This window comes from Arthrospiribacter ruber (assembly GCF_019343195.1).
Lineage (GTDB): Bacteria > Bacteroidota > Bacteroidia > Cytophagales > Cyclobacteriaceae > Arthrospiribacter > Arthrospiribacter ruber.
Genome location: NZ_RPHB01000002.1, coordinates 1 through 57,671 on the forward strand (window position 1 = coordinate 1; position 57,671 = coordinate 57,671).

40 protein-coding genes and 1 pseudogene (1 of these 41 running past the window's edge) are annotated in these 57,671 nt (G+C 40.3%); 18 read left to right on the forward strand and 23 right to left on the reverse strand.

The window, feature by feature from the left end:
• Positions 1-286 precede the first annotated feature (286 nt).
• The gene (locus EGN73_RS03040) at positions 287-490 is read left to right on the forward strand and encodes a hypothetical protein (RefSeq protein WP_219287012.1); all 204 of its coding nucleotides are present in this window, start codon (positions 287-289) and stop codon (positions 488-490) included.
• A gap of 132 nt (positions 491-622) precedes the next feature.
• On the opposite strand, the pseudogene EGN73_RS03045 reads toward EGN73_RS03040, so the two are convergent.
• A pseudogene (locus EGN73_RS03045) lies at positions 623-794 on the reverse strand (JAB domain-containing protein); the annotation flags it as partial.
• Between the two features lie 96 nt (positions 795-890).
• On the opposite strand from EGN73_RS03045, the gene EGN73_RS03050 reads away from it, so the two are divergent.
• Positions 891-1,103 (forward strand): hypothetical protein, encoded by a 213-nt coding sequence (locus EGN73_RS03050; RefSeq protein ID WP_219287013.1) that lies wholly within the window; start codon positions 891-893, stop codon positions 1,101-1,103.
• Between the two features lie 93 nt (positions 1,104-1,196).
• On the opposite strand, the gene EGN73_RS03055 is transcribed toward EGN73_RS03050, so the two are convergent.
• The 9 genes from EGN73_RS03055 to EGN73_RS03095 all read right to left on the reverse strand — a co-directional run bounded on the left by EGN73_RS03055 (position 1,197) and on the right by EGN73_RS03095 (position 16,227).
• Positions 1,197-2,036 (reverse strand): DUF2306 domain-containing protein, encoded by an 840-nt coding sequence (locus EGN73_RS03055; RefSeq protein ID WP_219287014.1) that lies wholly within the window; start codon positions 2,034-2,036, stop codon positions 1,197-1,199.
• 55 nt (positions 2,037-2,091) lie between these two features.
• Entirely contained in the window at positions 2,092-2,667 is a 576-nt protein-coding gene (locus tag EGN73_RS03060) for a Crp/Fnr family transcriptional regulator (protein WP_219287015.1), read from the reverse strand.
• Between the two features lie 335 nt (positions 2,668-3,002).
• Positions 3,003-4,661, reverse strand: a complete 1,659-nt coding sequence (locus tag EGN73_RS03065; RefSeq protein ID WP_219287016.1) for a RagB/SusD family nutrient uptake outer membrane protein — start codon at positions 4,659-4,661, stop codon at positions 3,003-3,005.
• 10 nt (positions 4,662-4,671) lie between these two features.
• Positions 4,672-7,848: a SusC/RagA family TonB-linked outer membrane protein gene (locus tag EGN73_RS03070; RefSeq protein WP_219287017.1), complete on the reverse strand. Its 3,177-nt coding sequence runs from the start codon at positions 7,846-7,848 to the stop codon at positions 4,672-4,674.
• An 808-nt stretch (positions 7,849-8,656) separates the two neighbouring features.
• A complete protein-coding gene (locus EGN73_RS03075) occupies positions 8,657-9,592 on the reverse strand; it encodes a purple acid phosphatase family protein (RefSeq protein WP_219287018.1) in 936 nt (311 codons plus the stop codon).
• 4 nt (positions 9,593-9,596) lie between these two features.
• Complete coding sequence (locus EGN73_RS03080; protein WP_219287019.1) at positions 9,597-11,162, reverse strand: RagB/SusD family nutrient uptake outer membrane protein; 1,566 nt, start codon at positions 11,160-11,162, stop codon at positions 9,597-9,599.
• Between the two features lie 96 nt (positions 11,163-11,258).
• Entirely contained in the window at positions 11,259-14,570 is a 3,312-nt protein-coding gene (locus EGN73_RS03085) for a SusC/RagA family TonB-linked outer membrane protein (protein WP_219287020.1), read from the reverse strand.
• A 93-nt stretch (positions 14,571-14,663) separates the two neighbouring features.
• Positions 14,664-15,584: a FecR family protein gene (locus EGN73_RS03090; RefSeq protein WP_219287021.1), complete on the reverse strand. Its 921-nt coding sequence runs from the start codon at positions 15,582-15,584 to the stop codon at positions 14,664-14,666.
• A gap of 43 nt (positions 15,585-15,627) precedes the next feature.
• On the reverse strand, positions 15,628-16,227 hold the full coding sequence (locus tag EGN73_RS03095; protein WP_009036194.1) for an RNA polymerase sigma factor: 600 nt from the start codon (positions 16,225-16,227) through the stop codon (positions 15,628-15,630).
• A gap of 487 nt (positions 16,228-16,714) precedes the next feature.
• Between EGN73_RS03095 and EGN73_RS03100 the strand changes: the two genes are divergently transcribed.
• Positions 16,715-18,853 carry an alpha-amylase family protein gene (locus EGN73_RS03100; protein WP_219287022.1) on the forward strand — a complete coding sequence of 713 codons (2,139 nt, stop codon included), beginning with the start codon at positions 16,715-16,717 and terminating at the stop codon, positions 18,851-18,853.
• Between the two features lie 282 nt (positions 18,854-19,135).
• On the opposite strand, the gene EGN73_RS03105 is transcribed toward EGN73_RS03100, so the two are convergent.
• Entirely contained in the window at positions 19,136-19,720 is a 585-nt protein-coding gene (locus tag EGN73_RS03105; RefSeq protein ID WP_219287023.1) for a GrpB family protein, read from the reverse strand.
• A 746-nt stretch (positions 19,721-20,466) separates the two neighbouring features.
• Positions 20,467-21,441 (reverse strand): Kelch repeat-containing protein, encoded by a 975-nt coding sequence (locus tag EGN73_RS03110; protein ID WP_219287024.1) that lies wholly within the window; start codon positions 21,439-21,441, stop codon positions 20,467-20,469.
• A gap of 371 nt (positions 21,442-21,812) precedes the next feature.
• On the opposite strand from EGN73_RS03110, the gene EGN73_RS03115 reads away from it, so the two are divergent.
• Together EGN73_RS03115 and EGN73_RS03120 are read left to right on the forward strand one after the other, a co-directional pair.
• Complete coding sequence (locus tag EGN73_RS03115; RefSeq protein WP_219287025.1) at positions 21,813-24,488, forward strand: two-component regulator propeller domain-containing protein; 2,676 nt, start codon at positions 21,813-21,815, stop codon at positions 24,486-24,488.
• Positions 24,475-24,876 (forward strand): response regulator, encoded by a 402-nt coding sequence (locus EGN73_RS03120; protein ID WP_219287026.1) that lies wholly within the window; start codon positions 24,475-24,477, stop codon positions 24,874-24,876. Before EGN73_RS03115 ends, EGN73_RS03120 begins: the two co-directional genes overlap by 14 nt.
• Positions 24,877-24,969: 93 nt before the next feature.
• Here the strand turns inward: EGN73_RS03120 and EGN73_RS03125 are convergent, their stop codons facing one another.
• Positions 24,970-25,626, reverse strand: a complete 657-nt coding sequence (locus EGN73_RS03125; protein ID WP_219287027.1) for a JAB domain-containing protein — start codon at positions 25,624-25,626, stop codon at positions 24,970-24,972.
• Between the two features lie 307 nt (positions 25,627-25,933).
• Between EGN73_RS03125 and EGN73_RS03130 the strand changes: the two genes are divergently transcribed.
• The 9 genes from EGN73_RS03130 to EGN73_RS03170 all read left to right on the forward strand — a co-directional run bounded on the left by EGN73_RS03130 (position 25,934) and on the right by EGN73_RS03170 (position 40,699).
• Positions 25,934-26,173 (forward strand): hypothetical protein, encoded by a 240-nt coding sequence (locus tag EGN73_RS03130; RefSeq protein WP_219287028.1) that lies wholly within the window; start codon positions 25,934-25,936, stop codon positions 26,171-26,173.
• 91 nt (positions 26,174-26,264) lie between these two features.
• A complete protein-coding gene (locus tag EGN73_RS03135) occupies positions 26,265-26,867 on the forward strand; it encodes a DUF6624 domain-containing protein (RefSeq protein ID WP_219287029.1) in 603 nt (200 codons plus the stop codon).
• Positions 26,868-27,123: 256 nt separating this feature from the next.
• Positions 27,124-27,477: an Ada metal-binding domain-containing protein gene (locus tag EGN73_RS03140; RefSeq protein WP_484793079.1), complete on the forward strand. Its 354-nt coding sequence runs from the start codon at positions 27,124-27,126 to the stop codon at positions 27,475-27,477.
• Complete coding sequence (locus tag EGN73_RS22885) at positions 27,426-27,602, forward strand: MGMT family protein (RefSeq protein WP_219287031.1); 177 nt, start codon at positions 27,426-27,428, stop codon at positions 27,600-27,602. The genes EGN73_RS03140 and EGN73_RS22885 overlap by 52 nt, the downstream gene beginning before the upstream one ends.
• A gap of 350 nt (positions 27,603-27,952) precedes the next feature.
• Positions 27,953-31,993, forward strand: a complete 4,041-nt coding sequence (locus EGN73_RS03150) for a two-component regulator propeller domain-containing protein (RefSeq protein ID WP_219287032.1) — start codon at positions 27,953-27,955, stop codon at positions 31,991-31,993.
• Between the two features lie 134 nt (positions 31,994-32,127).
• A complete protein-coding gene (locus EGN73_RS03155; protein WP_219287033.1) occupies positions 32,128-34,977 on the forward strand; it encodes a glycoside hydrolase family 31 protein in 2,850 nt (949 codons plus the stop codon).
• Between the two features lie 105 nt (positions 34,978-35,082).
• Positions 35,083-38,160 carry a SusC/RagA family TonB-linked outer membrane protein gene (locus EGN73_RS03160; RefSeq protein ID WP_219287034.1) on the forward strand — a complete coding sequence of 1,026 codons (3,078 nt, stop codon included), beginning with the start codon at positions 35,083-35,085 and terminating at the stop codon, positions 38,158-38,160.
• A gap of 10 nt (positions 38,161-38,170) precedes the next feature.
• Positions 38,171-39,766 (forward strand): RagB/SusD family nutrient uptake outer membrane protein, encoded by a 1,596-nt coding sequence (locus EGN73_RS03165; protein WP_219287035.1) that lies wholly within the window; start codon positions 38,171-38,173, stop codon positions 39,764-39,766.
• Positions 39,767-39,793: 27 nt separating this feature from the next.
• Entirely contained in the window at positions 39,794-40,699 is a 906-nt protein-coding gene (locus tag EGN73_RS03170; RefSeq protein ID WP_219287036.1) for a hypothetical protein, read from the forward strand.
• A gap of 165 nt (positions 40,700-40,864) precedes the next feature.
• Here the strand turns inward: EGN73_RS03170 and EGN73_RS03175 are convergent, their stop codons facing one another.
• The 4 genes from EGN73_RS03175 to EGN73_RS03190 are packed head-to-tail and all read right to left on the reverse strand — an operon-like array spanning position 40,865 to position 47,205.
• Positions 40,865-41,731 carry a hypothetical protein gene (locus tag EGN73_RS03175; RefSeq protein ID WP_219287037.1) on the reverse strand — a complete coding sequence of 289 codons (867 nt, stop codon included), beginning with the start codon at positions 41,729-41,731 and terminating at the stop codon, positions 40,865-40,867.
• Between the two features lie 10 nt (positions 41,732-41,741).
• Positions 41,742-43,235: a DUF6850 family outer membrane beta-barrel protein gene (locus EGN73_RS03180; RefSeq protein ID WP_219287038.1), complete on the reverse strand. Its 1,494-nt coding sequence runs from the start codon at positions 43,233-43,235 to the stop codon at positions 41,742-41,744.
• Between the two features lie 11 nt (positions 43,236-43,246).
• The gene (locus EGN73_RS03185; protein ID WP_219287039.1) at positions 43,247-44,452 is read right to left on the reverse strand and encodes a DUF4876 domain-containing protein; all 1,206 of its coding nucleotides are present in this window, start codon (positions 44,450-44,452) and stop codon (positions 43,247-43,249) included.
• A 56-nt stretch (positions 44,453-44,508) separates the two neighbouring features.
• Positions 44,509-47,205, reverse strand: coding sequence for a TonB-dependent receptor (locus EGN73_RS03190; protein ID WP_219287040.1), 2,697 nt, complete (start codon positions 47,203-47,205; stop codon positions 44,509-44,511).
• A 323-nt stretch (positions 47,206-47,528) separates the two neighbouring features.
• Between EGN73_RS03190 and EGN73_RS22800 the strand changes: the two genes are divergently transcribed.
• From EGN73_RS22800 to EGN73_RS22645, 4 genes are all read left to right on the forward strand, one after another.
• The gene (locus tag EGN73_RS22800) at positions 47,529-47,771 is read left to right on the forward strand and encodes an Ada metal-binding domain-containing protein (RefSeq protein ID WP_219287611.1); all 243 of its coding nucleotides are present in this window, start codon (positions 47,529-47,531) and stop codon (positions 47,769-47,771) included.
• Entirely contained in the window at positions 47,696-47,896 is a 201-nt protein-coding gene (locus EGN73_RS03200) for a methylated-DNA--[protein]-cysteine S-methyltransferase (RefSeq protein ID WP_343207085.1), read from the forward strand. The genes EGN73_RS22800 and EGN73_RS03200 overlap by 76 nt, the downstream gene beginning before the upstream one ends.
• 217 nt (positions 47,897-48,113) lie before the next feature.
• Positions 48,114-50,573, forward strand: a complete 2,460-nt coding sequence (locus tag EGN73_RS03205) for an ABC transporter permease (protein WP_219287042.1) — start codon at positions 48,114-48,116, stop codon at positions 50,571-50,573.
• Between the two features lie 25 nt (positions 50,574-50,598).
• A complete protein-coding gene (locus EGN73_RS22645; protein ID WP_281422222.1) occupies positions 50,599-50,724 on the forward strand; it encodes a hypothetical protein in 126 nt (41 codons plus the stop codon).
• A 681-nt stretch (positions 50,725-51,405) separates the two neighbouring features.
• Here EGN73_RS22645 and EGN73_RS03210 read toward each other — a convergent pair.
• The 6 genes from EGN73_RS03210 to EGN73_RS03235 form a co-directional block, all read right to left on the reverse strand.
• Entirely contained in the window at positions 51,406-53,613 is a 2,208-nt protein-coding gene (locus EGN73_RS03210; RefSeq protein ID WP_219287043.1) for a TonB-dependent receptor family protein, read from the reverse strand.
• 164 nt (positions 53,614-53,777) lie between these two features.
• Positions 53,778-54,317 carry a DinB family protein gene (locus tag EGN73_RS03215; protein ID WP_219287044.1) on the reverse strand — a complete coding sequence of 180 codons (540 nt, stop codon included), beginning with the start codon at positions 54,315-54,317 and terminating at the stop codon, positions 53,778-53,780.
• Positions 54,318-54,430: 113 nt separating this feature from the next.
• Positions 54,431-55,525, reverse strand: a complete 1,095-nt coding sequence (locus EGN73_RS03220) for a cytochrome-c peroxidase (RefSeq protein ID WP_219287045.1) — start codon at positions 55,523-55,525, stop codon at positions 54,431-54,433.
• 14 nt (positions 55,526-55,539) lie between these two features.
• On the reverse strand, positions 55,540-56,385 hold the full coding sequence (locus EGN73_RS03225) for an MbnP family protein (RefSeq protein WP_219287046.1): 846 nt from the start codon (positions 56,383-56,385) through the stop codon (positions 55,540-55,542).
• Positions 56,386-56,476: 91 nt separating this feature from the next.
• Positions 56,477-57,442: a hypothetical protein gene (locus EGN73_RS03230; protein WP_219287047.1), complete on the reverse strand. Its 966-nt coding sequence runs from the start codon at positions 57,440-57,442 to the stop codon at positions 56,477-56,479.
• Positions 57,435-57,671, reverse strand: partial view of a cytochrome-c peroxidase gene (locus EGN73_RS03235; RefSeq protein ID WP_246611452.1) — the end only. 771 nt of this gene lie beyond the right edge of the window; the window shows 237 of its 1,008 coding nt (coding positions 772-1,008); the start codon falls outside the window, past its right edge; the stop codon is at positions 57,435-57,437. Before EGN73_RS03235 ends, EGN73_RS03230 begins: the two co-directional genes overlap by 8 nt.

The following is a 57,671-nucleotide window of genomic DNA, read 5'->3' on the forward strand; positions in this document are numbered from 1 at the left end:
GCTCTGAGTTCCGCAAAATATAGAAAATTGGCATAAACCTAATGTCGCTTAAGTTTTTGTTGATGGAACTGGTAAGCCAGGAAAAGATGCTCAAGGAATTGTATGAGGAAATATTACAATTATTATGAATCTTGATTTCTATTTATGAGAAAATTATTAACGTTTTTCTCCAAGTTTATAAGCAATTAAATAGGTCAATAATAAGTGATCTGAAAAATATATTCAATCTTACTACATGATGTATAGAATGTTTTTTTGGAAGGAAAACAAAACTTGGATCATTGTAATGAGCCTTACCAGAGTAAGATTTAAAAAACTGATTTTAAGCACTTGGCTTGAAAATGGATCCCAATGGATTGAAATTATTGACAATAAGGTTATTCCTTCAAAGGAAATGAGTAATCCTGCCATTCTTGAAGCGATTAAAAATAAAACACCCAATCGGTTTTGGATATTGGTTGCGGAGAAGAGTGACTGTGTAGGGAATTAAACGAAATAGGAATAAAAGTCTTTGGATTGGAAGGTACGAAGAGTTTGATATTTGTTTTAGGACCGCAAAGCTCAACAAATCACTTTTAGAAGATTCAGGCAAAAAAGGAGGCACCCCTCCCTCCCCTTCCTTCTACATCATGCCTTTGTCTGCAAAGCTGATTAAGCACTTCAGTAAAGATGATATGGTCCAGCACAATGATGTCCAGGTGTTTCCCGGCCTCAGAGAGTTTCCTGGTCAGTCTTCTGTCTTGCTCTGATGGTTTCAAGTTTCCTGAGGGATGGTTGTGGACCAGGATCATCGAGCAGCTCTGGTTTTCCAAATTAAAAAATATGTTTAAAATATCAACACAAAAAGGTCAATAGTATTAACAATAGATATTTTCGAAATTCTTACCCTTATGGATGAAAAAGAAATACAGGTCAATAAAAGGCTGGACAGCATCATTTCATCAAATCCGGATCCCTTTCCCTTTGAGCGGATCAATAAAGGAAAGGCACTCTTAAAGCTAATGGAAGAAATCAGGAAGTACATAGAGACGGATCAATGGCTCCATTTGGGTATGATATTAAAAGAGCTGGAAAACCATGAGATACAGATCATGAAAAAATGAGCACAAACACTCAGCAATCCAACTATTTGAAGACTGATAAAGCAACCCTATTAGAACATGCTCTTCCTTGCTAGACTAGATAAACTTAAACTATTAAAAATATGGAAACCAAAGCATCATTGATGCACCGAATATCCCAGTTGCCGTTACAAGGGTAAGCAAGATCAAGAGCATGGAATAAAAGACTTTTGGTAGGTCCCTACCACTTTTTTCCACCCGGAAATACATTTCCAAAAAGGCTAACGGAAGAATAAACTGTGCTGCATTTAATATGGTCAAAGCTGGCCCTTCAAATGTTTCGGGATCAAATCCTACAGGTCCTGAATTGACCAATAGCCAGAACATAAGACCTATTCTGAAAAACCAGACACCACTGGCAGCCATAAAAAGCCTGAGCCCCCATCTTCTATGGGAAGAGACCATGCTGCTTTTGGCCCGGCTGTAAACAAAGTAGGAGAAAACAATGATCAGAACACCATTGAATGCTGTAAGATTGGCATTTAACTGAGACCCCAAGGGTTTGTTGAGTAGGTTTATCAATATCCCAGTGATACTGGTCAGAAGCGCTACTCCTAGATATATTCTTCCATTTATCCTATGAAAGGCTGGAAAATGCTTCCGTAATGCGGGAATGAGCTGCAAAGGCCCTCCTATAGTAATGACCCCTGCCATAAAAATATGCAAGAAAACTATGGCATTGCTCCACAATCTACCTTCTTGATATCCGTGTGGCATGAAGGAATTCCAGGCTTCCCAGTCTCCCCTAAATGAAGCACCTCCATAAAGCTTTATGATATAAGCTGCAAAGATAACCTGGCCTATGAATGCTGTAACAAACCAAATTTCTGTATTAAGTTTTAGAAGTCCTTCAGCAGAATACCTATTGAAAAGTGTTGAAATGCCATGCTTCTTTATCTGTATCGGTGAACCCATATTTTTGAATTTTCACCAATTTGACAAAATGATTATAGCTTACACTTGACAAATGTTAAGAAATCAATTGCCTCCTGATGCGGCTCAGGCTTTCGGGCCGGATACCTAAGAATGAGGCTATATAGACGAGGGGGACGTTTCGGTTTATCATGGGATTTTTTTGGACAAAAGCTCTATATCGCTCTTCAGCGGTAAGGTTGCCCATTTCTGTCAACCTCTTTTTGTCTTCTTCAAGAAAATGTTGAAGGATCAAAATGGTGTAATCCTTTAGTATTGTGCTTTCTTTTAGCATGATATTTATATCATCCCTTTTGACCCTTAAAATGTCACAGGCTGTAATGCACTGAAGGTTTTCATCAGAAGGTCTTCTTTCCATCATTGCCAAATAGCTGCTAAAAAATCTGGGGCCTTCATTGATATCAACGGTGACTTCGAGACCTTTTTCATTTACATGAAAATTCCTCATGTGGCCGGACACTATAAAATTCTGATAGTCATGGACTGTACCCGCTTTTTCTATCAATTCCCCTTTGGAATAAGTAAAAGGCCTAAAATACTGAAGGCAAAGCTCCTTGTCTTTTGCTGTCATAGGGATCATTTGCTCTACAGTATCGAATAATGCCTGATGCATAAATAAAATTGGTTTGAAAATCCAAACTAAGCTAAAGCACAAAATCAGAATACACAAAAAAAAACGTGGTTGTTTATTGGTTCTAATTTTAATCTAAAATCCATTGAAAAAAACTCCCTAGATTTTCACTATTTTCTATCTCCTCAAGTTTGCATTATATGAATTGTAAATTCATTCCTATAAAAAGGCTTTGTTGCAAATTAAGCCTTCTTGAATAAAGGTTCATATAACTTTTTAGTACAATTAATTTTTAAATATAAACACAAAAAAAGCACCTCTCTAAAAGAAAGGTGCTTTACAAATTCCATTGACACTTTGCTTGGGAATTTAAAAACCTAATACCCGTTGTTCTGGGTAACGTTTTCATTCCCAACAATATCAATGTATAGCTGTGGGATAGGAAAGTACTCATGTTTTCCTTTGACAAACCTTCCATTAGTAAGATGAGAGCGTAGATTTTTCTCTGAATCAAAGTAAGTGTTCATTACTTCGTCAGCTATCTCCCATCTGACAAGATCGAAGAACCTATGTCCTTCCATGGCAAGTTCAAGCCTTCTTTCCAACCTTACTGCATTCCTGGCTACATCCGGGTTGTTCCATGGGGTTTGGTAGCTGTCTATGGCATACTTGGCTGCAGGCATTTGGCTGTTAAGAGCCAAAACAGGCTTAGTATTTTTGGCCCTGATCCTGACTTGGTTCACCAATTCTCTGGCTCCTTCCAAATTGCCAGTTTCTACCAGAGCTTCTGCTTTCCAAAGCAGAAGGTCCGGATATCGTATCACATAATAGTTAAGCGAGCTTATGTACGGCCATACCTTTACCTGAAGACTGGACAAAGCCGATACGATCCTTTTTTTGGGACCATATGGACCATAAGTACTCAGGTCTCTTGCCCAGGACGCTTCATAATTGATCCCCAGATCTAGGTAAGGAATACCTGGTCTTCCCACAGTATGGTCCAATCTTGGGTCCACATAATCCAGTTCAGAAAGGTTATTTCCGGCAACAGGAATACCTGATTGATCAACTTTATAGGCATTTATAAGGTTTTGGCTTGGCCTGTGAAAGCCATATTGCGGGTAGTGTGGGCCTCCCGGAGCTGAAAGTCTATCCCCAATAGCACCGTTAAAATGTCTTGGTTCTCCATCATTTACGGAAAACTGGACTGCAAAAATTATTTCCTCACTGTTATCGTTTTCCGGAAGAAATACATCTCGAAAGTCATCCAGCAGTCTATACTTTCCCGAATTGATTACTTCATCTGCTTCCTGAATGGTTTCATTCCATTTTTTCTGAAAAACGTATGTTTTAGCAAGGTAGGCTGAGGCAGTGTAGCGATTTGGTCTACCTATGTCTTGTTGGCTATCCGGAAGAAGGTTTTTGGCATTTCTAAAATCTGTTTCAATTTTTGACCAAAGCTCCGTATCTGTAAGATCTTTATTGCCTTTGTAGAATGAGTCTATTTCGATATCCCCTTCATCAAGAAACGGAACATTTTTATAGATTTTTTTCAATTCAAAATAATAATGGCCTCTAAGAAACAGCAGTTCTCCTGTCCTTACATCTTTCAACTGGGCATTAAAACCTTCCGAATTTCCCAGAAGGTACAATGCATAGTTTGTCCTTTTTATTCCTTCATACAATGCCAGCCATTTTCTTTGGACATCGGCAATAACAGGCGTTGTATTGAAGATTTCCATTTGGTGGATCTGGTTTTGATCGCCTGTACCTCCCCCTCCTTTGTAGCAGTCATCGGAAACGGCATCCCCGAAGCTCCAGTTGGAAGCGGGAGAATTAAAACCACTTGTGGCATTGTCAAACTGACCGTTCAATACGCTGTAAGCAGCAATTATGGCTCTTTCCACATTTTCAGGCCTGGTCATTTCAGCGGGAGAAACTTCTCCAAACGGTACTTCTTCCAAAAACTCCTGGGAACATGCCAACGTAAGCATTGCTCCCAAAATGCATAAGAATATTATTCTGTAAGATTTCATTTCTCTTGATTTAAAGTTTGATGTTGAGGCCAAGAATTATTGTTCTGGAGGGAGGGTATACACCTCTATCCACTCCAATGTCCAGGTTTCTATTGGAGCTGGAGTAATTTTGAAGGCCGATTTCAGGGGTCATACCGCTGTAATTGGTCAGGGTAAAGAGGTTGTTTGTCTGTCCATAAACCCTAAGTTCAAGTCCTCCCAGTTTATGAGGAGGAATGTTGTACCCAATTTGCAGGTTGTTCAGCTTGATAAATGATGCTTGTTCCACAAAAAATGAAGAGGGCCTGATATTTTCATTTTGATCATCAAGGCTAAGTCTTGGGATTGTAGCTCCCGGATTTTCGGGGGTCCATGCTCCCAATAGATCTGCAGATTTGTTGTAAGCAGACTGGTTAAAGAAGTGGGTTTTGTATTTGGTAAGGTTATAGATATCCTGACCAAAAGATCCGTTGAAGAAGAGGTTAAGGTCAAAATTCTTGTAATTGAAATTGGCATTAAATCCTATAATTGCTTTGGGATGGGGAGAACCTATTACAGTCCTGTCATTGGCATCAATTACCCCATCTCCATTTACGTCTCTAAAAATAAGATCGCCGGGTTGGGCATTCGGTTGTAGACCATAAGACTCAACCTCTTCCACTGATTGAAAAATACCTATGGCATCATGGCCAAAGAAGGAGCCAATGGCCTGTCCGGGCAAAGTTCGGGACACCTCCTGACCAAAATTAACTGAATGAAGGGAAGAGCCTGGAATTCCAAGATAACTTACTCCATCACTGAGCTCCATGAGTTCATTTCTGTAGAAGGAATAGTTCAGACCCAGATTGTAATACAAAGCCCCTGCATTTCCGGAATATTTGGCACCGATCTCCAGCCCTGTATTTCTCATTTTTCCGCCATTTGTCCAAACGCCGTCATTTGTCCCCCCATATGTCGGTGGTATTGGAGCATATACTAAAAGATTGTCAGTAATTTTATTGAAATAATCCATAGAAACAGACAACCTGTTTTCAAACAGTTCAACATCCACACCAATTCCGGACTGTGTGGTCGTTTCCCAGGTCAGGTTGGCATTAGCTACTCTTGTTTCCACGAGGCCTATCGCAACACTTTCCTGTGCACCATCTATGGCATAGTTGGAATGATGGATATTGTTCTGAAAGCTTGCAAGGCTTGAGTAGGCAGGAAGTTGCTGATTCCCTGTCATCCCCCAGTTAACCCTGACTTTCAGCTCATTGACACTTCTTCCCAGGTCAATGAAATTTTCTTCACTTACTCTCCATCCAGCTGAAAACGCGGGGAAAATATCCCATTTGTTATTGGAAAGTCTTGAGGTACCGTCATATCTTACTGTTGCAGAAAGCAAATATTTATCGGCGAAGGAATAGTTCACTTTCCCGAAATATGAAAGTAAATTCCATTGGTCGGCAACCCCTGTATTCTGTTGGTTATCTGTACCATAACTCAGGTACCTGAAATTTGGGTCTTCATAGAGAAACCCTTCCCTGTATGCAGATTTTGATTCAGCGTATTGTTCAATGGCTTCCTGTCCCAGAAGGAAATCCAGTCTGTTTTTTCCTGATTCTATACTATAATTCAGGGTATTGGTCCATGCCAGCTGATAATAAAATGAGCTGTTATCTGATAGGCTGTTTACTACTCTTAATGATAAAATTTCATCATACAAAGGGGCGAATGCCCTTCTGTTATAGTTTTCATAATCCAGACCCAGGTTTGTTCGGAAAGAGAGGTTTTTAAGGATTTCGGCTTCTCCATAAATATTGCCCAGAACCTTTATCCTGTTTCTGGTATTGTCCTTTTGTCTGGTCAATGAGCCCAGAGGATTGGCAATATCATTAAGAGGGTTACCTGCAAAATTTCCTTCAGTATCCCTTACTGGCACGATTGAGGGAAACTGAAACGCATCATATACTATACTTCCAAGTGAGCTATTGATTCCAACATCATTGGTTCTAGTCAGAGATGTGGTAAAATTCTGACCTATGGTAATGCGGTTCTTTATTCTGTATTCTGAATTGTATCTTATTGAAAACCGGTCAAAGCCGGTATGTCTTATAATTCCCTCCTGATTAAAGTATCCAAGGCCGAGCAGTTGTCTGGAATTTTCATCCCCTTTGGACACATTCAAATTATAAGAGTTCACTTTGGCATTTTGAAAAATCTCTCTGACCCAGTCGGTATCTCCGGAAGGAATTGTTTCAGCCTGGTTCAGGAAAATGGGAATCTGTGCCCTTTGAGGGTTATTTCCATAAATATCCGAAGTTGGATTTCTTCCATCGTTTAAAGATGCCTGCCAAAGCATGTCTCCATATTGTTGGGCGGAAAGCATTCTTGGCAAATTGAAGGCCTGTTGAATCCCGGAATACGCATCCAGGCTAACTGAAGTTTCTTCGCTCCTACCTTTTTTTGTTGTGATAATAACCACCCCGTTTGCAGCCCTTGAGCCATATATGGAAGCGGCAGAAGCATCTTTGAGTACTTGCAGGGACTCAATATCCTGGGGGTTGATTGAATTGAGCCCACCTGAGATTGGTGTACCGTCCACCACATAGAGCGGATCATTGTTGTTGACGGTTCCAAAACCCCTGATCCTGATTGAAACATTACCACCTGGACCATTATCAGAGAGCACTTGAACTCCTGGAGCCCTGCCCGCAAGCATGTTTTCGACATTGGCCACCGGAATATTCTTAATTTCATCCATGTTAACCACTGCAACAGCACCTGTCAGGTCCTTTTTTCGTTGGACATCATAGCCCATTACAACAAATTCTTCCAGAAGGTCTCCTTCTTCTTCTAGATATACAAGGATTGAAGTTTCATTGCTTATCGCAACATGCTGACTTCTGAAGCCTATATATGAGATGATCAGTTCCTTGGTCTCATCAGGGACCATGATCAAAAACTCCCCTTCAAGGTCAGTAATAGTACCAATATTTGTTTCGGGAACGAATACAGAAGCACCTACTACGGGTTCATTCCTTTTTGCATCGAGGACTTTTCCCCTGAGTTCCTTTTGATACAAGAGGTTATAGGTATCCGGAGAACCTTTCAATGTCGGGCTTAGATTCCCGGCGAAAGATGAATGACAGATAAGTACCAAAAATAGCACTATCCGCAAGCTACTGATTGCAGTATACCTGCTTTTAAGTAAAATAAAATTCATAAATTTAAATGTTAATGTTATAAGTCGTTTTATAGCTTAATTCTTAACCGGGTTGTTGGCGCAGCCCGGTTTTCTCATTTTGTTTGTTTCATAGGCTTACATAGGATTAGGTTTTTCAGATATTCTTTCAAGCAATGATATTGATGGCCACAGCTCCAAAACTTTGGACTGAAAAAATTCTTTATAATTTGGCTTTAACCGGACATAGTGAACTCATCAGATATCATTCTGCAAATCTATTTTTAATAAACATTTCGTTTATACCAGTTCAGGTTATGCTTATTTTATTTTATGTGCAGGTTATTTCAAGAAATCAGAAAAAAACTTAACTAATATTTAATTGTAAATAATTGGTAATATTAAAAATTTTCAATTAAGTTAATTTAAATAAACTTTTTTTTTAAATAAATGACATTGTTTTTATTTGGAAGGTCAATTCTCCATGAGTTCAGTTCATAAAAAAGATAGGCCTGTATCGGGAACAATAATTGATTTTTGCAAAAGGTTCTATTATGAATCGGAGTAGAACTTTAAGTTAAGTCTGGATACTTATACATCAGTAAAAATCAAGAAAATTTTAATAAACAGGATGAACAAGTCAAATCTATTGAATAGATATAATTGCTTTCCAAGAATGAGGTAGGGTCAAAAAAGTTTTGAAATTCGCAGATGGATTTTGAATAATTTTAATCAGTCATTCTATCCAAACTTTTGGTTTTCGATTAAAAGAAATTCCGGATGAAAACGTTTAATCATCCGGAATTTCAGATTATAGAGAAAAACTCTTTATCGATAAATACATTTAAGACTACTTTTCAATTTTGCTATGGTAGAGTGTTACTCCACTCTTATTGATGACATCAAACTCAATTTTCTCTTCAGTCAAGGAAAATAGGATAAAGCCTGGCTCTGATGCGGTGAACTTTGTATATGGCAGCGTATCACTTTGGGTAACTTCTGATGCCGACCCAGAAATCACCTGTTTGATTCCGTTATGCTCAAGGTATTGAAGGCTGTGGTCATGGCCGCTGATGTAAAGATCTACTTCTGAATGCCTTAACAAATTTTCCAATGATTTTCTAATGGACCTGGTGTCATAACCATTGGTCCTTCCACCTGTATATACAGGGTGATGACCTACTACGATTTTCCAGGCAATTTCGTCATCTTCTTCTTCAATGAGTTTCTTCATCCACTTTTTTTGGGCTAAGGAGTCGGACTTGGCAACATTGGGACCGTAGATAGAATTGGCATAAAATTCTGGGATGAGGCTATTGGTATCTATATAAATGAACAAAGCCTTTTTTCTACTTCCTTTTATAGGAATAGTTTTGGAGTAATACCTATCAGGCATGTTCCATCTTCTGGAAATGCGGGAGTATTCCACCTGGGCATCCGGGTCACCGAGGTAATCATGATTTCCTAAAATAGCGTACCAATCTATCTGAAGATGATAGCTTTTATAAATATCTTCAAATGAATATTTCCACAAGGGGTCAAGGATACTTCTGACACCATTAGGGTAGAAATTATCACCTGATGAAATGATAAAATCGGGTTTATATTTTTTCACCTGATGGAGAAGTTGATCAGCAACTTCCAGCTGCTGATCATCTCCATTTCTCCCCCAGTCACCAATAACTATGAATTTATTGGATCTAACAGTTGGGTCAATTGTCTGTGATTCAACCCTTAATACCAAGCCTGAAAATATCAAACAGAATATTAATAACCTTTTCAGCATAACTTTAATATCCGGGGTTTTGAATCAATTTAGGGTTGGTTGCCAGTTCACCTTGAGGAATGGGAAAAACCCTTCTGTATGTTTCATTGTTGGTTTTCACCGGTAAATTGGTTTCAGCATCTCTGCCCCATTCACTTTCAAATTTCCCAAACCTGATCAGGTCATTTCTTCTCCAGGTTTCGCCAGCCATTTCCCTACCTCTTTCTTCTAAGAGAATATCCAGATCAATGGCAGCCAAGGTGCTGGCATTCCGGATTGACCTGACCTGATTGACTAGCTCCAAAGGGTTTTGGCCCATAGGGTCATTTGCTCCCCTTAGCAAAGCCTCTGCTTTTAGCAGGACAAAGTCGGCATACCTGAACAGTAGGAAATCATTTCTGGAATCTCTGCTGGAAGTCCATGTTGGGTCTGGCGTGTATTTTACATTTCGGGCTCCTTGGGCAATCTGTTGTGGAGATCGCCCTCTATCGAAGGTTTCCACATTCACAAATGCAATCTCAGGGTCCAAAAACACATGGTAATCCCCATCCATCATGGGGCTACCATCATTATAATATTGGTGTCCGACCAACCAAATCCCATTTCTGATGTCCTCTGGATCCTTTTCGAATAAATAGTAAAAATCTGCCCAGGTATGTTGACAATTACCAACGCTAATTGTAGTCGGCAATCCAAAATTCACTCTGGAAAGCGGGTGCAAAGGAAATCTCCCTAACCTCATCCCATTGGCACCAAAATTTTGATCAAATGGGATTGCGAATATGGTCTCTTTAATATGTGGTCCGTTGTTAAAGCCAAACATTTCCATGTAATTCTCCTCAAGATCAAAGGGCTGGTTAGCCCCGTTTTCACTGGCACTCATTATGATGTTAATGGAGTTTACTGCTTCTTGATACTTAGCTGTTCCTGTATATACTTCAGCATTGATATACATTTTTGCAAGAAGAGCATGGGCCATCCAATAAGTTGGTTTCCCGTATGTAGCTGTACCTATTTCTTTGGACAGGAAAGGCAAAGCTTCTGAAACTTCATTTTCCAGGTATGCAAAAACTGCACTTCGGTCTGAATTTCCAGGTAGTGTAAGCTCCCCATATTCAGGGCTGATAGGAACATTTCCAAACAGGTCCATCACAAAGAAATAATAGAGTGCGCGCATTGTCCTGATTTCTGCTACGGTCCCGTCCTTTATTTCACCCTCACTGGCATTTTCCAGGGCGGCCAGTATTTCACCACAAAGGCTGATACCTCTATACGCCCAAGTCCAAGTGGAATTGATATGGGGGTGTGTTTCATCCCAAGTGTGTAGATTTAGCTGTATGTACCTTCCCCCATCATAATAATCTGCTCCTCTGGCAGTAAGGACTGCTTCATCTGTTGTCAGTTCCTGCAGGTAATAATAGTCAAGGGCTATATTGTTTCTCAGCTGTACATATACAGGCCCGGTTACGGAGGCAAACTCTGCGTCTGATCTTGGAAACACATCTGAAGTATAGCTGGACTCTATAGGCACATCAAGGTCCGTGCAGGCCAGTAGTCCCAGTAATAATAAAGCACTTAGTATATTTTTCATTTTCATGTTAATTTTTATTCAAAGAATTCTGAAATGGTTCAGCTTCCATCGATATTTCTGGGCTTTCCCTTTGAATGGAAGCACTTTTTAAGGTTTTTAGAAATCCAGGGTCAATCCCAGCAGGAACCCTCTGGTCATAGGGTAAAAGTTATTATTGTCAAATCCCGGAGTCAACCCTCCAAGGTTTACCTCTGGATCGATTCCTGAATATTTGGTAAAGACAAACAGGTTGTTGCCTGTGACGTAGACATTCAGGTTTTTGAAATTTTTGCTGTTTACCATGGGAAAATTATAGGCGAGTGTAGCATTGTCTATCCGAAGAAATGATCCCGGCTCCAAATAGCGGTCAGAGTAAAAATTGTTATTTACATCTGTCATGGGCTCATCCTGGGCTGAAAGAGGAATATTTCTTAAATAAGCCTGACTGATACTGGAGAGCACAGCTCTGGTAGAATTCAGGACTTGATTTCCATAAACACCTCGTATGAACACATTCAAAGACCAGTTTCCGTAAAAGAAGTTATTTCCTATACCATAGGTGAATTTGGGTTGTGCATGTCCCATAAGAATGGCATCAGCAGGAAATCTGGGTGCTGAGGTTTCCCCACCATCCGCGGTGCGGAAAGTTGAAATGCCATTTTCATTTCTTCCGGTCCATTGGAAAAGGTTGAATAGACCTATAGGATAGCCTTCTTTGATCAATTGGGTGGATACTCCGCTCACTCCTGCTCCAGAACCACCTGCTGTAGGAATTGAATCCAGCTGGTACTCAAAGTTTGAAAGCTTTTCTACCCTGTTTCTGTTGTTCGATATATTTCCTGAAACCTCCCATGCAAACTTTCCTTTTTGCATTAGGCTGGCTTGCAAAGTAAGCTCTACGCCCTTATTAGAAATTTCTCCCACATTTGCAGTCATCGTGGGATGTACAAATAATGTGGTAGAAACCGGATAATTGAAAATAAGGTCTGAAGTATACTTATTGTAAACTTCAAGGCTACCATTTACACGACTGCTGAAAAGTGAAAAGTCAATGCCCAGATTGAACATAGAAGTTCTTTCCCATCTAAGGTCGTCATTTACATTGGCTACAGAACCTAATGCCTGTTCATAGACCCCGTTATTGTAGTAGGTTCCTGAGCTACCAAACCTAAAGACTGTCAAAAGGGGATCAAACCCAAGAGAGTTACCGGTAACACCATATCCGGCTCTGAGCTTTAGCTGCTGTAGCAATGACTGACCGGAAAGGAAGTTTTCCTCATGGATCAACCAGCCCACAGATGCTGATGGGAAGTTGCCCCACCTGTTGTCCCGGCTGAATGCAGAGGATCCATCCCTTCTAAGGGAAACCTGTAAGAGATACTTGTCATAAAGAGAATAGTTTACCCTGGAGTAGAATGAAATTATCCTCAATGGTACCTGTAGAAAATTGCCATAATCCACCCTCAATGTATTGGAACCCAAAGCCAAATTCTCAGCTCCTGTCACATCGGAAACAAAGCCTGTATTAGTGGCCTGAAAGCCATCATTATTGACGTCGTCCTGCCAGGAATATCCACCCAAAATTTTCAGTTCCTGGTTCATCGTGTTCAGGGGAGTATATTCAAAGAATGATTCAAAAACCTTTCTATTGTTCTGAACACTGAACCTTTTGGCTATGCCACCTACCTGCTGGCCAGAATAGGAAGTTCCTTCATAGCCAATCGGTAATATGGATTCGCTGTTCTGGTATTGTTTTCCCTCGAATTTTTCCAACTGATACGAACCCAGTACATTGATATTTAACTGCTTAGTCACATCAAACTTTGCTGATATAAATCCCAGGATTGTATTGTTTTCCCTGCTATCCTGATTCAGTTCAAGAATACCCAAAGGGTTGAAGTAATTGGAAGTATGGTCGATGGTATTTTCTTTAAAACTTCCATCTTCATTTCTTACATTGACCGTAGGAAGATAGGAGACCATTTGCCTGTAAACCTCTCCTCTCACCAGCTTCTGCCGATCAAGTGAATTGGTCAACTGAAAATTCAAATTCAAACGATCATTGAATCCCTTTTGGTTTAATGAAAACTGGGCTATTATCCTTTCTCTTCCGGATTCCCGGATAATTCCTTCCTGGTTAAAATAATTGAGGCTGGCATTGAAAGTAGCTCTATCTGTCCCTCCTCCATAGCTAAGGGTGTGGTTTTGACTGATGGCCGTCCTTGTAACGATATCCTGCCAGTCCGTATTTACAAAAGCAGTATCCCCTTGATTTATTGAATAGTCGTTGTCATTTGGAAAAAGGCTTTGGCCGTTTTTGGCAAGATAAGACCTCAGTTCGTCTCCTGTCATCATCCGAAGTGAATTGGAGGCTTGTTCTACACCTGTATAGGCATGGTAACTAAAGCCGTATGTAGGTTGTGCTTTTCTTGTAGTGACAAGAATTACACCGTTGGCAGCCCTACTTCCATATATTGCAGTGGCAGATGCATCCTTCAAAACTTCTATGGATACTATGTTGTCAGGAGATACCAAGTTGATAGAAGCACCCGGAACTCCATCTATGACATAAAAAGGCTGCTGTGCGGCTCCTTCTCTAAGTGTGGAAGCTCCGCGCAATACAATACTCGAACCTCCATTGGGGTTTCCGTCTCTGCTGATCACCAATCCTGCCACTTTACCCTGCAGCAACTGTTCGGGGTTTGCAATGACTCCCCTATTAAATTCTTTGGGAGCAACACTGGTTATAGAGCTTGTTAATTTTTCCCTGCTGACTTCACCGTAGCCAATTACTACAGCTTCATCCAAAAGATTTTCCTTATTTCTCATTCTGATGGTCCAGTCACTGCGGTTGCCCACCGGGACCTCCAGAGGTTCATAACCAAGCATTGAAAATATCAGTACATCATTTTCTTCAAGGCCTTCAAATCTAAAGTTGCCATCAAAATCCGTCACCTGACCACTGCTTTTACCTTTTACCTGAATGGTGACCCCAAAAAGTGCTTCGGAGGTCTCCTCATCAATCACTTTTCCTTTCACTTCAATTGAAACTTTTTTTGGCTTTGATGTATTTGAAGTGGCGTTTTTTGATGCAGACTGTATAAAATACACCCCTCCTCTTTTTTCCACAAGGATGTCTTTGGATTTGGTGAGTTCGGAAAAAAACGTTTCCGCATCATTTGCTAGGATTGATTTACTGCTGACTTTTAATCCATCTAGCTCTTTGGCATCATAAATTATATTCAGATTGAAATTTTTCTGAAGCATACCCAGCGCTTCTGACAAGTGGATTTCTTCAGCTTTTGCATATCCCAATGTCCCTGATCCCTGGGCAATGGCATAATTGGTCAAAAGTAAGAGCGCAAAACTCCCACAGATGCTGAGAAAGACACGATGAATTTGTACTTTCTCCAATTTGTTTTTTTTCATTACTTTAGCGATTGATTAGTTAATAAAAGGTTATTGATGGAAACCATTTCATTCAATTAGCCTGTCCCGACACCTGCTCCAACAGGTGTCGGGTTATTGAATTTCGTAGTTTTTCGATCCTGTTTTTTTGATTTTCAAGTCATATTTGGAGAGTATACTACTCAACACATCAATTATGACTTCCAGGTCTAAGCCTGCTTCCAAATTGGCACTTAATCCCAGCCCCGTACCATCCGGGTAACTGATCTGTACATCATAATAGCTTGTAAGAAGATGGGCGACTTCTTTAAGGTCTGCATTGTCAAAAACAAGCCTTTTAAGTTTCAGGTCCTGATAGTACTCCGTTTTGCTTTGGACCACAGTCCCGTTTTGTCTATTGATTTTTAGCTGTTCTGATTGCTCAAGTGTGGCTACAGATTTCCCTTTGTAGGCGACGGTTACTTTGCCACTTGCTACCGTAATGCGCTGCTCGGGAAACTGGCTATAAGTCTGTACTTCGAAGGATGTGCCAAGTACTTCTATTTTTGAATCATCTGCTGTGACACTGAAAACTTTATCCGGATTTCTTTTTACATCAAAAAAGGCACTGCCCGACAAGGTTACTTTTCTCTCCTTTTCAAAACCCTTTTGATAGCTCAGGCTAGAGTTTGGTTTTAGAAGTACAAAGCTGCTATCGGGCAACAAAAACTCTTTGAACTCCCCTATCTGAGTACTTTCTACTACTTCCTGATATGAGCTGCCAACAGTTTTCCAAAGCAATATTGTCAAAATCAAAAATGGCAACAATATAGCAGCGACTTTCAATACAATGGACTGAAAAACTTTTCGTGGAGGTCTGATTGCGGCCATGGCATTTTTCTTTGCCCTGGACACTTTTTCTAAATTAACATCAGGCTTTTCGGAACCTGAAGCTGCAATGCCATCCAACCAATTTTCCAGTAATTGTTTTTCTGATTCGTTGGCAGTCCCATTGAGGTATTTATCCAGTAAGCGGGATATTTTGTGATTTTCCAAGAGTACGTCGTTTGGTAGAAGTACCCCGAGGAATCCATTTCAACTATTCAAAAAATCGAATTAACAGAAACTTAGCAATTGGAGTAGAATAGTAACAAGTAGTTAATACTTTGGTAATCTGAGGAAGGATTTTGTGTCTTGCTGATGCGATCTGATTGCGTACAGTCTGTTCAGAAACTTTGTTAAGTAAGGAAATCTCTTTGGCAGTATAGCCTTCCAGTTCATGTAATAAAAAGACCTGCCTTTCTTTTTCCGGCAGTACCAATGTCTGGGCATGAATCAGTTCAAGCAATTCCTTATGCAGAAGATCTTTTAATGGCAGGTCAGATTTTTCAATCTGATGAACAAGCTGTTCCAGATGTTTTTTACGTATTCCCTGACTTCTGAAGGTTTTAAGGATTTTCTTTTTTAGACAGGAGAAAAGGAAAACTTTCCATTCAGTCCTTATCGGAAGTTGCACTTCTCTTTTTTCCCAGATATCCAGAAAAAGCTCCTGAACCAAATCTTCAGCTTCATTTTCATCCTCTAAAATAGAAAAGGCATATCGAAATAAGGAGCTCCAGTACTGATCGAACAAATACTCAAAAGCCTTTTCATTCCCGGAACGCAGGTCTTCCCATAAATTCCCCTCTGACTTATACATTTCTAAAATTCTTTCAAATCCAAAGTTACCAAATTTTAGAACCGGGAATTGATACTTATGAGAATGTCACAGAAAGTTCATTCTGGATTAATAGTATATTAACATCTCTTGAAAATTGTAGCTTTTATATTTATTAAATATCCGACAAAACCGAAATGGCTTTAGCTCTTCGATCATATAAGTCCATACAAATATCCTTAGAACCAATCTGCTCTACGCCTAAGCCAACATTTTGAAAATGAAAAATTTCCAACAGAGCAAAGGCTTAACCTTTGAAATGGAAATTGAAACTTAAGCATGATTGTGAAACCCTCCTTTCCACGCACTGAACTGCTAAAAAGCATACAGTTATTACCAAACCCCATCACTTTGTCCCAATAAAATATCCCCTTATCCAAATTTTAGAAGGTTAACAACATTTTTCTATTAATTTGATCCATTGCTATTTACAAGGCAATTTTAAGTTTCCTCTCAAAACCGACCTACAATGAACCTATCAAAAAAACCAATTGCATGCCCATTGCTTCTATCAATCATACTTCTGCTAATTGTTTTCCCATTGAAAGCAAATGCACAGGTCAGTTGGCCTGATTCCCTGGAGTGGTGGAAAGCAAATAACCTAAGGGTTATACAGACCAATCTTCCTGCTTATGAAGCTGCTACCTTGGATCCGGATTCATTGGTTACAGATTTGATTCATTTTTCCGCCAACACCTTGATTATAAATGCAGGTGGTATCATGGCTTTTTATCCGACCAAACTGGAATATCACTATACCAATCCTTTTATGCAGGAAAACATGTTGGGAGAGGTGATCAAAAAATGCCATGAAAACAGTATCCGTGTAATCGTCCGATTTGATTTCAGCCGTGCCCACAAAAGTATTTTCGAGAAACACCCAGACTGGTTTTACATCTCCCCGGATGGCGAACATATCACCAATGAGGACCTCTATACGGTTTCAATCAATGCTCCCTACGAACAGGAACAAATCTTCAACATTGTAGAGGAAGTGATTGACCTTTACCCCATAGATGGTATTTTCATCAATATGCCCGGTTATCAGACAAGCAACCCTTACATAGGTAAATATTACGGCATAGATCAAAATCCCTATGATCAAAAGCGCTTTAAGGAATACAGTGGTGGAATGGAATTGCCCAAGGTAGAAGACCGCAATGACCCTGTTTTCAGAAAGTATGAAGAATTCAAAAAATTCACTGCTGACGACATCATCAAAAGATTAAACCTTTTGGTAAAGTCCAAAAACAAAAATATCGCCATATGTACCTATTCAGAAGATCATGTTGACATCATCCGCCATGAATCCCAGACCAATTCCTTACCCTATTGGCCATACAACGCATCGGACAATGTTAACAATACCAGACATTCCTTTCCTGACCATATTGTCAGCAATGCCAGTATTCAGCAGATTTCTTTCCAGTCAAGGTACAATGCCATAGAACCGGAAGAAGTGGCCATCAGGTTATATGAAAATATTGCTCATGGTTCAGGGCTTGATCTGAGCCTCATGGGAGATTTCAGAGACTATGAGGACGAGCGTAATTTTGAAGTTTTCAGAAAAGTGTACGCCCACCACAAAAAATATGAGCCTTATTTTGGCCACTACAAATCACCTGCAAAAGTCGCTGTCATAGCACCTGGCTCTTGGCCTTCGGGCGAAGCCGCCCAGGAATACAGAGGAATCCAGCTCATGTTGTTAGAATCACATATCCAATTTGATATCATAGAGAAGAGCCAAATCGCTCAACAGGAAAAGGCCCTTAGCAAATACAAGGTGGTGATTTTGCCTGAAATATCTTCTGTAGATCAAAATGCATTGGCTACTTTGAAAAGATTGGTCAATGACGGAGTCCATATCATTGCTACCAATCGCTCTCTTTCAGACCATCCTAAAATATTAGATGACTTATTTGGTGCCAAAATAAAGGAACTGAACCATGATGGAGCCGGGTTTTACCTTCAACCTGATAATAAAAACCTCTTCACTCGATTTGACAAACAATCTCTCTTGTTCTGGAAATTCAACCTAGGGCTTTATGATTTTGATGGGGCAACAGAAACGCAACTACCTATTTTAACACCGGGTATCCCCGGACCTCCTGAAATCATTGGCGGTCATGAACCTACTGGATTCCATGCTGTTGGCATTAAAAATCACAATAGCGGAAAAGCGGTTTTGATGCCCATTAATTTGGGAAGGCTTTATTTTCTACATGGCTACGAGCAGCATAAAAATCTACTCTTGGATTTGTTAGACTATATTTTTCCGGAAGTGGACCAACTCATCAGGACCAATGCCCATCCGAGAATTGAGGTGATTTTACAAAACTATGCCTTGAACACCCCTGAGAATTATGGCAATGAGGCAAAAGACGGTATGATCCTACATTTAGTCAATCTGACAGGATTTAGTGGAAATACTTATTTTGACCCTTTACCGGTCTTTGATACAGAATTTGAAATTCGCACTGAATTTAAGCCTCAACGCATTTGGAGCATGGTTAGTGAAAAAGAAATTCCTTTTACATTTCAAAATGGCAGAGTCACTTTAAAAATAGATAAAGTCCAAGAGTTTGAAGGACTAGTGATGGAAAGGTGAAGTTTAGCCCATAAAATTTAGAATGAAGAAAATTCACCTGCATCTAAAAATCCAAGATCGCTAACTCTAACCATAACAATAAAAAATATCCCACTTCATTCTTGTGAAGGAAATCAGGAAGTGCATAGAAACGGATCAATTGCTGCTCGCGGGGATGAAATTAAAAGAGCTGGAATATCATGGGATACAGATTGTGGCAATATGAGCTCGAAAAGCCAATAGTCAAGTTGTTTGAAGAAAGGTAATTGAATTCTGAAAATTATGATCTGTCCCAAATTTCCCTTAAGCTTCCTGATACCATTCCAAGGCCAATTTTTCAGTAGCTTTTATAAAATCATTTTTACCTGCATTATATTCAAAGTGGTGCTGAAACTCTTGTTTGGCCAATTCAATCTTTAAAGTTTGGTATTCATTTCTTTTTTTTGGATGTGCCCTTAGAAAATCTCTGAATGCAAGATGCCTTATCCATTCAGGACTGTCTTTTACCAATACATGGATATGAGTTAAAGAAAAGAACTCTTTGCCTGCAATATATTCCTCATTTAGACCGATTACTTCAGGGACTTCAATAGGTACCAAAGGTTTCAATTTTCCAAAAAGGCGTCTTTCAGGCAAAATGGCTTCATATATTTTGAAATAGGTATAGCCATTACCGGTCATTGGACCGATCACCTGATCCAATTGCTCTTCCTGGTTAAGCCCTACCATAATATCAATTATCGGTTTTGCCATTAATCCCGCCACACTGGTACTCCCAATATGTTCTATTGCAGGAGAAAACTGCTCCAGAAGATCCTTCAATTTTTGTTTCTCGGTTAGGAATAATCCAACCCATTTTGGATTGTAATCTTCAATAATGATTTTCATGCTAATTTTTTCGTTCGGGATAGCGCTTATTTAATGATTTTCAGCAAAAAGCCTCAAAAACTTTAATGGATCTACTTTTTAAATAACTTACCGGTCAGATGATAGCAGTTTTTAACCCATATTATTTATTGCTTGGTAAAGGTGTGCAATTTACAACAATGTTCTGAACGGGCTTTCTGATGAATTGACCAATAGTAGAATTCCAACCCAAGTAAAAGTTAACCATGTAAATTACCTGGCCGGGCATTTATAAAACTCACAATATGGAATAGTACAGATTTCCTGGTTCAGAGCAGAATTTAAAAAACATAGGTGTATGAGTTAAGCTGATGAAAGTCATTTCATCCAACTCTTCAACAAGTTCACTCAGATCATCTTGGCTAAAGGTCAAAATCAAAAATTACTTCACCTTAAATAGGGCTTGCTGAAAAAGTCTCAGGTATGCCAGATTCAAAGCGGGCGAATGAAGATGTATGCTTATACTTCGAGTGAGCCCAATGAAGAAGATGGTATGCCTGAGGCTAGCCTTAAAATTTCGAATTTTAAAATTTTAAGGAGCACGGAAATCAAACTATAACATTGAATAAGCGTGCACCTGCTTAAAAAGAAAATACCTGACAAACGGGGTATTCATCAAAATTTAAAGCATTTATTCTTCAGTTGGCGTTTTTCAGCACGCCCTAAATAAGTGAAGTAGTTATTTCCTATCTGTGGGTTTTAATCTGATAAGACGGCCCGTCTCGATTTTATTTCCACTCCAGACATTCTATGTCATTCAACTCCGGTCCACCTCCACGGTTGGCACTTCCTGCAGCTACAAAGACTTTTCCTTTCCAATATACCACTCCTGTCCCATGTCTACCTTGGTTGAGATCAGGCAACCTGGTCCAGGTCTCATCTCTGGTATCCAGAACCTCAACTTCAGAATGTCCCTGAACTTGTTGAATACTTTCACCATTCATCACCAGAAGATAGGGCTCATTTCCGATACTTGAAGTCCCTCCCCTTGGTGTTGGCAGGTCTGCACTTACTGTTGACCAGCTATTGGTTTTAAAATCAAAATAATCCACTTCCGGAATGGTCAACTCCAATACTTTTCCTATTTCAGCATGAGAAGTTCTACCTCCGGCAATGTAGGCCCTATCCCCAACCAATGAGGCTGAAAAATGATCCCTTGGCCGGGGAGCATCGGGCAATACTTTCCACTCACCTGTTTTGGTATCATATTCATCAAACCAGGGAACAAATCCATTCCAGTGGCCATCAATGATGCCACAGACCATGTAAATTTTATCTCCACGTGTAAATACCCCGGCAGATCCCCGACGTCTGCTTTCAGGGATTTCGGGTCCCTTTCTCCAGCTATTGTCTTGGGGGTTAAAAATCAAAAATTCCGGGATTGGGGTTTCATGTGGATAAGGACCTGTAAAGGCACCTAAAACGTATATCTCATTTTCGAAAGCGATAGCCTGAAAATGATGAAATTCCATTGGGCTATCTGCAAGTATAGTCCATTCATTTGTCTCAGGGTCAAAAGCTTCCACAGGCCTTTCTCCTCTTCCACCCAGTGCGTAGAATTTCCCATTACACTCCACAAGGGAGTTTTCATGTCTTGGCACAGCTTGGTTGGCTGCCTGAAGTCTTTTCCAGTTAGCCCCAACGGATTGTGCTGAAGCTACGGATGATACAAGAATAAGAATGGTCAAAAGAAAAGGTTTCATAGGTTTGTCGGTTTGCTGGAATGAACAGGAAATTTACATTTTTTAAACCAGAGTTTCAATTTCAATCTTCAAACTTGATTTTCCTGCAGTCAAGTAAGTTGGCTTTTGAAAGGTTTATCATATTATTTATTTCAGATCAATGTATTTCAAAAGTATAGTTCTGTGTTTTCAGAAAACGACAAAAAAAAACTTCACATCCACTTAATCTGACCGGGCTAAAAAAAATAATATCTGTAAAACATGATTTACTATGTAAAATTCAAATTACACTTTATGAAAAAACACCTATAATTAATCCCTAAAAAATTCTTTTAATACAGAAACAAATAATCTACATTTGATTAAATCACCCACTAATCGAAGGTTTGAAAATGATGGACAAAGCATCCTTGCTCCAAAGGATTTTATTCGTTTATTGTACCCTTTTACTAATTTCTGTCCCGCCTTCTTTTTCTCAACAATGGAATATTGTTGAGAAAGAAACTGTTTTTGTAAGAGCTGACTGGAACAATTCCAATGAACTTCCTGTCAACACTGTTTTCAGAACTGTACAGGACCAAAAAGGTTTTGTGTGGATGGCTACAGAAGAAGGGCTTGTTCGGTTTGACGGAAGGTCATTTAAAAACTTCAACCATACCAATAATCCAGACATCCAAACTCCTACCTTCAATGACCTGACTGCTTCTCAGTCCGGAGGTGTTTATGCTGCAAATTCAAATGCTCTTGTACATGCCTCATTCAATAAACTTGAAGTCTTTAACAGCCCAAGGGAACTAGGTCCCGTAAGGTTTACTTCTATTGCGGAGACATTTTCAGGGGAAGTTTATTTAGGAACGCAGAACGGAACGCTCTTTTTGTTTCATGAAAATGAGTTCAAGCAAGTGTATCGTCCTGACACCTTAAAAACAGGTTATATCAGGGAGCTGGAAGATTTTGGTGACCACTTATTGCTTGGAGGGATAAATGGTTTTTTTTCATTTGATAAAAAGACAGGAAAATTCCATGAATATGAATTGCTATCAGGAAAGGATGTGAAGGCTATCCTGATAACACCTGATCGTGAGGTTTACATTGGAACACGGTTACATGGTCTTTATCTTCTAAAAAAAGGGTCTTTGACAAAATTGGAATTACCTGCTGAAGGAGATCTGGAAGAAATCAGTGCACTGGAGTATTCTACTGTTGACAGAAGCATTTGGGTTGGAACTTCCTCTCAGGGAATTTTTAAAATAAAAGGAAAGGAAATCATTAGGCATCCTGATCTCAGCAAAAATTTAAATGAAGTCTGGGATATCTTTGAAGACGATGAAGGGGCCATATGGACCAGTGGATTGGGAATTGGAATTTCCAGATTCAGTTTATCAACTTTTGAAATCTTAGGTGAAAATTCAGGGTTAAGCCATCCCATTATTCTGGCAACAATGGAAGATAGTAAAAAAGGACTTTGGTTGGGGACTCCTGGAGGTGGGCTCAACAGAATAACTTCTACTGGAGTTCAGCACTTTACTACCAAAGAGGGGCTAAGCCATGACCTGGTTTTGAGCCTTGCCCAAAGAGATAATGAGATTTTTATAGGCACAGGTAAGGGATTGAATAAAATCAATTTAAACACACTGAAAATTGAAAAGGGCTTTTTGGACAAGCCTGACCTTGAGGAAGGAGTTATTTATTCCCTTCTTAAAGATTCAAAAAACAATATATGGATAGGCAGCATCAATGGTACTCTTTCAAAACTTGCTCTCGATGGGAGCTTAAAGACAGTACAATTAAATAAAGAGCTGCTGAATGCTAAAATCATTTTTGGCATGGAAGATTCCAATGGGCTACTTTGGTTTGGCACATTTGGAAATGGTTTTTTTTCAATCAATAAAAAAGAAGAAGTCATACATTTCCCTGTATATGACCTAGCACCCTCTCAGATGGTTACCGGAATTTTAGAAGATCCTGAAGGAGACTTATGGATCAGCACACCTGATGGTCTGATTTCATTTTCAAATGGCCAGATGCATATTTTCGGAAAGAAAAACGGATTTCAGTTTGACGGGATTTTCAAAATGATTCCTGATGATGATGGATTGGTCTGGATGAGTGGAAACCACGGGGTTCAGAGTACTTCTATAAAACAACTTATGGAGCTGAAGAAATCGAAGGATGAAAATCACCGGATTGCGTTTAGGCTCTTTGATAAATCAGACGGTCTGATGAATAATGAATTCAATGGAGGATTTCATCCAGCCGGATGGAAGCTTTCAAGCGGATTAATTGTCTTTCCTAGTATGGAAGGTGCAGTCATCATAAACCCAAAAAAAATCAAAGAACAGCGTTCTCTTACCCCACCGTATCTGGAATCTTTGAATTTTGAGAATCAAGAGTTGCATCTTAGTGAGGATATACATGTGCCTGCGGGAGTCAATTTTTTCAATATCAGCTACGGAAATATTGAATTCGACAAACCTAAATCGATCCGATATACATATAGAATCAAAGAACTGGGTCCCCAGTGGATAGACAACGAAAACAGAACAAGAGCATATTTCACCGGATTGAACCCAGGGAAATATGAGTTTCAGGTCAAAGCCGAACAATTCGGGGTATTTTCTGAAACCACTTCATTAAGTTTTACCATAGAGGCTTATTACTATCAAACCATTTGGTTTAAAATTTTGGTCATACTATTCGTTTTCATAATGGGGTTTGGGGTTAGGACGCTGATCATAAATAAGCGAATGAAGGAAGAACTTCAGCAAAAAATCAAATTACAGACAAATGACCTCCATGCCAAAAATGAAACTTTAATAAAGGCGATGGCCCATTTGGAAAAACACAACAGACTATTGGAAGAGGTTGCCTGGACCCAGTCCCACCAATTCAGGGGACCTCTTTCTAAAATCCTTGGGATGGTTGAAGTACTCAAGAATTATGAAAAGTTTAAACATATAGAAAAAACCAAAGCCGAAATTTTAAATGAAATTGAAACAAGCTCTAAAGAACTTGATCAAATTCTTCGGAAATTGAATTTAAAACTCGAGGAGCATGAAGCAGAATAACGGTTCCAACATCCCTGTCATCATAATTGATGATGAATCCGGTATATTATTTCTGCATGAATTGATGGTCGAAGAAAGCAATCTTTCAGACCAAGTATACTCTTTCAGGAAACCTTTAGAAGGTCTGGAATTTATTAAAGAGGCTGTTCAAATCAGTAAGCGTGTCTTGGTTTTACTCGATATCAATATGCCGGAAATGACTGGATGGGAACTGCTTGAAAAGCTGAATGAACTGAATATTACCGATCAGGTCAATGTTATCATGGTTACTTCCTCCATTCAAAAAGCAGATCGGCTGAAAAGCCAAAATTATCCTACTGTGAAAATGTATCTTGAAAAACCCATTGATCTGGAAACGTGTCATTTGATCAAACAGTCCTTATTGTAAAGTGGACAAGTAAAGTCCAAATAACTTACGTTTACAAAACAACCCTGAATTAAAAGTACAGATCAATAAAAAAGAGGCACTCCACCACTTCCATTACATCATTCCTTCGTCTGCAAAGCTGAAGTAAGCATGATCTGTAAAGATGATATGGTCCAGCACGATAATGTCCAGGTGCTTCTCTGCCTCAGAGAGTTTCTGGGTCAGTCTTTTGTCCTGCTCTGATGGTTTCAAGTTTCCTGAGGGATGGTTGTGGACCAGGATCATCGAGCAGCTCTGGTTTTCCAAAGCATGTTTAAAGATCACTTTGGGGTCTGCGATGGTGCCGCATGTTCCACCTGTGCTGATCTTTACTTTTCTTATGACCTGATTGATTCTGTTAAGGAGGATGATATAGAAGTGTTCCACCAGTTCATCCAAGAGGTCTGCTTTCATGATCTGATAGATATCCGAGGAGCAGCATATCTTTATCTTCTTTTGTTCGGGCTCCCTAATTCTTCTCCTTCCCATTTCAAAAGCCAGTACCAATGCCGTTGCTTTGGCTTCACCAATACCTCCTACCTTCATCCAGTCATGTAGGGAGTATTTGGCCAAAGCTGCCAGACTGTAGTTTTCAGCTGTCAGTATTGCTCTTGCCTGTTCTGAGGTAATCCCAGCTATTGCAGCAATCAGGTGGTAATCGGAAAGGGCTGATCTTCCTTTAGTGTAAAGGATTTCAGTTTCTTCTCTGAGGATGTTTCTGGAAGTAGCCATGATCTTATTGCAGACTTTTCACTCCTTGCGCTGGAGCTTTTGTTTAGCCCCTCCCCAGGAGTCTGCAAACCACTGAATGCAAGGTGGAACGGAATAAATCCTCCTCAGAAAACACTTCCTGTTTATGCCGTAAAACCTTGATCCCTTCAGAAAACCCATCAGCCATGTGTGGTTTCAGGGCTCCTATATTTGGCTTTCAAAAGGTCGGAAGTAAAAAATTGAAATTTTAAAAAACTCTGCTCTACTACTTTCCCGAACAAAAAATAATATTTAAAATATCAACATAAAAAAGTCAATAATATTAACAATGGATATTTTCGAAATACTTACACTTATGGATGAAAAAGAAATACAGGTCAACAAAAGGCTGGACAGCATCATTTCATCCAATCTGGATCCCTTTCCCTTTGAGCGGATCAATAAAGGAAAGGCACTCTTAAAGCTTATGGAAGAAATCAGGAAGTACATAGAGACGGATCAATTGCTTCTTGCGGGAATGAAATTAAAAGAGCTGGAATACCTGGGGATAAAGATTGTGAAAAAATGAGCTCAAAAACCTGTAAGAATTTGATAAATTTCACCTAGAATCGACCAGATTCTTGAGTTAAGATAAAATCAACACCCATCAATACTCCAACATGGATATTAGATCTGCCGCTGAAAAAATAATTGCACTGAAAAATGCTGATATGGCATTGAGGAACAGGCTTATTCAAAGCAAACAGCTCCACAAGGCTTACAACAAAGAAATGGAAGCCCTGCATATAAAAAATGCAGATCAATTAAATGAAATTATTGAATCCATTGGATTTCCCAGCATGGAAAAAGTTGGGAAGGAAGCCAATGAAGCGGCCTGGTTAATTATCCAACATGCTATCAGTAAACCGGAGTTTATGAGAAAATGTATGGCCTTAATGGGCAAACAGGTGAAGCAAACTTTGGAGGAGCGAAGACAAATAGCCTATCTTATGGACAGGATAGCTGTGTTTGAAGGAAAACCACAACTATACGGAACACAGTTCGATTGGGATGAAAAAGGACTATTAGGTCCATCCCCCCATGACGGCCTGGAAAGAGTAAATAAAAGAAGAAAATCCATTGGCTTTAATTCCTTGGAAGAACAGACCGATCTCATGCGAGATCAGGTAAAAAATGAAAACCAGATACCTCCTTCAGATTTTGAATTAAGAAAAAAGGAAATTGAATCCTGGAAGAAAACTGTAGGTTGGATAATAGATTAAATAAAACTGAAGATGCAAAGCTAATGTGTTGCATATGAATCCAGGTATCTTAAAAAAAATGCTTGTCAATTTTTCGGTGGATAGCCAAAGCTTCCTTCTATACTTTTGGAATAAAAAACATGAACAAACTAAAAGAATCAGTACTGATATTTTTTTATGCTTTTATGCAATCTAAATTGAAGAAACAGCTGATCCAAGTAATAGAAACAGGGAATTTATCTTTTATTTTCAACTGATGGAACTGAGCAAAGCTGAAATGTACCAGGCAATTTTGGAGAAGGATACTTCCTTTGAAGGTTTATTTTTCACCGCTGTCAAGACTATTGGGATTTTTTGCAAGCCCAGTTGTCCTGCCAGAAAACCAAAGATTGAAAATGTAGAATTTCTTTTTTCAAGTAAGGACTGTTTGCTGAAGGGATACCGCCCCTGCAAAGTCTGTAAACCCTTGGAACCGGTAAAGTCTATGCCATTGGAAATACGAAAACTTTTAAAGGAGATGGTAAGCAATCCTGACCTTAAAATAAATGATAGGGGATTACCTATAAAAAGCAGGCTGAAATGTTGGGAGACCCAATGGCTGTCCGTGCAGTGGCCAGTGCCAATGGGATGAACAGAATTTCCATAATTATTCCATGTCATCGGGTCATCGGGCGTGATGGCAGGCTAACAGGCTATGGAGGAGGGATCTGGCGAAAAAAATACCTTTTGGATTTGGAGGCCGGCATTCATAAATGAACAGACTTTATTTAGGGCGTGCTGAAAAACGCCATCTGGAGAATAAATTCTTTGCATTATGATGAATTCCAATTTAACAAGTATTTTCTTTTTAAGCAGGTGCAAGCTTATTCAATGATCCAGCTTGATTTGCGTGCTCCTGTAAATCAAATAAGTGTTTAATTCAAAGAAACACAACATTGTATTCCCTAGAGAGGTGATCTCCAATACAGTCATATAGGGACAAAGATCCAGGCTTCAGAACCAGAACCCAATCCACTAATTTATTTGTGGTTAAGATGTTTTGTATCTTTACAACAAGATGGGCTAATCCAGTCGTTGGTGTATTAAAAGATTAGCAGGAGTTAACAATGCGCAAATATTTAATTGCTTTATTAGCAGTAGGGTCATTTTTACTGTGTAAGTCAGTGTGGTCAATTGGACAAACTGACCAAATTAGATTTTCTTCCCTGGGGATTAAAGATGGGGTTTCGCATATGCAGGTGAACACCTTTTTGAAGGACACAACAGGATACATGTGGATAGGGACAGCCGCAGGACTCAATAGATATGATGGACACACAGTCAAGGTTTTCGAACACAAATCAAATGATTCCACTACCCTGGATAATAATATGATTCTTGAACTTTTCACTGATCCATTGGGAAGGTTGTGTGTCAAAACTGAACTGGGAATAAATTTTTATGACCCGACTACTCAGACTTTTTCAAGAGATTATTCAAAATATTCAAGGAGATGGGGACTCGAAGGCCAGCAGGTACATAGCATTAAAAACCTTGATAATACCTGGTTTTTGACTGATCATGGCTTGGCAAGATGGAATGCGATAAAACAAAAAGCTGAAACAATCCCTTCATTTACTTCCTATAAGTTAAGTGATATGGGAACTTATGGCCATGAACTTTGGGCCATAAAAAGTGATGGAGTACTCTTAACTTACAACCTTCATCTTCAGGAAATTACCGAAATCGACAGTACTTTATACCAGCAAACGGATGGGGACAAGGCATATCAATTAAAAATAGATTCAAGTGGGCGGGTTTGGATTTATCTCCCAGAAGAAAACTCAGGTTTGTATTGCTACCAAGACAAGGAATGGCAACATTTCACAACAGAAACCCCAGGGTACACCTTAAGCAGCAACCTTGTAAGATCAGTTGAAGAAATCAAAAAAGGCGAAATCTGGGTAGGTACGGATCATGGAGGAATTAATATCATCACTGAAGGCCAAGATGAAATAGCTTACCTGACAGCCAATAGTCAAACAGGACTCTCAGGTAACAGTATCTATACTATTTATAAAGATAGGGATGACTTTGTCTGGGTAGGAACGTATAAAAATGCAGTGAGCTTCTTTCATGAAAAATCCCTTCGCTTTTATCATCTTAGCGATCAGGAAAGGGGCAATTACAAACTCCCTTTTAATGATATCAACTCATTTTCAGAAGATCACAAGGGGAACTGGTTTGCCGGGACCAATGGAAAAGGAATACTCTATTTTGATACAAACTCCGATTCCATCCAGTTATTCGACAGTTCTAATTTCCCGGAAATGCAAAGTGATATCATCGTTTCTCTCCTTTATGACAGCAAACAAAGGCTTTGGGCGGGCACTTATCTTGGTGGTTTGATTAAACTGGAAAAAGGAAAACTTACGGTTTATGACCAGGAGACTGTGAACCTTCCGGACATGAGTATCTGGGAACTCTTTGAGGATTCTAAGGGAAGAATATGGCTAGGGACACTAACCGAAGGTATATTCTTATTTGATCCGGAGACAATGACTTTTTCAAGTCTGGAATTAAAGGACGGGCATGAATTGAACAACAATACATATATATCTGCCATTGAAGAGGATGATAATGGGAGAATATGGATCGGTGGGACTGCCGGGATAGATATCATTTATCCTGAATCGGGACAGGTTGAACACCTCAGCGAGGCCGATGGGTTAGCTCATGATTTTATCATGGATATCAAATCAGGTCCTTCAGGCATTATGTGTGTAGGTAGCCGGGGCGGCCTTACTTTTATTTCAGAAAACAAAAACATTTCCAATTTCAGTGTAGCAGACGGACTTCCCCATTCCAATGTACTTTCACTTTTGTATCATCAAAATGAACTTTGGTTGAGCACACCACATGGATTGAGCGTGGTTCGGAATTTGATGACAGAAAGCAAAATCACCATCCAGGCTTTCAATGCCGATCAAGGACTTTTATACACTGGATTTAATGAAAATGCCGCCGCGGTATCCAGCAAAGGGGAATTGGTCTTTGGAGGCACCCATGGGATCTATATAGTGGATCCCGGTCAATTTGAAGATGCTCTTTCCCAACCCAAAGTGGTGTTTTCCGATTTTGAATTGTTCAATAATAAACTGAGAATAGGGGAAACAGTCAATGGGAGAACATTGCTGGGCCAAGACATCAATTATATCGATAAAATAGTCCTTAAACCCGGTGAAAACAGTTTTTCTGTTGGATTTACCAGTTTGGATTTTCTTAAAAACTCCAATTCAAAATACCGGTACAGGTTAAAAGGCTTTGAGAATAGCTGGCAAGAAAGCGACAACAAAAACCGAAGAGCCGTCTACACAAACCTCAACCCGGGGAAATACCTACTTGAAATAAGTGCTGCAAATCCATCTGGTCAATTCAAGGAGACGAGTGCAACTTTGGCCATACAGATCCTGCCACCTTTTTACCAGACTGGTTGGGCTTATTTCATGTATGCTGTTATGTTGTTGGGTGTTTTGTATTTTTCAAGGAGATTGATTTTGAGCCGTGCCAATGCAAAGTTTCAAATCGAACAAGAACGACGGGAAGCACAACAACTTCATGAACTGGACAAGCTAAAAATCAGATTTCTCACCAATCTTAGTCATGAATTCCGTACTCCCATATCGCTTATCCTGGCCCCTATTGAGAAACTGCTAAGTTCTGAAAAAGAAAGCCCCAATAAGAAACAATATCAATTGATATACAAAAATGCCAACCGCATTCTAAAACTTACTGATCAAATACTTGATTTTAAGAAATTGGAACAGGAAGAAGAAGGCCTCAACTTGCTGGAAGGTGATTTAATGGCTTTTATCAAGGATTTGATGAATTCCTTTTATGGAATTTCTGAAAGACAGGGTATCAAATTTGAATATCAATTGACGCCTCTGTCCTATTACACTTCTTTTGATATGGATAAGCTGGAAAAAATCATTTTCAATCTACTTTCCAATTCTTTTAAATTTACTGCAGATTCAGGTACAGTCTCTGTAAAAACAAAAATCTCTGAGAATATAGATGGAAGATCAATATTGACATTATGCGTAGCAGATAGTGGAGTGGGTATTCCGGCACACGACCAAGCCCGGCTTTTCGAAAGGTTTTATCAGGTCGAATCCCACAAACACCTGACCAACACGAGGGGAAGTGGTATTGGTCTTGCGATAACAAAAGAATATGTAGATCTTCATGGCGGTTCTATCCATTTTGAAAGTAAGGTGGGTGTAGGCACGACTTTTTACGTTTCCCTTCCATTGAATGCTGTTGTCACACCAGTACCGGCGGAAGAACCCATTGCTCTGTCCAGCACCTTGGGTGAAAACAAAGTGAAAATCCTGGTGGCTGAAGACAATCCTGATTTTAGGGCATTTTTGATTGAATACCTTCAGGAAGATTTTCAGGTAATAGAGGCAAGTAACGGTAAAGAAGGCTGGAAAAAAACGCTTGCTTTTTCCCCTGATCTGATATTAAGTGATTTGATGATGCCTGAGGTAAATGGTATTTCCTTTTGTAGAAAGGTAAAAAATGATCCACGAACCTCGCACATACCTTTTATCCTGTTGACTGCCTTTACAGACAATGAGAGAAGGCTTCAGAGTATGGATATAGGTGCCAATGATTATATCACAAAGCCCTTCAATTATCAGGTATTAAACTCACGAATAAAAAACCTTATTCAGGAACAACAAAATCTGAAAAATACGCTGGCAAAAAAAGTCAAAGTCAGCGCGAAGGATATCATTATAGATTCTGAGGATCAAAAATTTGTCTATAAAGTAACTGAAATAGTAGAGAAATTTCTTGAAAACCCTGAGTTCAACGTAAAGCAATTGAGTGACAATATGGCCATGAGCAGAGTACATCTGTACAATAAACTCACTGCATTGACAGGCATGACGCCACAGGAATTTATCCGGGACATGAGACTTAAAAGAAGTATTCAATATTTGGAAAAAAGTAAACTGTCTATCGCGGAAATTGCATATGCAGTAGGTTTTAACAGCCCAAAAGTTTACAGTAAGTCTTTTAAGTCAACTTATGGTTATACCCCAAGTGATTTTTTATCCAGCCAACTTGCGAATTTCAAAAACTCCCCAAACACAGATTAAATTGTATTTTTTTAACAAATTTTTACCTTTTTAACCTCAGAACCCCCTATTCTTAACATTTAGAACCCTTCATCTATCACATTTTTTCCAGTTTTGGGACAATAATTAACATTATCAATAACCCAAAATTTCTTATGAAGCTTTTTTACTTCCTGCTATCTGGATTGGTGATATTCACATCCAACCTTGTTCTGGCCAATGATCATATTACGGTGACAGATAAGGGTCTTGTCATACGTTTTGAAGCTGCCCCAGACGGCACCAAAGTTCTCCGTCTGGAAGCTGTCACTTCAGAAATCTTCCGTGTTTCGGCTACTTCGAAGTCTGAATTTAAAGAGACCAATAGTTTAATGGTCAAAGAGGATTTGTCTTATGAGGCAAACTGGCAGCATGAAATAGATGCTGACACCTTACGCATGTGGACTGATAAAGTCACTGCCCATGTCAATTTGAAAACTGCCGAGATACTTTTCAAAGATCCTTCGGGAAAAATCATCCTTAAGGAAAAAACCGGAGGAGGCCGGCGCTTTGATTCTGCATCAACTGAAGAAAACAGCTACTCTAGCTTCTCTCAGCATTTTCAAAAAAATGAAGCAGAGGGAATATATGGTTTAGGCCAACATCAGGCCGGACTGTTCAATTATCGGGACAGACATGTTGATCTCACCCAATACAATGGTGTGGCTGTAGTACCTTTTATGATTTCCACCAACCAATACGGTTTGCTTTGGGACAATAATTCAATCACCAAATTTGGGGACACACGGATTCCGGAACCTATTTCCAAATTAACCCTACAACCGGGACTGGAGGATGATGCTAAGGGCCTCAAAGCCATTTATGCTTCCGATCGCAGCAATCCTACAAAAGGATTAGAAAGACTTGAAAGCACAATTGCCTATACAGACCTACCTTCATTGAAAAACCTGCCGGAATTTGACCAGCACCGTGGTGCTGTGACCTGGACAGGCTATATCACTCCTGAGCATGTAGGGATCCATACTTTTAAGCTCATCTACTCCGGCTACATCAAAATCACCATGAATAACCAAGTCTTGATGGATACCTGGAGAGAAAGCTGGAATCCGGGTTTTGAGGAATTTGATTATGATTTATCCAGTACTGCCACTGCAGTAAAAATAGAATGGATACCTGAGTCTGATCAATCATTTCTAGACCTCAGCTATTTAAAACCTTTGGAAGGCAAGGAAGAGGATTTATTTGGATTTGCTTCTGAAGCAGGTGAATACCTGGACTATTACTTCATTTATGGTGAGGAGATGGATGATGTTATTTCAGGCTATAGAACACTTACTGGCAAGGCCAAGATTATGCCTAAATGGGTGATGGGATTTTGGCAAAGCAGGGAGCGCTATAAGACCCAGGAAGAGTTGTTGGAAACAGTCAGAAATTTCCGGGAAAAACAAATCCCGCTCGACAATATAGTACAGGATTGGTCCTACTGGGAAGAAGATGCATGGGGAAGTCACGAATTTGACAAGGATCGGTTTCCGGATCCAGAGGCAATGATCAAGGAAGTACATGACCTGAATGCCAGGATAATGATCAGTGTTTGGCCAAAATTCTATGAAGGAATTGACAACAATCGGGTAATGGATGAAAAGGGCATGCTTTACCGGCAAAACATTGTAAATCAGCAGAAAGACTGGATAGGAGAAGGTTATGTTTCCACATTTTATGATGCCTTTAATCCAGCCGCAAGGTCCATGTTTTGGGACCAGTTGAACAAGCGGCTGTTCAGCATAGGAATTGATGCCTGGTGGCTGGATGCAACTGAGCCTGATATCCACTCCAATGCTTCTATAAGTCAGAGAAAAACATTGATGGACCCAACTGCCCTGGGGTCTTCCACGGCATTTTTCAATGCCTATTCCCTGGTCAATGCCAAAGGCATCTACGAAGGGCAAAGAAAAGCAGCACCTGACCAACGTGTATTTATCCTGACGAGATCGGCATTTGCAGGCATTCAACGCTATAGCGCTGCAACCTGGAGTGGCGATATAGCCAGCCGTTTTGATGAAATGGAAAGACAAATTGCAGGAGGGTTAAACTTTTCTCTATCAGGTCTCCCTTATTGGACAACGGATATAGGAGGTTTTTTTGTGGAAGATAAGTATGATAGACCACATCCTGAAGGGGACGCATTGGATGAATGGAGGGAACTGAATACACGCTGGACTCAATTTGGAGCATTTACCCCCCTGTTTAGGGCTCATGGACAATATCCACATCGTGAAATCTACAATATTGCCCCGGAAGAACACCCTGCTTATCAGTCCATGCTTTATTACAACAAGCTGAGATATCGTTTGATGCCATATATCTATAGCATAACAGGGGCTGTTTATCATGAAGACAATACGATCATGCGTCCCTTGGTAATGGATTTTAAAGACCCGAAGGTCCGTGATATCGGTAACCAATACATGTTTGGACCATCAATTATGGTGACTCCAGTGACTGTCTATCAGGCAAATACCAAAGCCGTATATCTTCCAAAACATGCCGGTTGGTACGACATGTACTCAGGAAAATTTTTAGAAGGTGAGCAGACAATTACAGCAGAGGCCCCTTATGAGCGCATGCCTCTCTTTATAAAAGCGGGTGCAATCATCCCATTTGGATCCGAAATTTTCCACACCGCTGAGCGCATGCAAGATGAAATTCTCCTCTTTGTTTATGCGGGTAATGATGGGGAATTCTGCCTGTATGACGACGGACATACTGACTATGCCTATGAAAATGGCCAGTTTGATAAAATACTTATTTCTTACAGTGAGCAGGATAAAACGCTGAAAATAAATGAAAGGGTTGGCAAAAAACATCAAAACAGAGTGGACAAAATTGATTTCAAAGTAATAGTCATAGACCGGGACAAACCCAAGCCACTGGATTTTGACCAAATCCCTGACTTCAGTTTCAGCTATACCGGAGAAGCACTTTCGATTAAACTAAACAATTAAATAAACCAAATAACCCATGAAAAATAACAGACCAATTCAACGCAGGATTTTGCGGAAAGAAAGCAAAATGATAAGCAATAAACCAAAAATTCACAACACGAACCTATGAAAAAGACTTTAGCCAGTATTTTAGCTTGGCTATTGCTGCTGCCGGCAGCAATGGCTCAACAAAATGTAATAGGCCAAGTCACCGACGGTGACACGGGAGAGCCTATTCCCGGTGTGAGCATCCTCGTCCGGGGAACCGGACAGGGTACAATAACTGACATTGATGGTACTTACAACTTAAGTGTAGATCAGGAAAATGCCGTATTGGTTTACTCCTTTTTAGGATATATCAAGCAAGAAGTAGCTGTTGGCAACAGGAGTGAAATCAATGTAACCTTGGAGCCTGATCTTAGTGATCTGGAAGAGGTGATAGTAGTTGGTTACGGTGTACAGAAAAAGAAAGTCGTCACCGGTGCAACAGTACAGGTGGATGGGGATAAACTTAAAAGCCTGAGCACTACCCAACCACTGGAAGCCCTACAAGGTCTGGCACCGGGAGTTCAGATATCTGCCACTTCAGGGCAGCCGGGAGAAAGTATGCGTGTGGTTATCAGAGGATTGGGCACTATAGGAGATGCCTCACCACTGTATGTAGTGGATGGGGTTTTGACCAATGACATTTCATATCTCAACCCAGCTGATATAGAATCGATTGATGTCCTAAAGGATGCAGCCTCAGCTGCCATATACGGTTCCCAGGCTGCCAATGGTGTGGTGTTGGTGACTACCCGCAGAGGCCGGAGAGGAGAAAGAGCTACCGTAACATATGATATGTTTTACGGAGTTCAAAACACACCTAGAACTACGAAAATGCTCAATGCCTATGAATATGGCACCATCATGAATGAGGCGGCCATCAACTCAGGAGGGCGTCCATACTTTTCGCAGGATCAATTAAATGAATTTGGACAGGGTACCATGTGGTTGGACGAAATGTTTGCCAACAATGCGGTAAACCAAAACCATGTATTGGGTTTGCAGGGTGGAAGTGAAAATTCCATCTATTCGGTTTCTCTGGCATATACCGGGCAAGAAGGTATTGTGGGGGGGAGTGACCTTTCAAATTTTGAGCGGTACAATATCCGCGTAAATTCAGAGCATCATTTATACAATGATGTGCTGACCATCGGACAAAATCTTACCATCTCGAACAGACAGTCTTCAGGTGTCGGGGTTGGCGATCAGTATAACAATGCCCTGAGGGGTGCCTTTAATACCTCTCCCCTAGTACCGATGTTTGATGAAAACATGAATTTTTATGACAACAGCAACTCAGATTGGAATCCAAACGAAGCCAATCCTTATGCTTTGATGTATTATCAGAACCAAAACCTTAACAATAACCAGCGTATTCTTGGGGATGTATACATGGTTTTGGAGCCGATAAAAAATCTCCGGTTCCGAACAAGCGTAGGTTTGGATTATTATTCAAATGAAGGAAGATCTTTTACCCCTACCTATCAACTTTCTTCCTTTGCATTTTCATTGTTTTCGAGTGCTCACCAAAATATGGGAAAAGGTAGAACTGTTCTGTTTGACAACCTGTTGACCTACAATTTCTCCCTGAATGACAAGCACAACTTTGAGACCATGGTAGGAAGTTCTATGTTTCAGTTTCAAGGTTCATACATGTTTGCAAGTAACCGTGATGTAATCATTGAAGACCTAAAATATGCCTGGTTATCCAATACTACCAATGTGGATGGGGCCAACATCAATTTAGGAGGAGGACCGGCTGACCCAGATAACAGGATGTCTTATTTTGGAAGAATCAATTACAATTACAATGAAACATATCTACTGAATCTGACTTACCGTGCTGATGGTGCGTCCCGATTTGCAAGAGGTAACCGGTTTGGTTTTTTCCCTTCCATTTCAGCGGGTTGGGTGATCAGTAACGAACCCTTTATGGCTCCATTGGAAAACACCTTGGAATTCCTGAAACTCCGTGCAAGTTGGGGTCAGGTAGGTAATATGAATATTGGATTTTTTCAATTCATGGCTCCGGTATCTATTTCCAATACAAACTATTTTTTCGGACCTGGTGAAGGAACAGAGGGTTTGGTACCGGGAGCTTATCCCAGCAGGTTAGGGAATACAGATTTGCTGTGGGAAACCTCCGAACAGGCAAACATCGGTATAGACGCACAGCTATGGCAGGGCAGGTTGACAGTGAATTTTGATTGGTACAACAAAATCACAAGGGATTGGCTGATAGAAGCCCCTATCCTATCCACTGCTGGTGCAGCACCTCCATTTATCAATGGTGGGGATGTTCAAAATACCGGTGTTGAGTTGGCCTTATCCTATAATAACCGGGCAGGTCAATTAAATTATAGCATTGGTGTAAATGGAGCCTATAACAGAAACCGGGTAGGAAATATCCCAACAAGAGACGGTATCATCCATGGCCAGGCAAATCAGTTATTTGACAATTCGATGCCTTTTTATCGTGCACAGAATGGGTTCCCTATCGGTTACTTCTGGGGATTACAGACGGATGGTATCTTCCAGTCAGAGCAAGAGGTAAGGGATCACAGATCAGGAGAGACCATCATACAGCCAAATGCCGAACCAGGTGATGTCCGTTATGTAGATGTCAATGGCGATGGAGTTATTGATGACTCGGACCGTGTCATGTTAGGTGATCCAAATCCTGCGTATACCTTTGGCCTTACCTTCTCTGCGGATTATAAGGGGTTTGATTTCAACTTTTTGGCAAACGGGGTAGCCGGCAATCAGATTGTTCAGACTTACCGTAACCATGCCAATCCATACGCCAACTATACGACTGCCATATTGGACAGATGGCATGGACCGGGCTCTTCCCATACGATGCCAAGAGTAACCGAGGATGCCAGAAACTGGACAAACTTCTCAGATCTGTATATACATGATGGGGATTTTTTAAGAATCAGCAACATCACTTTAGGTTACGACCTCAACAGGATCCTCAACAATGAAAAACTGGGGCAAGTCAGAATATATGCCTCTGTGCTCAACCTCTACACCTTTACCAAATATGAAGGAATGGATCCTGAAATCGGGTATGGAAGCAGTTTTTCTTCGGGAGTGGATTTAGGATTTTATCCTCGACCACGGACTATGATGCTGGGGGCAAATATTAGATTCTAAATAAAAGGACATGAAAAATATCAAAACATATATACTTGCTTTGGGGATCGGTTGTACAGCAGCTTCCTGTACAGGAGATTTTCTTGATACCGAGCCCATTACAGAATTGACAGACGAAAACTTTTACAGGACTACCAATGATGCTTACAGGGCATTGGTTGGTTGCTATGAAGGCCTTCACCAAATTTGGGCTGGTGGGGTAAGTTTCCCTGTAGCTTCAGAAGTACTATCGGACAATGCCTTTGGTGGGACGGGATCTGCAGATGGCTTTGGCTATCAGATGCTAGATGAGTTTGACCGTAACAGGTCTACCGCAGATCAAAACCTATTTCAGGATAACTGGTCCGCATATTACAGTGCTATATTCCGGATCAATTCATTCTTACAAAGAATGGATCAGATTGATTGGGAAGATGATGATGCTCTAAGGTTGCGGTACGAATCTGAAATCCGGTTTTTGAGGGCCTTCCTCTATTTTGATATGGTAAGGCTTTGGGGAAATATCCCCTTATTGACCGAACCATCTCCTGAAAATATACCACAGGCCGAACCGGAAGAGGTATATAGGGTTATTGCCGAAGACTTACAGTTTGCCGCAGAAAATCTAGAAGCCATACCGGGCACGTCCCAGCCAAGCAGTGAGTTTGGAAGGGTCACCAAATGGGCGGCAAATGCTTTGATCGGAAGGGTTTATTTGTATTATACAGGTTACTACCAACAGCCTGACCTTGCCGGAGTCATTACCGGTCAACAAGCTCTGGCCTATATGGAAGATGTGATTCAATCCGGTGGTTATGGACTGGTGGAGGAGTTTAGTCAACTTTGGCCTGCAGCCTCTTTGGAAGATTATGCCGGAGAACTTAATGAGGAGGTAATATTTTCTATCAGATACACCTATACCAGTGACTATGATGGCAATACAGATGGAAATCATTGGATGGTAATGCTTGGGATCAGAGAACAGTCATTTTTCCCTTATGGTCGGGGTTGGGGCGGAGCCACTGTTAACCCGAGACTGTACAATGCCTTCAATGAAAATGATGCGCGTAGAGAAGCCTCTATTATTGCCATTGAAGAAGAAGGTCTTCCCTTTACAAACTTTAGCAGACAGAGGGAATATACGGGATATTATACAAAAAAATATTCCCCGATGATTAATGAAGATGGCGTTGAATTGCCGGTTGATCTGGGCGCACCGAATCATATGATTGGTCAGTTTCAGGATTATTTCGTCATCCGGTATGCAGATGTGTTGCTGATGGCTGCTGAGTTGGGAAGCCCTAATGCACAAACCTATTTTGATGATGTAAGAAGGAGAGCATACGGTGAGAATTTCAGTTCACTTGCAATTACTCCAAACAGGCTATTGGAAGAACGTAGGCTTGAATTTGCGCTGGAGGGTATCCGCTATTGGGATCTATTGCGTCAAGGAGTGGACTTTGCAGCCAATGTGATCGGAGAGTCAAGCACAGTGTTGAATGCTGGATCACCTGTATCAAAAGTCATCAACCCATCCAATATCATTACTACAGAAGGGCTTCAACAAATTCCTAACAATCAGATTATTCTTTCTGATAATGTTCTTGTTCAAAACCCCGGTTGGTAAGTTTGTTAACAATTAAGTAGACTAATTATGAAACTAAGGATAAAAAAAATATTCCTGGCAGCAATTCTTCTGTTGCCTATGGCTTGTGTAGTGGACGACAACTATGAGTTAGGGAGCCTGCTCACAGCTGATCAGATAAGCTTCAGGGTTGAGCAGGATCTGACTTCGGATCCGGGAGGAAACACAGTGATCTTAATCAATGATACACCAGAGACGGTTCCTATCTGGGATTATGGGATTGGCAGATCTACCAGACAGCAAGATACTGTCCGTTTTGCATTCGCCGGAGATTATGAAATTAAGTTGTCATTTGTCACTGGGGGCGGTATCGTAGAACTGGATCCGGTTATGGTAAATGTCTCTGAAGATAACCTGAATTATGTGGATGATCCGCTTTGGACTGCACTTTCCGGTGGAGTTGGAGAGGAAAAAACATGGATACTCGATATAGACGCCAATTTTTTTGATGGACCTTTGTTTTTTTACGGAGCGGACAATGGCTATTTGCTTGAAGGAGATTCCTGGGATGGCGGAGATACGGGATGCTATGGAGAGGATTGTTGGGCATGGGAGCCTGATTATGCTGAAAATACCTGGTTGATGGACTATGGTGATTATGGTACCATGACATTCAGTCTGGATGGTGGACCCTATGTACAGGTCAACCATAACATGCTGCCCAACAGAGGTCTAGAAGAAGGTACCTATTTTTTGAATGTAGAAGACAAAACTTTAACACTCACAGATGCGGCCATTTTGCATAATTCAGGCAATGCTGACTGTGTCAACAATTGGGGAAATACGAGAATCTTCTCCCTTACCGAAAACGCCATGCAACTGGGTGTTTTGAGAAGAGACGATTGTGACGGTGCCGCTATGTTGGTATATAACTTTGTTTCACAGGATTATTTGGATAGCCTGGAAGAAGAATGATGGATAGCCAAAAGCAATAACCTGAAAATGGAATTAAAAAAACCATAAGGAATAGTTTCTTGCAGCAATAGAGGCCGATTTTGCTAAAATCGGCCTCATTTTGTTGTAGCCGGAAAGAACTTAGCAGGAAAGTACACAGAAGCCTCTATCGTTAAAAATCATAACCTAGTCAATATATTTACTGAATTTTAAAGACTTTTCTTCTATACACCTACACTCTGCGAAATTATCCCGGATAAACTGAAACAATTCCAGGAAAGAATAACCCTTATTGTCTTTCAAAAATTCATCCCGGATACGTTTATAGGTTTCAAGAACTTCCCCGGCTTTTTGCTTCAATTCCATATCACTTGTCAAAGGTTCCTGGTTTTCCGGTAATGCATAAACAAATCTCCCTGTTTCTGAACTGGCAACAGGAATCTGAAAAAAGCTTCTCTTGACAAATTCTCCTGTATTTTCTTTATGAATAGCGGCTTCAACAAAAAAATCAACAGCATGCTGAGGATAACCAAACAAATATCCATATGCACGGAATCGGTCCATTATTTCCTCAAACTCATACATCACCAATATAGCCTGGGGATCACTGGCTGCCACAATACCTCTTTTCAGGAAAAAGTCAGCGTATTTTTCAATCGTATTTTGTAAGCTGGCCTTATTATATACGAGCAACTGAAATATTCTTTCCTCACCCGATATTGCCTTAAAAGGTATGATTGCAAAGCCTATATTTTCATTTGATAATTCCTCCAGGCTTTCTTGAAGCAGCTGGATCTGAGTTGCGGCCACATCTACTTCTAAAAGGACTTTGGTAACTGTATCAATGGGAAATTTAAAATGTTCAACCGTACTAATGGGCTTGAGTCCTCCAAAAACTGTGAAAAGCCCTTCCTTTTCAAGTGTTTCCTTGGCTATGGAGTCAGCTAGCTGAAGCATTCCATGGTCTGCCTGAGCCAGGACCTGCCCAAAGGAGAAAAGAAAGACCGATAGTAAAAAGGATGACCTTCTTAAGGTTTTAAGTATAATTTTCATAGTGAACAGGCTATATTATCAAAGAAAGATTAAGTTGAAATATTGAGAATTGCTGAATATTTTGAGATTTCAGCGTGTAATCAAAACCCAATTTGACAGACTCCTTTGGTGAGCGCAGTAAAAACCAGGAGGACAACTTTGCCTCCAAATGATTACTTTGGTAAAATTGGCGGTCCGGACCGTGCATCATTTGGCTGATGCCATCTGATAGTTCCGGAAATATGCCGGGTTGAGGCATAAATACTCCCAAGCCCGGCCTTAGGAAAATACTGAAATGCTTTCTATCAATGAGGGCAAAGGAATTAGAAGCAAGCAGATACAAACTCGAAAAACTCCTGAGGCTTTCAGCTGCAAAATCCTCATCGCGCTGCTTAATAGATGCCCAGCGCAATTCCCATATGCTATTGGATCGGTAAACATTAAAAGTATGGACTCCTTCAATTCTTTGGGTACGGTACAAGAAATTGACAGCCTCAAATACAGGATCCATGCTTGTTCCGTTCAAAATTTCCCAGGAGAAATGCTGTTGATAATCCCCTTGTTCAAGTGGAATAAACAAACCCGATTCCATGGAGAATTTACCGGCCCTTGAACTTCCGGCATCCACAGGAAAAGCTATTCCATCCCTCAAATTTGCACTGAGTATCCCATTGGAAAACTGAAGGAATACCGAGGTCTTGTTGGCAAAAGTATGTCTGCCGTACAGTTGAAAAGCCGACTCTTCAATAAATTGGTTTCTTGTAAAACTCTGGAATGCATTTCTGGAAAAAGTGTTTAAGCCTCTCATAAAAATGAGGGAAAACTCCTGCACAGCAAATGCCCCTATCTGATTTTCCTCATTGCTCCTTGAAAATGTAGCGGCAGCTCCAAGCTCTGTACTTCGGTGAGGTCGAATACTTTGCCCAACCTGAACTTCATAGCGGTTTTTGTTATACAATGGTCTTGGTTCTGCATCCATTGCAAAAGTTTCCACCTGATAATTGACACGGAAGAAATTGCCCAGTTTTTCTTGCAGGTAACGGGCGGAATTTCCGGAAAGGCTGATCCTTACTTTATCTCCGGACCAGGGGGAAGTCTGCTCTTGTGCCAAAAGATAAGGATGTAGGGAAGTTTCCATACTCTGCATCAGAAAAGGCCTTACTTGCTCTAATTCTCTTGTATATTGAAAATCTCCCTGAAAAGACCAATTTCCCAGCTGCTTTCCGGATTGGGAATAAAAGTGAATGTTTCTAAAAGATTCCGGCATCAAGGAAGCCACCAGGTTTCCTTCACCACTGGAATAATTCAGAGAAGCTCTGTAAAATTCAGCCTTCTCTTGATCCATTAAAAAAGGATAAGCAGCATGCCAGAATATATCCTGACGCAGGAAATACTGTACAGGATGGAATTTCTTAGCTTGTTCATCTTGCCGCAACAGGCTATCTGCCCCCTTAGCCATCAATGAACCAGGCAAAAAACACATTCCAAATACTACAAACACATGGATGCTGCTTATCATTTTCATACCATCATATCTTAACGGTCAGCAGGAGATGGATCAGGATTAATCACAAAATCGTTTGTACTGTTATTCGTGTCCTCATAGATCATGTTACCATCTACAGTTCTGGTTTTTCTTATGATGGACTCCGCAGAATAAATATCATTGACAAAAGAAAATCCTGCATCCAAACTCACAGGAATCCTTTTAAAGCTTCCGTCAGATTCGCTTCTTAAAGCCTCTACCGCGTCTATGACCAAATTATTTGGAACTTTTACCACGGGAGGGGAATCGGGGTTTGCTCCTGGCACGGGAACCTGCTCTAAAGCATCAAAATCCTCAGTTCTCCAAATGATTGTACCAGGTCCAAATACAGGAACCAAAGAGAAGGTACTGTTAAAAGGATGGTACAGCATTTCCATATTCGTGACATTGGGTGCATCCACATCCCGTTCAGATCCTACCACAAATAGCTCAAAATCTGCTTGGCTAAGGTCTACGGGACTGTTTGGATTTGCCTCTGAGGCACGGTGATTGATTCCTTGTTGTGCTATGGTGATGGCAGAAAATGGTGCCAAAACATTCGTATTGCCATTTCCGGGAATTCTCCATGCCGTGGTGACATACACATTAGATTGATCTTCAGCGAAAGGCGTAGGAATGGTATTTGGGTTGATTTGACCGGATGGGCCATGCACATTGGACAAAATCAAACCATCCAGAATGATAGGCTCACTGGTGTTGTTGTAGATTTCAAAGAACTGGTCAAAGAAATAATTGGAGCCTTCAGGTGTCGCTGAACCTGCATAATAAACCTGACTGATCACCAGATTACCGGCAATAGATCCCTCCAAACGGATCTGTACAGGTGATGCCGCTATGGTTGGATTGAGCAATAAATTATTGTCTACATAGTTCAGGTTTATATTTATAGGGGAACCGACAATGACAGCAGCCTCTTCTTCACTCAGGACCCGGGTAGCCTGTAGCCTATAAAGCCCCGGAACTATATTTTCGATGTTCACTTCACCGTTTGCTCCTGATGTTTCCTCAATTACCTGTCCGGAAGAAAGGTTGGTCAGTGAGAAAGCAACTTCAGAAGCATTCTCTTCCAGGAAGTCTTCAGGAAACAAAATCTGAAAGGAAGCATCAAAGCGCTGAAGCCTTGGTTCGTCTTCATTATTACAGGCCATTATGATTAACAAGGCGAGCAGTGGGAGTAATCTGGTTGATGTTTTCATTTAATCGATTAATTTGTTTTAGAATTATTTAATTATTTACGCTTGGGTAATTCAAACTAAAGTCTATAGAAAACCTCTGCCCCAAAGAATAGGCTTAGGTTCCGTTGTACAAATGCTTCTGTCCTTGGGTCTTGAAATAATGGTCTATGGTTGAACAGGTTGTTGACAAAAAATGCAAAGCCCCTTCCTTGGTTAAACTCTTTGTTCATTCTGAAATTAATCAACAGTAAGGGAGGTCTGTTGACCGTTTTCAATTGTTCATCCGACAGCAAGTTTCTATATTCCATAAGCGCTTCCTGTCTGGATTCTTCCTCGGAAAGTCTCAAAATTTCTCCCCTTCGATTTAGCAAAGCCGTAGGAAATGGATCGAAACCTGTGAGCTGGTCGCTCTGCTGCCATATTACCTGTGAAAGAGTAGAAATGACTATACCTGCTTTTGGAATGTGATGGATCAATCTCAAAGAGGTATTAAGTTGCGTACCGGAGTTGCCCTGCCCTGCCTGAAAGAACGGGACAAAAGGTGAGTTAACCTGTCGAAAAATAAAATTGGGATTGACTTCTTTCCCTTCAACAAAACTTCTTGTCTGTATCAAAGCCCCGTTGAACGATAGGGAAGTGTTCAGGGATTGAATTTCGGGGAAATCCAATGCAAACTCAATTCCCTTATTTTCCAGGCCTCTATTGTTGAAAGGGGCATCGTATGCCAGGAATAAAGTGTCATACCGGACTGGCTGATCAGTGATTATAGGAGGCAGTCCATTTCTGGTTTCTACAATACCAAACACTCCCCGGTGCGCAATAAAAGGTTGGCGAACAAAGCTGGGGCCACCCTTGGTATTTTCAATAAACCCATTGACGGTATACCTGACGGCTCCCAGTTCACCGTCCAAACTCACTTCAAATTTATCAGACCTAAAACTTGTTAACCTTTCGGTTTCGGGTGTTATTTTTCTAGTGGTTACGACCAACAACCGTTCTTCGGGATTGGGAGCAAAGTAGTTGAAGTTGATCATGTCAATAAATCTGGGGCCTGGGGATAAGAAGTTCAGCCCTGGGATTTTGGAGTGAATACCATAGGCCAAGCGGATTCGGTGGTTTTGGCTAAGAGAAAAGGAGGTTTGGATCCTGGGCTGCCAATCTGTTCCGATGACTCTTTGTTCAGGGCCGGAAAGAAAGTAATGGTCAGTCCTTAGGCCAAGCTGCCAGGACCAGATATTCTGGCCAAGACGCAAATAAAAGCGATCCTCAACATAAGCGGAAAATTGATTCAATCCCGGAATTTCATCAAAGGTTCTGGGCCTATCACCGGCATTATAGTTTTGTCTTGGAGGTGTTTGCAGGTCAAACTGCCTGCCTAAGCCCGAATTTACATCATATCGGTACTCTGTACCCATCACCAACTTATGCGAAATGTCCCCAGACTTGACACTTTTAAAAAGCTCCAGCCTGTGATAGTAGTTAAAGGGGTTTCCTTCCACCGTGGTCATATTAAAATAACGGGCAGGGCCGAAGGGGACCACAGCAGTAGAGTCTACCATCAAAGTGGGCCTAGGGCCGACACTGGTAGTTATAAATTCTGTAAAAAAAGACCTTTGCCGGTTTTGGGTCAAAGAAATTGTCCCTTCCAGTCTATCGAACCAGCTTTGGTTTTGTAAAATAAAATGGCTGTTCCACCGAAGCATATAATCGGAAGATTCCCAACTGCGTTGAGAGGGATCCCTATCTGCCTGCATGGCCCTGGATGCAGTATTGATGCCAAAAGTAGCCCTGTTTCTAATGATCAGATCACCATTAAGTCCTGTCCATTGATGTCCCAGAGTTCCCTGACGGCGAACAAACCTGTTGAAGACATCCCTTGGGTCGGGTCTGGAATCCATAGCATCCAAATCAATACTGAAAGCATGGGATTTACTCCATTCAAAGCCTGCACCACCGGATACCTGAAGGGCATTGGGATTTGCCCTCAGGTTAAGGCTTGGTCTGAAAGCACCAATTCGGGTCTGCACGATCACTGCTCCTGCTGTGAAGTTTCCATGCCTTGCAGAGCCTACCCCTCTCAAAACTTCCACTGATTCTATCTGATCAGCAGGGATCTGTCTTAAATCAAAACCTTGGTTGGCAACTGATTGAAATGGAGGAGCGGTGTTGGGACTACTATTGAGAATATTTACATTGTTTTGAAGATTGGCATCATTTGACAGCGGGCTGCCGTCCATCACTATGGCAGTACCCATTTGTGCAACAGCATTACCTGCTCCATTGGTCGAAACCTGCCGTAAAAGAATCTGTTGTGGCGTATTGACATTTGGATTAATTGCTAACTGACCGGGAATCAACTGAAGTACATCTCTTAAACTATTGGGTTGAACATGTGCTATAGCATCCCTCACTATCACTGATGCCGTTGCCAACCCATGAACATTTTCCTTGGATATAACAGTAACTTCATTGAGTTCCAAGCTTCTTTCTTTAAGAACTAATGAATGATCAATGTCAGGTTCAAATACATTCAATGTGGTAACGAGACGCTCATATCCCATCATTGATATGATTATTTTTTTCTGACCATGGGAGAGCAGGGAAAAGGTTGCCTGTCCTTCAATATTGCTAATCTGAAATACCCCATCCGGCTCAATCTGTATTAAAGCACCGGTTATTGGCTCATTATTGCTATCAAAAATAGATAGCTTAAGGTCTGAAGAAGAGTTCTGTAAATTAATGCAGTGAACCAAACCAAGGATGAATAAAAGCATGAGATAATCGATAACAAAATGTATTTTTCAGTAAAGCTGACAGGTAACCATAAAGGATAGGCGAATCCATTAATAATTGTTGCTTTCATATTTCCAGAATTCAATTTATTTTCCAGGTATCTGAAAAGGGATCAAACCGAATTCTATAAATGCAACATTGTTGCAAATAAACCATCTTTTTCCCAGTTACGGAAGACTTTTTTGCATTTTTATCAAGAATATATCTTTTAGCTTGGCCACATTTTTTAGGCTCCCGACAAAAAATTGATGAATCCAGGTATCTTTAAAAAAATGCTTATCAATTTTTCGGTGGATACCCAAAGATTGAAAATGTAGAATTTCTTTTTTCAAGTAAGGACTGTTTGCTGAAGGGATACTGCCCCTGCAAAGTCTGTAAACCCTTGGAACCGGTAAAGTCTATGCCTTTGGAAATACGAAAACTTTTAAAGGAGATGGAAAGCAATCCTGACCTTAAAATAAATGATAGGGGATTACCTATAAAAAGCAGGCTGAAATGTTGGGAGACCCAATGGCTGTCCGTGCAGTGGCCAGTGCCAATGGGATGAACAGAATATCCATAATTATTCCATGTCATCGGGTCATCGGGAGTGATGGCAGGCTAACAGGCTATGGAGGAGGGATCTGGCGAAAAAAATACCTTTTGGATTTGGAGGCCGGCATGGATAAATGAACGGACTTTATTTTACAAAAATTTAAAATCCATTCAAATCTATATACTAAAACAAGCAACATCATAACCCATCAATGTTCGGTTGCGGACAAATTTGTTCGGGAGATCATGAGACATCTATGAAAAAAATAGGTTTAAGGGCATAAGAGTGTCTTTAGATTTGGCATGCATTTAGGTTTAATTATTTTCGAAAGTCCTAACCCTAGTCCGCAGTCCTATGTTGAAAAGTTACTTTAAAATTGCCTGTAGAAACCTTCTAAAACACAAGATCTTCAGTGCTATAAATTTTTTAGGCCTAACTGTCGGTGTGACTTCATTCTTGATAATTTTTCAGTATGTCAATTATGAGTTGAGTTATGACAGGTTTCATGAAAATGCAGATCGTATCTACCGGGTTCAGCATGACAGGTACTTTGATGGAGAGCTACAATATCAAAAAGCCCAGACTTTTATTCCTACAGGAGAAGCAATGATGAATGAATTTGTTGAGGTGGAAGCCTACACCACCTTATTCCGAATCAGCGCCGAATCGGATATTACCATGAGGCACAAAACAGAAAAGGGGGAATTAGTCAGCTTTTCAGAAGAGGAAGTTTACCATGCAAAAGGTGATTTTTTTAAAATATTTACCTTACCTATAATAGAAGGACAAAAAGAAATCAAAAGCATACCTGAAAAATCAGTGTTGATTTCCAAATCTGTTGCCAGCAGGTATTTTGGAGAAGAATCAGCTGTAGGGAAATTCATTAGCCATAATTATGTTGAGGACCATGAAATAATCGGAGTTTTTGAAGACTTTCCCTCCAACTCACATGTAAGTATGGATTTCATTTTTGCCTGGCAGAAAGTAACCGATGAGGCCAATGGTGGGGATGAAAACAATTGGCGCTGGGATGGATTTTACACCTACTTACTGCTGCATCCGGGATCCGATCCCGGGACATTGGAAAATAAATTTCCGGGATTGGTAGAAAAATATAAATCTGGCCAGTTAAATGAGCAAGTCAGTTCGGTACTTTCCCTTCAGCCTTTACCTGACATACATTTAAAATCCAATCTTTTAGCTGAGTTAAAACCAAACGGTGATCAAAAAATTGTCTTCACACTATTGGCTTTAGCTATTTTCGTCTTGTTGATTGCATGGATAAACTTCATAAATCTATCTACTTCAAGGTCTTTCGAGAGATTCAAAGAAATAGGTATCAGAAAAGTTATAGGTTCAGGGAAAAAAGAAATTTTCTTTCAATTTCTTCTAGAGTCCTGTCTATTGAACTTTATTTCTGTCCTTACAGCATTCTTACTGATATCCCTTTTCAATCCAATAATTAGCCCTCTTTTAGGCATTGATCTGGTAAATTCATTTCTCAACAAGGCCGGATTTTGGACCATCCTTTTGTTTATGATCATGTTGGGAGGTGTTGCCGCCAGCATTTATCCGGCACGTATAATGTCTTCCTTCAGGCCCGCAATCATACTTAAAGGCAATCAGTCCAGGGTACCCGGTAACACTTCCTCAATAATCAGGTATGGTTTGGTCGTCTTTCAGTTCGTCATATCGATATCATTGATCGGAGCCTCTTCCATGGCCTACAAGCAACTGAGTTTCATGAAAGATAAAAGTCTGGGGCTGAATATTGAAAATACTTTGGTCATCAATACAAAAGCTACTTTTGGACCTCCAGGATCGGATTCTGTATTTTTGGACAATCTGAATACCTTTAGGAATTCATTAAGAAATTATGAAAGCATAGCAGCAGTTACTGCTTCTTTTGAAATCCCTGGGAAGGAACACCAATCCATAATTCCTCATTTCAGGCATTCGAAAAACAAGGAAGAATTGGCCGCACTATACCTTACCAGGGTAGACTTCGACTTCATTCCTGCCCTATCTGTAAATCTCCTGGCAGGAAGAAACTTTATAGAAGGCAAAGACAATCAATCTACCCTGATTTTGAATATGGAGGCCATAAAAACCCTGGGCTATGAAAGTCCGGACGAAGCATTGGGCCAGGAAGTAATCTGGGGGAACCAGGCTCAGAACAAAGCAAAGATCATCGGTGTGGTAGATTTAAGGGCCACTGCCTACAAAAAAGAGAATTACCCGATAGCCTACACGCCCACCTTTTTCCCATTTAGATATGCCACCATTAAATTTGCAGAGTCCAACAATTTTACAGAAAATCAGATGATCCAAATGGCAAAAAATGCCTGGATGTCCAACTTCCCCGATATCCCTTTTGATTATTTCTTCTTGGACGAATTGTTTGAAAATCACTACAAATCGGATCATGACTTCGGTCTTGTACTTGCCCTGTTCACCGGACTGGCCATACTGGTTGCTTGTTCAGGTCTGTTCGCCATTGCTACTTTAACAGTGGAGCAGAGAACCAAAGAAGTTGGCTTAAGGAAAGTCATGGGAGCGTCTACCTCTCAGTTGTTGGTTTTACTCTCAAAGAATTTTCTGCTTTTGATTTTAATTGCAGGCTTGATCTCTGTACCTATCATCAAAACAGTATTGGAGATATGGCTCGAAAATTACCCTTACAAAGCGGCAATTTCCTGGTGGATTTACTTACTTCCTATTGGATTGATCGTATTGGTTTCGGCACTAACCATCGGTGGTAATATCCTCAAAGCATCCCTGGTCAATCCGGTAAAATTATTAAAGTATGAATAGTTAAGACTTACTAGATTCAAAGCTGTTGAAAACAGCAAAAACGGAGAATCGTCCGCTTCAACCACTTTTTATTATCGCCAGGATTGGCGATATGATCAGTGAAGAATATGAAGGAGGGGAAAAAGTCAAAGGACAAATTTCAGGAAAGTAAGGTGAAGCAGGGAATATTGATATGGTCTATCAGCATATCAATGTTGATGGGGCAATCCGCACGGGTAAATGTTGATTTAGTTCATACCTTATCAAAGATGGAACACTTCACTTAAAAGATCTCTGCCAATGAAACATTGAGACCTTTCCAGTGGTACCCAAATAAACTCCAAGGATTATTCTCATAAATATTTTTTTCTACAAACAGTCTTTTAGCATAGCTTCAGTAATTTCTATAGCTACCCGAATCAATGAGTAGCCTGAAAGGGAGACCATTCCATACCCCATGAAGAGGTGTGTATGCGTCCATGAGGATACCATCGGTGATGCCAAAAGAGAGCTGGATATATAAAGATCTATCCTACTTAGGGCGTGCTGAAAAACGCCAACAGGAGAATAAATGCTTTAAATTTTGATGAATACCCCGTTTGTCAAGTATTTTCTTTTTAAGCAGGTGCACGCTTATTCAATGATATAAATGATTTCCGTGCTCCTTAAAATTTCAAAATTCGAAATTTTAAGGCTAGTCTCAGGCATACCATCTTCTTCATTGGGCTCACTCGAAGTATAAGCATACATCTTCATTCGCCCGCTTTGAATCTGGCATACCTGAGACTTTTTCAGCAAGCCCTACTTAATCTATTTTATTTGAAGGTACAATGTGTTTCAAACAAAAATCAGCTTAGATTTTAAAATTGACGGAAACCACCAGTCCTCTTCCATCCGAAGGCCAAACACCCGCTCCAGGATACATGGTTGGTCGTTTGGTGAAGTATTGTCTGTTCAATAAATTGTTAATCCCTAATCTAAACACATACCGCTCTGATAAGGTAAAGCTACTGTTCCAATCAAAAACATGATATTCCGGTACCAAACCCAAAGCTCCGTCGGGAGAAGGAATAAGGGTATTCAAAGGATCTGCAAAGGACTCACTCACAAATTGGTGCTGAAAAAGCGATTTGAATTTACCGATTTCCAGGCTCAGTCCGCTACGGACTATCCATGCAGGTACTGATTCTATGCTGTTCCCTACAATAGAGATGTTTTCTGTTCCACTTCTTATGCTTCCTGCAACGTACTGCCCATCCATCAAAGAAGAAGCATTGAAAATGGAAAACTTTGACTTATGGCTGTTGTATAAAACACTGTTGAGCCACAATTCTATCCCATTTGTCCTACTATCTCCAATGTTACTTTTGGTGACAAAAGTCTGACCATCCACAACATCAATTAGGTTCCCAACGCGATTGCCTACGAATGTTCTGAAAAATGTCAGGTTGTATTGGAGCAGAGGATGCTTTCTATTTTCAATCCCTATTTCTGCATTGTAGCCAAAAGAATGCTCCAAGTTTTCTGCAATACGGGCAAATGGATCACCGGGAACCAAATCCTGAAAAAGTATTGGCCTATTGGCTTGTGAGACTCCTCCAAAAACCCGGAGACCATTTTCCTTAAACCATTGTCCATGTATCCCAAAAGTCAGAAAATTGTAGGGAATTTCCTGCGGAACATCTCTTCCTTCCAGATAATCAATCCTTCCCGTCATGATTGAACTTCCTTTTTCATACCTCAATCCAGGAGAAATGCTCAGGTTATCTCTTAGGTAAATTTGGTTTTCCAGTGCAAAAGCAAGGCTTTGGCTGTGCAGGGAAAGTTCCCTTTCGAAATCGCCCTGTACCGATAAATCAAATAGTGTGTTCGTACTTCCCTGCCCCCTTTGGTTCCTGTCGTTGATATTGTTGAAATACCTAATAGAAGCACTCAGGTCATTATTAAATCCCCCCAATTGGTATTGGTGCAGAAGCCTCACTTCAGAAGTTCTGCTGTTGTAATAATGTATAGCTACATTTCTTGGAGCAAATTCATTGGTTTCGGGACGGATGTCATCAATGGCTAGTGCATTACCGGGAAATTCCACAGAACTTCTAGACCCCAAAATCATGGAACTTACCCATTGGAGTTGGGTATTTGGGTTTATTGTCCAATCTACTGTCACAGCAGGCACCCATATTTCGGGGGTGTAAAAATTCCGGAACCGGGTGGACTGCCTCGGGTTTTCCTTAAACATCTGATCATTTAATGGCCCCGGAATCTGATACAGGTACGTGCTTCTGGAAAGTTCAGCTTTGATGTTCAGACCAGCATTTGCAGCATAGGCCAAAGAAAAATGCTGGGCATCTGAATCTGATCGGGCATTGTCTCTGTATCCACTGGATATCCTTTTTTGGTAGTACGCATAATATGTCCACTTCCCGGTTTTTCCTCCCAGTGAGTTGAAAGAAGAAAAAAGACCAAAAGAACCGACAGAGGTCATGTTTTCAAATCCAAACACTTTTGTTGTATCAGCCGACTTGAGCACATAATTGAGCATCCCACCAAACTGTTGTCCATATTGCAAGGCTCCTGTCCCTCTGATCAGTTCTACTCTTTCCACTGCTTCCATTGGGGTGGAATAATGGGAAGCAGGATAGCCATAAATATCTGTGTTGGTAATGATGTTGTTTTGGCGCACATTGAATTCCCAGCTTCTGTGGGCATCCAATCCTCTCAAAGAAAGGTTAACCTGATTGCCTGCCCCATCCATGTCATAGACAAAAGCTCCAGGAACTTGGGCAAAAATCTGTCTTCCGGTCTTTTCGGCAATATTGGCAGGAAGATCAACGATAGAAATCACCTCTGTTTTTCTACCGCCGATGGGCATGAGAAAAGATCGGTCAGACAGAGTTCCAACTGTGGGAAGTTCTTTAAATCCAAAAATCCCAATTTCTTTTAACTCTATTGTTTTTAGACTATCAACTTGACCGAGAGCACTGCTGATGGAAAACAAATAAACAAGAACCAACCTTGCAAAGCATTTCATCCCTTGTTCCGAACTTCTAAACACATCCATTTTATTCTCATTTTAGGATGACAATATTATTAAAATTAACTTTGGAATTCAATCATCCTGAGATTTATCATGATTATGGTAGAAAGTGTTAGTTTGAATTCACCGATAAATTTGTTGCTATCCTGACTTAACAATGATCACATCGGATTTTTAAATAGAAGCATTTACCACCCAAAATAACCTTTTGGAACAATCCCATTCATCCGAAGATATACCAAAGAGTATCCTCTGTGGTGATTGTTATGGTTTTCGACAATATTGAAAAGTCTCCAGGCAGAAATGGCTTCCTTTCCGAACTCGATCTCTTTTTCTAAGTCTTCGGAAGTCATTGATTCCAATGATTGGGTCATAAAGGCATACATGCGATCCACTTCGGCAATTGTCTCTTTCTTATTGAAATCACGATCCCTTTTGAAATCCTTGTAAGGATTTTCCAGATTGAGGCGGTTTGCCAATTGATTACAGGTAAAGATGGCGTTGTGCACATAGTGTTCCGAGAATGTCATTAATTCCGGTGTTGGTCTATAGCTGTACAGGCTATCTGGCATCTGTTCCAAAATAGCATAAGTATAAGCTTTGGATTTTTCTAATGATTCCATGATAGCAGACGCATGGTCAAAAGAAGCTGATTTTCCATCTTCCAATTTGGTTGAACAACTCCATAAGCTATGAAGTAGGCAAAGGATCAATAAGTATTTTTTCATGCAAATTTTGATTTAAAAGAGTAAAAGAAAATGACAGGTTTTATGAATTTTTGATATACACAGCCAAACCTAACAAGCAATACGCCCAAAGCTTTTCAACAAAATAAGACTAACTACTCATAAGGTTTTGAAAACTCTGGATTTTCTATAAATTCCAAATCTGTCAGTGTTTTCAAAAATGCTATGATGGCTATTTTATCATCATAAGTCAATGAAATTCCAGGCTTTGGTTGTTCACTATAAAGCATCCGGCTTGTATAAGGAGTATCCTTGATCCCATCGCTGTAGTGATCGAGCACTTGCCCCAGATTGCCAAATCGACCGTCGTGCATGTAGGGAGCAGTGATCGCAACATTTCTAAGAGAGGGTGTCTTATATGCTCCCATATCTTCATCTCTGAAGGTGATTCGATACCTTCCCAAGAATATTTTTTCATGCGATAAATCTGAAAAATCATCATCCAATCCATTGTTGTGGAATTGGTTATCTGTAAAGAGTTCCCCAGAGTGACAAGGGGAGCAATTGTTCCTGACTAATTCCAATCCTTTCAATTCTAGGCTGCTCAGTCTTACATTTTCTTCCTGTCTGAAATAACGATCATACTTGGAGCCCGCAGATACAAGTGTTTTCTGAAACAATGCCAATGCTTTAGCAACATTTTGAACTGTTGGCCCATCTTCATAGGCTTCGAAAAAGATCTCTACATAATCTGGGTTTGAGGATATTTTAGCATCCAAACCCTGTAAAGACATTCCCATTTCATCAGCATGTGTCAATGGTCCGAAAGCCTGCGATTCCAGGTTTTTTGAACCTCCATCCCAAAATAAGCCATTGTTCATCCAGACCATATTGAAAAGGGTTGGTGAGTGCCTTTCTAGCGTGTTACCTGAGACTCCGTGATTGCCCAAAGCTACACCATCAGAGAATGCCAAATGCTGTGAATGACAACTGGCGCATGATACCTTTCCATTGGCCGAAATGTTGGGGTCGTAGAACAATCTTCTACCCAGTTCCACCCCTTCTTTTGTCAAAGGATTGGATTCTTGAAATACCGGAGTAGGGAATCCCTCTGGAACCTTCATATTGATGAAAGTCGGGCCAGGCTGAGGTAGTTCTGGTTCTTCAATTTGAAAATCACAGGAGCTCAATATAGCTCCTGTGATCAAAACAAATGAAAAAAATCTCTTTGGGAAACTTTTCTCCACCATTTTCACATTTTACATTAATTACCCGAAGTAGAGGTAGCTGATTTCAATTCAAAGGAATTAAAGTAATTGTTTGTCAACTCCTCCATAAGATCTGGACTAGTGGCTCCGATGACAGTATTAACCCATGGAAGCTCGAAATCTACCACACCTTTTACATCCAAATTGACTATCACTTCAGAAGAAGTAGTAGAATTTATAGTAATCGGCTCAGCAAATTCGAATACCTTATCACCATAAAAATCATTAGATCCTGTTTCCCAATAGAAACTCTTCGACTCAGGTTCATCTTTTAGCCAAGTCATCTTTCCTGAAACCGATGTAAAAATATAGCTTGTAAACCACATCCAGTTGTCAGCAGCCATTCCATTCAAGGCATTCAATTCTCCTACTGTCAATGTCAGGTTATCATTGTATTTTGGTTCAACACCAATATGAAACTTGATGGCTTTATAATCACCTGCTGGAATATTTGCAATGTCAACTTTCTCTCTTTTGTTTGCAGGATATACTTTGTTGAAACTTCCGTCCTGGACAGGTATAGCATTGTTTTCCTCAATAAGGTAGTAAGAATTCGGAACCAAATGCTCTTCGCCGGATACATCAATGAAGCTTACGTTACTTACCCAATATCTTAACCTGGTAAATTCATATTCCAAATCAAATTCCCCTGATTCATTGTTCAGTTTATAAGGAAATGGTTTGTTCAATTCAAAATTGGCATCTCCATAGCGTGCATCAAAGGTAATGCTGACTTTCCCTTCTACAATTGCTGCTGGACCTTCAATCTCTACATATTGAGTTTCAACACATGCAGATAACAAAAGAATTATTAAGACTGAAATTAATATATTCGTTTTCATATTTTTTTGTTATTAAATTTGAAATTTTCTATTTTTCTATTGATTTATTTGGCAAAATTTATTGCCATTTTATTTTTTATTTATATTTTTTTTATTCATTTGAAAAGCTGAATACACTTTTCTTATCAACCTTACCAATAAACGCAATCATAGTCACTGAAAACCTCCCTTTGGATTCAATATGTACATGATCATCACTATTGAAACTTTGGCTGATGGGGAGTTGGTAGTTGGCATGGAGCATCATTTTGCTGAACTGAAGCTGAATTCCGGCTTGTCCAAAAGTATAATGTCCTCCACTGTTGACTTGATAGAAGCCTTCAAAAGTATGCATCCCGGCCTTTTCATGGTATATTCCAAGCATAGGAATGGGAATTACTTTTTCTGCTCTTGGCTTGTAAAATATACTGCCCTGTACATTGTACTGATTGCCAAACCTGTAATCAATGGCATTGGCGGTGTTGAATTTATAAACCCCTTCCACATTGAAACCCCAGCGGTTTTTCATCGTGGTATAGTTTGCCATGGAGATGAAGTCCCAAGACCCACTTCCCAACTGAAAATTTGGATTGATCAACTGAACGGTATTGGAGTATTCAAAATCGGCCAGAGGTGCTTTGAGGCCAGCACCGATCCAAAGATTATGCAGCCATGACTCCATGGGGTTTCCCTTCTGGTCCAATACTTTGTAATTCAACAACATCAACGGATCACCAAATCCGTTCAAGGTTTCATTTTCATGACTTCCTTTCATCTGATTGTACATGTAAGGCAGGACGACATTGAGCTGTAACCTCTCCTTCAATGCCACTCTTCCCATGATATCCAATCGTTGGTAGCGGTCGTTGGAATACTCCAGCTGACCAGCATGCCACATTTCTGCATAGAAATGCGCTTGGGAGTATTTGACGCCTATAAAGTGGGCTTCATTTTGGGGAATGATCCCAAAATTAAATCCTCCCAAAGCACAGCCACAGGCTTCACAGGCTTTGGATTGCTGAGGGAAGAAAAACATCGGGACAAAAAGAATAGCTATTACTTTGAGATATTTAGTCATTGGAATTGAAGAAAATAGGGTTAGTAAGAAATCCAGGATCGGTCAAGGTTTTCAGAAAAGCGATGATCTGTTCCTTTTCCTCAGCATTCAATGAAATGACAGGTTTTCCTGAAGCAAACACCTTCGGGTCAATACTGACCTGTTCTGCCACTCCTTCAGTATAATGGTCCAAGACCTGCTGTAGGGTCTCAAACCTTGCATTGTGCATATAGGGGCTCGTCACTTCAAT

Bases quoted from the DNA above. Each gene is read 5' to 3' on its own strand.
- EGN73_RS03065 (WP_219287016.1), bottom strand. From the start codon at position 4,661: ATGAAATCTTACAGAATAATATTCTTATGCATTTTGGGAGCAATGCTT.
- EGN73_RS03220 (WP_219287045.1), bottom strand. From the start codon at position 55,525: ATGGTGGAGAAAAGTTTCCCAAAGAGATTTTTTTCATTTGTTTTGATC.
- EGN73_RS03175 (WP_219287037.1), bottom strand. From the start codon at position 41,731: ATGAAAATTATACTTAAAACCTTAAGAAGGTCATCCTTTTTACTATCG.
- EGN73_RS03130 (WP_219287028.1), top strand. From the start codon at position 25,934: ATGGATATTTTCGAAATACTTACACTTATGGATGAAAAAGAAATACAG.
- EGN73_RS03165 (WP_219287035.1), top strand. From the start codon at position 38,171: ATGAAAAATATCAAAACATATATACTTGCTTTGGGGATCGGTTGTACA.
- EGN73_RS03150 (WP_219287032.1), top strand. From the start codon at position 27,953: ATGCGCAAATATTTAATTGCTTTATTAGCAGTAGGGTCATTTTTACTG.
- EGN73_RS03105 (WP_219287023.1), bottom strand. From the start codon at position 19,720: ATGAAAATCATTATTGAAGATTACAATCCAAAATGGGTTGGATTATTC.
- EGN73_RS03040 (WP_219287012.1), top strand. From the start codon at position 287: ATGAGCCTTACCAGAGTAAGATTTAAAAAACTGATTTTAAGCACTTGG.
- EGN73_RS03050 (WP_219287013.1), top strand. From the start codon at position 891: ATGGATGAAAAAGAAATACAGGTCAATAAAAGGCTGGACAGCATCATT.
- EGN73_RS03190 (WP_219287040.1), bottom strand. From the start codon at position 47,205: ATGCTTTTATTCATCCTTGGTTTGGTTCACTGCATTAATTTACAGAAC.
- EGN73_RS03070 (WP_219287017.1), bottom strand. From the start codon at position 7,848: ATGAATTTTATTTTACTTAAAAGCAGGTATACTGCAATCAGTAGCTTG.
- EGN73_RS03095 (WP_009036194.1), bottom strand. From the start codon at position 16,227: ATGTATAAGTCAGAGGGGAATTTATGGGAAGACCTGCGTTCCGGGAAT.
- EGN73_RS03085 (WP_219287020.1), bottom strand. From the start codon at position 14,570: ATGAAAAAAAACAAATTGGAGAAAGTACAAATTCATCGTGTCTTTCTC.
- EGN73_RS03180 (WP_219287038.1), bottom strand. From the start codon at position 43,235: ATGAAAATGATAAGCAGCATCCATGTGTTTGTAGTATTTGGAATGTGT.
- EGN73_RS03060 (WP_219287015.1), bottom strand. From the start codon at position 2,667: ATGCATCAGGCATTATTCGATACTGTAGAGCAAATGATCCCTATGACA.
- EGN73_RS03230 (WP_219287047.1), bottom strand. From the start codon at position 57,442: ATGACTAAATATCTCAAAGTAATAGCTATTCTTTTTGTCCCGATGTTT.
- EGN73_RS03140 (WP_484793079.1), top strand. From the start codon at position 27,124: ATGTACCAGGCAATTTTGGAGAAGGATACTTCCTTTGAAGGTTTATTT.
- EGN73_RS03075 (WP_219287018.1), bottom strand. From the start codon at position 9,592: ATGCTGAAAAGGTTATTAATATTCTGTTTGATATTTTCAGGCTTGGTA.
- EGN73_RS03080 (WP_219287019.1), bottom strand. From the start codon at position 11,162: ATGAAAAATATACTAAGTGCTTTATTATTACTGGGACTACTGGCCTGC.
- EGN73_RS03100 (WP_219287022.1), top strand. From the start codon at position 16,715: ATGAACCTATCAAAAAAACCAATTGCATGCCCATTGCTTCTATCAATC.
- EGN73_RS03120 (WP_219287026.1), top strand. From the start codon at position 24,475: ATGAAGCAGAATAACGGTTCCAACATCCCTGTCATCATAATTGATGAT.
- EGN73_RS03170 (WP_219287036.1), top strand. From the start codon at position 39,794: ATGAAACTAAGGATAAAAAAAATATTCCTGGCAGCAATTCTTCTGTTG.
- EGN73_RS03110 (WP_219287024.1), bottom strand. From the start codon at position 21,441: ATGAAACCTTTTCTTTTGACCATTCTTATTCTTGTATCATCCGTAGCT.
- EGN73_RS03135 (WP_219287029.1), top strand. From the start codon at position 26,265: ATGGATATTAGATCTGCCGCTGAAAAAATAATTGCACTGAAAAATGCT.
- EGN73_RS03160 (WP_219287034.1), top strand. From the start codon at position 35,083: ATGAAAAAGACTTTAGCCAGTATTTTAGCTTGGCTATTGCTGCTGCCG.
- EGN73_RS03155 (WP_219287033.1), top strand. From the start codon at position 32,128: ATGAAGCTTTTTTACTTCCTGCTATCTGGATTGGTGATATTCACATCC.
- EGN73_RS03055 (WP_219287014.1), bottom strand. From the start codon at position 2,036: ATGGGTTCACCGATACAGATAAAGAAGCATGGCATTTCAACACTTTTC.
- EGN73_RS03185 (WP_219287039.1), bottom strand. From the start codon at position 44,452: ATGAAAACATCAACCAGATTACTCCCACTGCTCGCCTTGTTAATCATA.
- EGN73_RS03225 (WP_219287046.1), bottom strand. From the start codon at position 56,385: ATGAAAACGAATATATTAATTTCAGTCTTAATAATTCTTTTGTTATCT.
- EGN73_RS03215 (WP_219287044.1), bottom strand. From the start codon at position 54,317: ATGAAAAAATACTTATTGATCCTTTGCCTACTTCATAGCTTATGGAGT.
- EGN73_RS03125 (WP_219287027.1), bottom strand. From the start codon at position 25,626: ATGGCTACTTCCAGAAACATCCTCAGAGAAGAAACTGAAATCCTTTAC.
- EGN73_RS03115 (WP_219287025.1), top strand. From the start codon at position 21,813: ATGATGGACAAAGCATCCTTGCTCCAAAGGATTTTATTCGTTTATTGT.
- EGN73_RS03210 (WP_219287043.1), bottom strand. From the start codon at position 53,613: ATGGATGTGTTTAGAAGTTCGGAACAAGGGATGAAATGCTTTGCAAGG.
- EGN73_RS03205 (WP_219287042.1), top strand. From the start codon at position 48,114: ATGTTGAAAAGTTACTTTAAAATTGCCTGTAGAAACCTTCTAAAACAC.
- EGN73_RS22885 (WP_219287031.1), top strand. From the start codon at position 27,426: ATGTTGGGAGACCCAATGGCTGTCCGTGCAGTGGCCAGTGCCAATGGG.